Source organism: Curtobacterium sp. Arg-1, assembly GCF_025643395.1.
Taxonomy (GTDB): Bacteria; Actinomycetota; Actinomycetes; order Actinomycetales; family Microbacteriaceae; genus Curtobacterium; species Curtobacterium poinsettiae.
Map to the genome: position 1 here is coordinate 3,012,353 of NZ_CP095731.1, position 57,671 is coordinate 3,070,023.

Below are 57,671 nucleotides of genomic sequence, written 5' to 3' on the forward strand. Positions count from 1 at the left end.
ACGCTGCTCGACGGCATCCTGACGTTCTTCGTGATCCTGGGCTTCGGCGCGCTGTTGCTCGACCGGCGGCACAGCCAACGACGGCTCGACGCGTGGGTCGCCGACCGCGCCGCCGCCGGCCGGACCACCCTGTGGGGGCCGGTGCTCTGGTGGCGACCGTGGTTGTTCGCGATGGGCCTGGCCCTCGGGCTGGCGGCGGCGACGAAGTGGTCGGGGATGTACTTCCTGGCGTTCTTCGCCGTGTACTCGGTGCTGAGCGACATGATGATGCGCCGCCGGGCCGGGGTGGAGTTCTGGTCGTCGAGCGCGCTGCTGCAGCAGGCACCGGTGTCGTTCCTGCTGACCGTGCCGATCGCCGCGGTGACCTACGTGGCGTCGTGGACCGGATGGTTCGTGTCGAAGGACGGCTGGGACCGCAACTGGCTGTCGTCGGGCGGCGAACGGTGGACGGGGCTCCTCGCCTGGGTGCCGGACAGCCTGCAGAACTGGTGGCACTACCAGTCGGAGATCTACGCCTTCAACATCGGGCTGCACACCCCGCACTCGTACCAGGCGAACCCGCTGCTCTGGCTCGTGATGCAGCGCCCCACGTCGATGTTCTACGTCGGCACGGACGCCGGGCAGGACGGCTGCTGGGCGGACCGCTGCGGCGAGGCGATCACCGGCATCGCGAACCCGTTCATCTGGTACGCCTCGGTCATCGCGACGGTGGCGCTGCTCGTGCTCTGGGTCGTGCGCCGGAAGTGGGAGTACGGCTTCGTCCTGCTCGGCGTCGCGGCGGGGTACCTGCCCTGGCTGATGTACGTCGACCGGACGGTGTTCCAGTTCTACACGATCGCCTTCGAGCCCTACATGGTGATGGCGCTGGCCGCCGCGATCGGGTTGGTGCTCGGCAGACGGAGCGACGAACGGTCACGCCGGTCGCGGGCGATCCTGTGGGTCGGCGTGTACCTGGGCGTCGTCGTGCTCGCCTCGGTCTACTGGTACCCGATGTGGACGGCGATGCAGGTGCCGTGGGACTTCGTCCGGTCGCACTACTGGATCCCCAGCTGGCTCTAGCCGGCAGGTCCGGCAGGTCCGGTCGCGCCCGTCGCGGTGGGCGCGCTGGTGGCGACCACCGCCGGTCTGGAGGCCCGTGGCGGCGCCGCCACGGGCCTCCAGACCGCAGTGGTCAGGACTGCGCGTGCAGCGCGCGCTCGATCGACTCGCGGTCGAGCGGGTCGCCGAGCATCGGCGCGGTGTCGTCCGTGCCCGGCAGGACACCCTGGATCAGGAGCTCCGCGTAGCGGCGCCACGCGTCCGGGTCGTGCTCGCGAGTGGCATCGGCGACCGCGCCGACCATCGCCGTGAGCATCGGCAGATCGCGGTAGTCGAAGCCCGGCCGGACGACGCCGGCGGTCTCGGCACGGCCGATGATCGCGGCGACCTGACGTTCGAGCCGGTCGCGCTCCTGCACGATGGACGGGCGGGCCTTGCCGGCACGGACGATGGCGTCGGCGAGGGCACGGTCGCGGGCGCGGAACGCGAAGACGCCCATCAGGTAGACCCGGAGTGCCTCACGCGGGTCGGACACGTCCGCGGCGCGCGCTGCGGCGTCGTTCATGGCCTCGAACTTGGTGGCGAGCAGCGCCTCGATCAGGGAGTCCTTGTCGGCGAACCGGCGGTAGACGGTGCCGACGCCGACACCGGCCTCGTGCGCGATGTCGTTCAGCGTGACGGAGAGCCCGCGTTCCGCGAAGCACTTGCGTGCCGTCTGCAGGATCAGCTCGCGGTTGCGCGCAGCGTCGGCGCGCAGCGGTCGCTCGAGGTCGGACGCGGACTCGGTGGTGCTCACGATCTGACCGTAGTTGCACTTTCTGGGAACAAGTGGATGCCATCCTTCCGTTTCGGTCTACACTGGCCACAAACGGATGCCTCGCATCCGGTTTCGTCACCACCACACCACCGGAGTGCCCGACGGCGCGCACCTCCACCTCACCCTCCAACCTTCTCGAGGAGGCTGCCGTGACGGCAGAACACACCGTGCCGACCCCCACCGGGACAGCACCCACGACTCCGGGCACCACCCCCGCCAAGAGCAACCACCGTTGGATCGCCCTGGCGGTCATCGCCCTCGCACAGCTGATGGTCGTGCTCGACGCGACCATCGTGAACATCGCCCTGCCCTCGGCCCAGGCCGACCTGGACTTCGGCACCGACCAGCGACAGTGGATCGTCACCGCGTACTCGCTGGCCTTCGGTTCGCTGCTGCTGCTCGGCGGGCGCCTCGGCGACCTGTTCGGACGCAAGAACACCTTCATCATCGGGCTCGTCGGCTTCGCCGTCGCCTCGGTGCTCGGTGGCCTGGCCGACTCGTTCGGCCTGCTCGTCGCGGCCCGCGCACTGCAGGGCGTCTTCGGCGCGCTGCTCGCCCCGTCCGCACTCGGCATGCTGACCACCACGTTCCGCGACCCCAAGGAACGTGGCCGCGCGTTCGGCATCTTCGGCTCCATCGCCGGCTCCGGCGCGGCCATCGGCCTGCTGCTCGGCGGCGTGCTGACCGAGTACGCGTCCTGGCGCTGGTGCCTCTACGTCAACGTCGTCTTCGCCGTGCTCGGCGTGATCGGCGCCCTCGTCTTCATGGAGAAGCCGCCGAAGGTCGAGCGTCCGCGCATCGACGTGCTCGGCGTCATCACCATCACGCTCGGTCTGGTCGGCGTCGTCTACGGCTTCTCGAACGCCGAGACGAACGGCTGGGACTCCCCCGTCACGATCGCCATGCTCGCCGGTGGTGTCGTGCTGATCGCCGCGTTCGTGTTCATCGAGACCCGCGTCGCCCACCCGCTGCTGCCCCTGCGCGTCGTGCTCGACCGTGACCGCGGCGGCTCGTTCATCGCGATCGGCCTCGTCGCGATCGGCATGTTCGGCATCTTCCTGTTCCTGACCTACTACCTGGAGCAGACCCTGGGCTTCAGCTCGCTGCAGACCGGTCTCGCGTTCCTGCCGATGCCGCTGTCGATCATGATCTCGGCGACGCAGATCGGTGGCCGCCTGCTGCCGCGCGTCGGGCCGAAGATCCTCATCTTCGCCGGTGGCCTGGTCGCCGCGACCGGACTGCTCCTGCTGCTCCGCACCGACCTGGACAGCTCCTACGCGGGCACCGTCCTGCCGGCGCTGATCGTCATCGGTCTCGGCATGGGCACGATCTTCTCGTCCGCCATGAACACCGCGACCACCGGGGTCGCCCGGGCCGACGCCGGTGTGGCCTCGGCAACCGTCAACACCATGCAGCAGATCGGTGGCTCGATCGGCACGGCCCTGCTGTCGACGATCTTCGCCGACGTGGTGTCGAACAGCCTGTCCGGGCTGTCCGCCGCCCCGACGAAGCTGCAGCAGGCCCAGGCCACGCTCGACGGGTACCACGTGGCGTTCGGCATCTCGGCCGGCGTGCTCGTGCTCGTCGCCCTGGCCGGCGGACTGCTCATCAACCGGCAGTCGGTCCGGCTCGAGCGGCTCGCCCGCGCCGGGTCCGCGACGACCGGGAGCATCCCCGCCGCCGCGCACTGACGCTCGCGCTGCGCTGCGGCCCGCTCCGGTACTGCCGGGGTGGGCCGTTGTGCGTGGGGGGGCTGCGGCGACACCCGTTTCACGACGATCCACCTGTCGAACAACGCGTGCATCGTCGACGGATGCGCACGCACTCGGTGCCCGCGCATGTTCCGACGGACCACTCGTCGAACGACTGGTGGACCGTCGGTCACCGCCCACACGCGCACCCCCGGTTGCGCCGTGTGTCCACGACTCTGGCCCACGTCAGGGGTGCGGATTATGGTGGCCCGCATGGCCCCCGTCCTGACCTCACCACTCGTGTCGACGCAGTGGCTCGCAGACCACCTCGGTGCTGACGAGCTCGTCGTGCTCGACGCCTCGGTGCACACGGTCGGGGCCGGGTTCGACACCACCTGGCTGCCCGGACGCGACGCCCACGAACAGCGCGGCCACGTGCCCGGCGCCCGCTTCGCCGACCTGATCGACGCCTTCTCGGCCGCCGACGCCGACGTCCCCTTCACCCGCCCCGGTGCCGAGCGCTTCGAGGCCGCCGCGGGGCAGCTCGGCGTGACGAACACGTCGACCGTGGTCATCTACGACGACAGCGTCGGTGAGTGGTCAGCGCGCCTGTGGTGGATCTTCCGCTCGTTCGGCTTCGACTCGGTCGCGGTGCTCGACGGCGGCTTCACGAAGTGGCGCGACGAAGGCCGGCCGGTCCGCGTGGGTGCACTCCGCGCGCCGGCGGCGCCGTCCGGCCCCGACGCCGGCGCGTTCCTGGCCGGCGAAGAACGCGCGCTCTGGGCCGACCACGACCGCGTGACCCGTGCCGTCTCCGGTGAAGAGCCGGCGTCCCTGGTGTTCGCCGCCTCGTGGGCTGCCCTGGGCGACGACCACCCGCCGATCGTGCCGGGCAGCACCCCGATCACGGCGGACTCGCTGGTGGACCCCGAGACGAACGCGTACCTGCGCGGGGCCGAACTCGAGCGGGCCTTCGCCGCGGTGATCGGCGCCGACGAGATCGTCACCTACTGCGGGGTGGGCAGCGCCGCGTGCGTCGACGCCCTGGCCCTGACGGTGCTCGGGCACGACCGGGTGCAGGTCTACGACGGCTCGCTGGCCGACTGGTGGCGGCACGAGCAACTGGCGTCCTGACCGATCCGATCGCGGAACGACGGCCGCGCCTGGCCGGCGGCCGCCGACTGACTGCGGCCGGCTGACTGCCGCCGGCCGACGGCCGCGCCGCACTACCGTTGCACCATGAGCACCAGACGCGCGGTCATCCTCGGCGGCACCGGCGGCATCGGTTCGGCGGTCGCACGCGAGCTCCTCGACGCGTCCGGCCGGGGCGGCGACGACTGGCAGGTGGACGTCCTCGCCCGCCGGGGCGGCCCCGCAGCGGACGCCCTGACCGCCTCCGGCGCCACGTTCACGTCCGGTGACCGCCGCGACCAGTCCGTCCTGCGCGACCTGCTGCGCCCGGGAGCCGACCTGCTCGTCGACACCGTCGGCCTGACCCGTGACGACGCCCAGCAGCTCCTGCCGTTCCTCGACGACGTCGGCTCGACGGTCTTCGTGTCGTCCAGGTCGGTGTACGCCGACGAGCAGGGGCGGCACGCGAACTCGCTCGACAAGCCGGTGTTCGGCGGCGCGGTCACCGAGATCCAGCCCACGGTCACCGCCGGCGACGGCGACCCGACGAGTCGTGACGGCTACGGCGCCGCGAAGGTGGCGGCCGAGCAGGTCCTGCTCGACCACGGTGCCCCGGTCACGGTGCTCCGCCCGTCGAAGGTGTACGGCGTCGGCATCGGCCGCCCACGGGAGTGGTTCGTCGTCCGCCGTGTGCTCGACGGCCGGGAACGCGTCCTGCTCGCCGACCACGGCCGCGGCGTCGACCACACGACGGCGGCGAGCGGCATCGGCTCGCTCGTCCGTGTGGTCGCGGACGCGCCGGACCGCCGGATCCTCAACGTCGCGGACGCCTCGGCCCCGACCGCGCTCGAGATCGTCCGGACGATCGGCGGGCACCTGGACCACCGGTTCGACGAGGTCCTGCTCGACGAGGACGCGCCCGCCTTCGTCGGCGGCACGCCATGGTCGTCACGACCGCCGTTCGTCCTCGACACCACGGCGGCACGCGCACTGGGATGGGAACCGCCGGAGTTCGCGACCGCCGTCCTTCCCGAACTCGACTGGCTCGTCGAGACCGCCCGCGCCACCCCTGCGGACGGCGACGTGCCGTGGGCCGACGACCCCTTCTGGGAGCACCTGTTCGACTACGGTCCCGAGGACGCCGCACTCGCACTCCTCTCCCTCGACCTGGGCTGACACGGTGTTCCGGTCCGAGGTCCTGTTCATCGGCGGACGCTCCGGCGTGGGCAAGTCGACGGCGGCCGAGGCGCTGCACGACCTGCTCGTCGCGGCGGACGTCCGGCACGCGGTGATCGAGGGCGACCTGCTCGACCTGGCCCACCCGGCACCGCACGTCGAACACCCCGAGGCGCACCTGACGGAGCGGAACCTCGCCGCGCTCTGGGCCGGCTACCGGGCGATCGGACACCACCGGCTCGTCTACACGAACACCGTGTCCGTGCTCGAACACGAGCGCCTCGCTGCGGCGATGGGCGACGACCCGCTGGTGCGTGTCGTCCTGCTCCGTGCCGCGGACGACACGACCGCCGAACGGCTCGCACGACGGGCGGGTGGCGCGGTCCCGCAGGCGCAGCTCGCGCACAGCACGCGGACGGCCGGGAGGCTCGACTCGGCCACCGCGGACACCGTCACCCGGGTGGACACGGACGGCCAGAGCCCCGCCCAGGTGGCCGCACGGCTCGCGTCGCTCACGGGATGGCTCCCGCGCTGATCCCCCTGCGCAGCCTGTGCACAGCGCGCAGCTCGTCCACAGATCCCCCCGAGCGGTGGTCCGTCCAGTCGCCCGAGGGCACGCTGGAGCCATGAACGACAACCGCCTCGGCACCTCGGTCAGCCCCTACCTGCGGCTGCACGCCGACAACCCGGTCGACTGGCGCGAATGGGGCCCCGAAGCCTTCGCCGAAGCACGCGAGCGCGGGGTCCCGGTGCTGGTGTCCGTGGGGTACGCCACGTGCCACTGGTGCCACGTCATGGCGCGCGAGAGCTTCGCCGACCCGGAGATCGGCGAGCTGCTCCGGCGGGACTTCGTGTCGGTCAAGGTCGACCGCGAAGAGCGCCCTGACGTGGACGCGAGCCTGATGGCCTCGGCGAGTGCGTTCACGCAGCAGCTCGGCTGGCCGCTGACGACGTTCCTGACGCCCGACGGCCACGTCTTCTTCGCGGGGACGTACTTCCCACCCACTCCCGTCGGGCAGGTCCCGGCGTTCCGGCAGATCCTGGCATCAGTGCTCGACGCCTGGACCGAACGTCGGCACGAGGTCGACGCGAACGCCTCGGCCATCGCGACGGCGATCCGGCAGGGCGCCGTGGCGGACGCGACCGCCCGCTCGGGCGAGAGCGGTGCCGGAGCCGACCCGGGCCTCCCGTCCGTCGACACCGTCCGGGCCGTCACGAGCCAGCTGTTGCAGGCAGAGGACACCACCTACGGTGGTTTCGGCGGCGCGCCGAAGTTCCCGAGCACGCCGTTGCTCGAGTTCCTCGCCGACGCGGCGGCCGACGGCGACGCCGACGCCGACGGGTTGCTCGACCGGTCGTTGCACGCGATCCGCGCGTCCGAGCTGACCGACGCCGACGGCGGCGTCTTCCGGTACGCCACCAGGCGCGACTGGAGCGTGCCGCACTACGAACAGATGCTCTCCGACAACGCGGGGCTGCTCGCGGTCGCCGGTGCCGAGCAGGCCCGTGGCATCGCCGACTTCCTGCGGGACACCCTGCGCCGCGCCGACGGGGCGTTCGTCGCCGCACAGGACAGCGAATCGACCATCGACGGCCGTCGGGTCGAGGGCGAGTGGTACCGCCGACCGATCGCCGAGCGCGCACAGCTCGACCCACCACCGCTGGACGACCAGGTGCTCACGGGGTGGAACGGCCTGGCGATCCGGGGGCTCGCGATCGCCGGCGCACGGCACGGTGATCCGGAACTCGTCGCGCTCGCCCGGGGTGCGGCCGACGCGGTCCTCGCCGCCCACGTGCAGGACGGCCACGTGTCGGTGCGGTCCAGCACACCGCGCGGGGTGTCCTCGGCACCGGCCACCGTCGAGGACGTCGGACTGCTGGCCGAAGGGCTGCTCGAACTGGCCCTGGTGTCGGGCGAGGTCTCCTACGCGACCGTCGCACGCTCGCTCGTCGACGACGGTCTGGCCGAACGCTTCGACGTCGACCCGGTGCTGGCCGCTGCGGGGACGGCCACCGGCGAACAGCCGCAGACCGCGATGCGGTCCGGCACGGTGGCGCTGGCATCGGCCGCCGCGACACTCGGGGCGCTGACGGGCGACCAGGAACTGCGGACCGCCGCGGCACGACTCGTCGCCGACCGGGCCCGCACCGGGACCGAACGCCCCCTGGGCCACGCGGACGCCCTCGGTGTCGCCCTCGCCCTGCAGCGGCCGTCACGGGAGATCGTCGTCGTCACGAGCAGCACCGACGATCCGATGCGGGCCGTTGCACACCGTGCTCGGCGCCCCGGCACGGTCGTCGCCACCACCACGCCGGAACAGGCCCGCCACTGGGCCGCGGCGGGGTTCTCGTTGTTCGAGGGACGCGATGTGCTCGACCCCGCTGCGTACGTCTGCCACGACCGGGTGTGTGACCTGCCGTCCCGGTCGGCGGACGCGCTGGCCGGGCAGATCGGCTGACGCCCCTCCCGCCCGGCGCGCCTGTATCCTGGAATGCTCATGTCTTCTCCGCTGCCCGTCATCACGTACCCGCCCGAACTGCCGGTCTCGCAGCGGCGGGACGACATCGCGGCTGCCATCCGTGACAACCAGGTGGTCATCGTCGCCGGGGCCACCGGCTCGGGCAAGACGACCCAGCTGCCGAAGATCTGCCTCGAGCTCGGTCGGGAGCACATCGGGCACACCCAGCCCCGTCGGATCGCAGCCCGGACCATCGCGGAGCGTGTGGCGGAAGAACTGGGCGGCGGCGAACTCGGCGGACTCGTGGGCTACCAGGTCCGGTTCACCGACAAGGTCAGCTCCGAGACCCGCGTGAAGCTGATGACCGACGGCATCCTGCTGAACGAGATCCACTTCGACCGCGACCTCAAGCGGTACGACACGATCATCATCGACGAGGCACACGAGCGGTCCCTGACGATCGACTTCCTGCTCGGCTACCTGAAGCGGCTGCTCCCCCGGCGCCCCGACCTGAAGCTCATCATCACGAGTGCGACGATCGACCCGGAGTCGTTCTCGAAGCACTTCGACGACGCCCCCATCATCGAGGTGTCCGGCCGCACCTACCCGGTCGAGATCCGGTACCGCCCCCTCGTCGCCGAAGACCAGGACGACGACGCCGACGACGAGTCGGACTCCCGCACCGGTGACAGCGGCAACGCTGCCGACGACCGCGACACCCTGCAGGGCATCACCGACGCCCTCGACGAGCTGGCGCAGGAGGACCCGGGCGACGTGCTCGTGTTCCTGTCCGGCGAGAACGAGATCCGCGACGCGCAGGACGCGATCGAGGGCAAGCGCTATCCGGGCACCGAGGTCCTGCCGCTGTACGGCCGGCTGTCCGCCGCCGACCAGCACCGCGTCTTCGAGCGCCGGCACACCCCGGGCATCCGCCGTCGTGTCGTCCTCGCCACGAACGTCGCCGAGACCTCGCTCACCGTACCCGGCATCAAGTACGTCATCGACACCGGGACGGCGCGCATCTCGCGGTACTCCCCGCGAGCCAAGGTGCAGCGTCTGCCGATCGAGGCGATCTCGCAGGCCAGCGCCAGCCAGCGCTCCGGCCGAGCGGGCCGCACGAGTGCCGGCATCGCGATCCGGCTCTACTCGGAGGACGACTTCGGCCGTCGCCCCGAGTACACCGACCCCGAGATCCTCCGCACGAACCTGGCCGCGGTGATCCTGCAGATGATCTCGCTCGGCTTCGGGGACATCGAGTCGTTCCCGTTCCTGCAGCCGCCGGACAGCCGGGGCGTGAAGGACGGCCTCGACCTGCTGCGCGAACTCCGCGCCGTCGACAAGGACGGCCGCATCACGAAGTCCGGGCGGCAGCTGACCCGGCTGCCGATCGACCCCCGCCTCGGTCGCATGGTGCTCGAAGCCGGGCGCCAGGGCGTCGGGCGCGAGGTCATCGCCATCGTCAGCGCCCTGAGCATCCAGGACCCCCGCGAGCGCCCCCTCGAGAAGCGTGCGCACGCCGACCAGCTGCACGCCCGCTTCGCCGACCCGACGAGTGACTTCCTGACCCTGCTGAACCTCTGGAACCACATCGAGGAGCAGCAGGAGGAACTGTCGTCGAGCGCGTTCCGGCGGCTGTGCAAGGCCGAGTTCCTCAACTACCTGCGCATCCGCGAGTGGCAGGACCTGTACCGGCAGCTCTCCCGCGCCGCGAAGCAGGTCGACGTCCGTGTCGGGCAGGCACGCTCCGAGGACGGCGACGCCGTGCACCGGGCCCTGCTCTCCGGACTCCTCAGCCAGATCGGGCTGCGCGACCGCGAGAAGCGCGACTACCTCGGCTCCCGGAACACCCGGTTCGTGGTGTTCCCGGGCAGTGTGCTCGCGAAGAAGCAGCCCGACGCGGTGATGGCCGCCGAGCTCGTCGAGACGAGCCGGCTCTTCGCCCGGACCGTCGGCCGGATCGACCCCGCGTGGGTGGAGCCGCTCGCCGGTGACCTGCTCAAGCGCACCTACGGGGAGCCGCACTGGGAGAAGAAGCAGGGGGCGGTCGTCGCCTACGAGCGCGTGACCCTGTTCGGCGTCCCGATCGTGCAGCGCCGCCGCGTGCAGTACTCGCGGATCGACCCGGAACACTCCCGCGAGCTGTTCATCCGGCACGCCCTGGTCGAGGGCGAGTGGGAATCGCAGCAGGCCTTCGACCGCGCCAACCGGAAGCTTCGCAAGGAACTCGAGCAGCTCGAGGAACGCACCCGTCGCCGCGACATCCTGCTCGACGACGAGAACGTCTACGAGTTCTACGACGCCCGCATCCCGGCCGACGTCGCGACGACCCGCGACTTCGAGGGGTGGTGGCGGACCACCCGCCGCGAGCAGCCGGACCTGCTCACGATGCGCCGGTCGGACCTGCTGGACGAATCCGCAGCCGAAGCGGCCGAGGACGACGTCGAGTACCCGACCCAGTGGCACAGCGGCGACCAGCGCCTCGCCATCCAGTACCGCTTCGAGCCCGGCGCCCAGGACGACGGCGTGAGCGTGCAGGTCCCCCTCGCGCTCCTGCCCCGGATGCGCGAGGAGGGCTTCGACTGGCAGGTCCGTGGCCTCCGGAGAGAACTCGTCACCGCGCTCATCAAGTCGCTGCCGAAGCAGATCCGCAAGAACGTGGTGCCGGCGGCCGACTGGGCCGAGAAGATCGTCGCCGAACTGCCCGACGACGCCCCGACCGAGCCGACGGAGTCGTTCCGCGCCACCCTCGCCAAGGCGATCCAGCGCATGACCTACGTGCCGGTCTCCGAGTCCGACTTCGACCTGACCCGCGTCCCCGCACACCTGCTGCCGACATGGGCGGTGGTCGACGAGCGCGGTCGCCGGGTCGAGACCGGCAAGGACCTGTCGGCCCTGCAGACCAAGCTCAAGGACCGGACCCAGCAGAGCGTCGCCTCCGCCACGGCGAAGGGCGCGGGACGGTCAGGAGGCGCGGCTCGCGTCGCGTCCGCCGGCGCCGGTCGCCCGCTGGAACAGTCCGGACTCACCGCCTGGCCCGACCAGGACCTGCCGCAGACCCTCGACACCAAGCAGGCCGGCGGCGTCATCCGGGCGTACCCGTCCCTGGTCGAGGAAGGCACCGGTCCGAAGGCGACCGTCGGCGTGCAGCTGCTCGCCACACCGTCCGACCGCGTCGTCCGGATGCCCGCCGGGGTCCGTCGTCTGGTGATGCACGCGGTGCCGTCGCCCGTGTCGTACATCCAGTCGCACCTGACCGCGCAGGAGAAGCTCGCCCTCGCGGCCAGCCCCTACCCGTCGACCGCCGCGCTGTTCGACGACGTCCTGGCCGCCGTGGTCGACGCCGGCATCCGCCGCGCGCACCCGGACGGCATGGTCTTCACGAAGGCCGGGTTCGAGGCCGTCCGCGATGCAGTGTCGGCCACCGTCGTCGACACGATGTTCACCGCCGTGTCCGAGGTCGCGGCTGTCCTGGCCGCGCAACGCTCCGCCGAACGAGCGCTCAAGCAGGCGAATTCGATGTCGCTGCTCGCCGCCCTCAGCGACATGCGGCAGCAGATGGAACGCCTGGTGTTCCCCGGGTTCGTCGCCGTCGCGGGGCTCGACCGCCTGCGTCGGATCCGCGTGTACCTGCAGGGCATCGAGGCGCGCGTGCAGAAGCTGTTGCAGAACCCGGGGCGCGACGCCACGTGGATGCGCGAGGTCACCGTGGCGACCGACCGCTACACCGACGCCGGCGGTGTCTTCCCGCCCGCGGTCGGGGCGCACCCGGAGCTCGTGCACGCGCGGTGGATGCTCGAGGAGTTCCGGCTCAGCCTGTTCGCGCAGGAACTCGGGACCGCCGAGACCGTCTCGTTGCAGCGGATCACGAAGGCCCTGACCGCCGCGCGCTGATGGGGCTACCGTGTCGGCCATGATCGGCACACTCGACGTCGTGGTCCTGGACTGCCCGGTCACCCGCGCCCTCGCCCGCTTCTACGCCGAGCTGCTCGGCGGGGAGATCGTCGGCTTCGACGAGGACTGGGCGGAGCTCGCCCTCCCGTTCACCGACCACCGTCCGATCCTGGCGTTCCAGCAGGTCGACGACTACCAGCCGCCGGAATGGCCCGGGCAGACGGTCCCGCAGCAGAGCCACCTCGACGTGAAGGTCGACGACCTGGACGACGGCGAGGCCGCGGTGCTCGCGATCGGCGCGACGGCCACGGGGTCAGGCACGGAGACGTTCCGCGTCTACCTCGACCCCGCGGGCCACCCGTTCTGCCTCATCCGGCCGTCGGACTGACCGGTTCGGTCGCCAGGCCCTCGACCACGGTGACGTTCGGCAGTGCGGTGAGTGCGGCGCCGGGCAGGAACAGCTTCGCGGCGCGACGCCCGGCACCGATGACGACCTCGGGGGCCTCGAGGACGCGCGCGTCGATGTAGAGCGGCCACGACGACGGCAGTCCGATCGGCGTGATGCCGCCGTACTCCATGCCGGTCAGCTCGACCGCCTCGTCCATCGGGGCGAAGCTCGCCTTGCGGACGTCGAGCAGCTGCTTCACGACGCGGTTGACGTCGAGCTTCGTCGATGCCAGGACGACGCAGGCGGCGTAACGGACCTCGTCGCCGCGCTTCCCCGCGACGACGATGCAGTTGGCACCGCCGGCCAGCGGGTAGCCGTACGCCTCCGAGAACGCGGCGGTGTCCGCCAGGTCGGCGTCGATCGGTGCGCCCTCGATCTTCGTCAGGACGTCGCTCGGCAACGCGACGAGGGCTTCGGCGACGGGGATCGCGAGGAATCCGGTGGCGACCAGGGCGGGAACACGTTCGAGCGTCGGCATGGCTCCACCGTAGGGAAGCGATCCCGCACGAGGGTGGAGTCATGACCGAACTCCGGGCGATCGACGTCGACCAGTGGGCCCGCCGCGAGCACTTCGAGCACTACCGGCAGCGGGTGCCGTGCGCGTACGAGGTGACCGTCGAGCTCGACGTCACCGCCTTCGTCGAGCGCGTCCGAGCAACCGGCCGTCGGACTTACGCGTCACAACTCTGGGCCATCGCGACCGTGGTGAACCGGCACGACGAGTTCCGGATGCAGCTGCTGGACGACGGCTCCCCCGCCGTGTGGGACCGCGTCCACCCGATGTTCACCGTGTTCCACCCGGACACCGAGACGTTCTCCGCCCTGGTCGTGCCGTACGACGAGGACTTCGGCACCTTCCACGATGCCGCGGTGTCGACGATCGAGCGGTACCGCGACGACACCCGGATGTTCCCGCAAGACGACCGCCCCGGCAACGTGTTCGACGTGTCGACCCTGCCGGGGGCGTCGTTCACCGGGTTCTCGTTGCAGGTGCGTGACGGCTGGGACCACCTGCTGCCGATCATCACACTCGGCGGGTACCGGACCGCTGGTGACCGGACGCTGCTCCCCCTGGCGCTGCACGTCAACCACGCCGCTGCCGACGGCTTCCACACGACCCGGCTGCTGCGCGAGCTCGAGGAGCTCTTCACCGACCCTGGCTGGCTCGGCTGACCCTGCCCGTCCTCGGACCGCATCTCCTACGCTGACCCCATGACGCCACAGTCGGAGCCCCTCGCCCGGAAACGCATCGGGCTCGTCGGCGCGGGCGGCATCTCCGTCGCGCACCTGCCCGGACTGCTCCGCCTGGGCGATGTGGTGGTGCACGCTCGCGAGGGCGCCCACGAACTCGTCGACGCCTTCGCCGACACCGCCCGTGCCGAGGGCAGCACGATCACCGTCGCCGACAGCCTCGACGAGCTCCTCGCCGCGGTCGACGTCGTCGACGTCGTGGTCCCGACACACGCTCACGCCGAGGTGGTCCGCGCGGCGATCGCCGCCGGCAAGGACGTCGTCTCCGAGAAGCCCCTGGCCCGGACCGACGCGGACGCGGCAGACCTGGCGGCCCGCGCTGCGGACGCGGGCGTCCAGCTCTACCCGGCCCAGGTGGTGCGCTGGTTCCCCGCTTACGCGCGCCTGCACGAGGCCGCGACCACGGGCCTCCTGGGCGACCTGGCGGTGTTGCGGTTCTCGCGGTCCGGCGCCTTCCCCACCCACGTCCCCTGGTTCGGCGACCGCGCGCTGTCGGGCGGGATCGTGATGGACCAGATGATCCACGACCTGGACATCGCCCGCTGGGTGGCGGGCGAGGTGACCCGGGTGTCGGCGGTGAGCGTCCGCGCGGGGTCCGAGGCGGAGCCGGTCGAGGCGGCGCACGTCCTGCTCACGCACGAGTCGGGCGCGATCAGCCACGTCGCCGGGCTGTGGGGGCCGCAGCACCTGGCCTTCACGACGGAGTACTCGGTGACGGGGACGCTCGGCAGCCTGTCGCACTCCTCCCGGGCCGAGGAGGACACCCGGAGCGACCTGGCGGCGCCGGCGTCCGTCGACGGTTTCCTGCCGCCGGTCGACCCGGCCGCCGACCCGTACGCGCTGGAGCTCACCGACTTCCTCGCAGCGTTCGACGGCGGTCGGCCACCCCGGGTCACCGTCGACGACGGCGTCGCCGCGGTGCGGATCGCGAACGCGGCGATCGAGTCGATCGAGTCCGGCCAGCCGGTCGAGGTCGCACGGTGACGCTCCGGATCGGGGTGCTCTCGTTCGCCCACACGCACGCCATCAGCTACCTCGGTGCCCTGGCGGCCATGCCCGATGTCGAGGTGCGCGGCACGGACCCGGGCGGGGTGTCGACGGGGACGGAACTCGGCGACCTGCGCGGAGCCGAACTGGCACGCGCGCTCGGCGCCGGGTACGCGGACTCCGTCGACGAACTGCTCGCCTGGGGCCCGGACGCGGTGATCGTCACGAGCGAGAACGCCCGGCACCGCGAGTTCGTCGAGCTCGCGGCGGCAGCGGGGGCAGACGTGCTCTGCGAGAAGCCGATCGCGACCTCGTGGCAGGACGGCCTCGCCATCCGCGATGCCGTGAACCGCGCCGGGGTGCTGCTGATGATGGCGTTCCCGGTGCGCTTCGCCTCGGCGTTCGACCGGCTGCGGGCGACGCGGGACTCCGGCGCACTCGGCACGGTGTTCTCGGTGCGGGGCGCGAACAACGGCATGCTGCCGCTGGCCCGCGACTGGTTCACCGACGTCCGGCTGAGCGGAGGCGGCGCCCTCGTCGACCACGTCGTGCACGTCGCCGACCTGATCGACGGGCTGACCGGAGCGACGCCGGTGTCCGTCACCGCCGTCGCGAACCAGGTGCTGCACGCCGACCGAGCGAACGCCGAGACCGCGGGCCTGGTGACCATCACGTACGACGACGGCACCATCGCGGCGATCGACTGCTCGTGGAGCCGACCGGACACGTCGCCGGTGTGGGGCGGCTTGACGCTCGACGTCGCCGGGACGGGCGGCACGGTGTCGGTGGACTTCTTCGGGGCGGCTGCTCGCGGGCTCGACGCCGTGGGCGGCCGGCCGATCGAGCTCCGGTACGGGCCCGACCACGACGTGCCGATGCTCCGGACGTTCCTGGCGGCCGTGGCGTCCGGGGAGCAGCCGCAGCCGGACGTCGGGGTCGGCCTGCGGACGCTGTCGATCGTGCTGGCGGCGCAGGAGTCGGTGCGGACGCGCCGGACGGTCGCGGTGCAGGCCGCGGGCTAGCCCCGCACCACACCGCGCCACCGTCGCCGCACGCCGCCCCACCCCTGCCCGCCCCCGCGCTACGCTCGTCCCGATGCGCGCAACCGTGCGGGACGTGGCCGCCCTCGCCGGGGTGTCCCCGAAGACCGTCTCCAACGTCGTCAACGGCGGCGTGGTCGTGCGCCCGGAGACCCGTGAACGCGTCGAGCGCGCGGTCGCCGAGCTCGACTACGTGCCGAACCTGTCCGCCCGCGGGCTGCGGAACGGCCGCTCGGGAGCGATCGCGCTGACGCTGCCGGAGATGGGCAGCGCCTACTCGGCCGAACTCGCGCAGTCGTTCGTGGAACTCGCCCGCGAACGCGGCTGGGTCGTGCAGCTCGAGCAGACCGGCAACGACCCGACTCTCGAACGCGAACTGGTGTCCCGCGCCCGCGCACACCTGGTGGACGGGCTGATCCTCAACCCGGTGTCGCTCAGCGCGAGTGTCCTGGCCTCGACCGAGGGGCTGCCGCCGACCGTCGTCATCGGCGAGGTCGAGCCCGAGCACGTCGACCAGGTGCACGTCGACAGCCGTGCGGCGGCCGAGCAGGTCACTGCACACCTCATCGCCCACGGGCACCGGCGCATCGCGATCGTCGGCGCGTCACCGGAGGGGGCTGCGACGGCGACGAGCGAGCTCCGCGAACGCGGGTACACCGCAGCGCTCACCGCAGCGGGCATCACACCCGACCCGTCGCTCCGCGTCCCGCTACCGGCGTGGACCACGAGCGCCGCGGCGACGACCTTCGCGGCCTGGCTCGACGAGCACCCCCTGCCCGACGCCGTCTTCGCCTTCACCGACTCGATCGCGTTCGGGGTGCTGCACGTGCTCGCCGCCCGCGGGGTCCGGGTGCCCGAGCAGGTCAGCGTCATCGGGTTCGACGACGTCGAGGCTGCCGCGTACGCGATCCCGTCGCTCAGCACGGTGTCGTTCGACCGTCGGGCCTTCGCGACGGCGGCACTCGACCTGCTGACCCGGCGGATCGCGGACCGCAGTGCCGCGCCGGAGACCGTCGTGGTGCCGCACCGGATCGTCGAGCGCGCGAGCGTCGCTGCCCGCTGAGCGCGTCGGCCGAGTCTCGGCCCGGCGGACAGTCGGAGCCCTCGGAACAGCGAGAACTGTCCGTCAGGCCGAGTCTCGGCTGGAACAGCCGTCAGCCGCAGCCGCCAGCACCGCCGACCGCGTCCGCGCATCGCCGAGGATCCGGAAGTGCCCGCCCACCGGCAACCGCACGTTCGTCGCGCCCTGCAGTTCGCTGCCCTCCGGGATGAGCGTGTCGAACACCCCGTACACCGACGTGATCCGCGCGTTGGCATCGAGTTCCCGCGCCAGTCCCGCCAACACCGGGTCCGCCGCCCGGAAGGCCCGCAGGTGCGGCACCGGCGCCAACCGCGCGTAGACCGACCCCGCGAAGGGCGTCGACACCGCGACCATCCGGTCGATCCGCTCGTGCTGGTCGAGCTGCGTCATCGCGTACTTGCCGATCAACCCGCCCTTGCTGTGCGCGAGCACGAGCACGTTCCGCAGGTCCTGTTCCTGCAGGTACGCCATCACCGCACGCGCCGAGTCCGGCACGGGTCGCAGGTTGTGCCGCAGGACCGGCAGCACGTGCACCGGGTGTCCCCGGTCGTGGAGCGCGTCCATCAGCGGCCGCATGAAGTGCCAGGTCTCGTAGACGCCGGGGACCACGACGACGGGCTGCCCGTCGCCGGTCCGGTAGTCGTCCGCGGTGGTCGGGCCGAGGCTCCGGACCTGCCACCGGGCCGCGTACCCCCAGTCGAGTGCGGCCCAGCAGGCACGCCGCACCAACGGGACACGGCCTGGAGGCCCGGATCGCGTCGTCCGCGCCGCCTCGGTCCCCGACGTGGCCGGCCGGGTCATCGGAGTCCCTCCAGGCGCTCGGCGCTGCGGAACGTCTCGAGGAGTCGTGCGAGCGCGTCCGGCTGCCGTTCCTGCACGTGGTGCGGCCCCGCCAGTTCCACGAAGGTGCCGTCCGGCGCAGCGGCCGCGAGCCGGGCCGACCAGTCGTGCCGCGCGATGGGGTCCTGGGTGCCGCGGACGACGAGGACGGGCTGCGTGACCTCGGTGATCGTCTGCTCGGTCGGGTAGCGGAGCATCGGCCCGAGCTCGCGCAGGTACTGGCGCATGCTCCGGAGGTAGTCGGTGACCAGGACCGTGTTCATCCGGACCCCCTCGACGAAGCCGTCGCGGCTCAGGTCGAGCGCCTGCATCGGGAGCGATCGCCGCTCGGCGTCGATCACCGGACCGACGAGCACGATCGCCGTGACGGCGTCGGGGTGACGGCGGGCGGACTCGATGACGACCTGCGTGCCCATCGACTGCCCGACGAGCACCAGGTCATCGTCGACCAGGTGTCGGACGGCCCGCACCACCACGTCGCCGAGCTCCTCGATCGACAGCCGCCGACCGGCCGCGGGCAACCAGCCGAACCCCGGCAGGTCGACGCTGATCGTGTGGTGCTCGGCGGCGACGGCGCGCTGCGACCGGGCGAAGGACCGGTGTGACATCCCGATGCCGTGGACGAACACGACGGTGGGGTCGGCCTCGTCACGGACCGGCCCGCGCGACGGCATGGTGTGCAGGCGCACGGGCAGCCCGTCGATCCGGACGGTCTCCACAGCAGCGCGCACGAGCCGAGGCTACGCGGCGGTTCGCAGCACCGGGTCAGCCTGGTCATCGGCTGCCCACAGCCGGGCCGTGTGGAGTGCTGGCATGAGCGACACCACTCCCACCAACGGCCACGAACCGGACGGCTCCGTCCCGGCGAACCGGGCGACGACGCCGACCGGCTGGGACGCCACCCCGACGTCGACCGCCACGCTCGACGGGCCCGCGCTCGCGCAACAACAGCAGCCGCAGCCGTACCGCGCCGACACCGGAGCCTGGAACCCCGGCGCCCCGAACGGCACCACCCCCTGGTACGGCGCCGGAGCCCCGGGCAACCGCCGGAGCACCGGCCCGAAGCCCCCGTGGTTCTGGCCGCTGCTCGCCGCCGTCGTCGCACTCGCAGCGTTGCTCGTCGGTGGCGGCGTCGGGTTCGCCGTCGGCCACGCGATCGGCGCCGATCGGTCACAGTCCACGACCCGGGTGCCGGGCACGGACCGGTTCCCGGGCAACGGCACCGGGAGCTGAGCGGCGGGTACGATCCGGACCATGCGGAAGACCACTGCCGGTCTGTTCACGTCGGTCGACGGCGTCGTGCAGGACCCCTACGAGTTCCAGTACGACAGCTTCGACGCCGAGCTCGGTGCCGCGGTGGGTGCCTTCACGGCCCGCACCGACACCGTGCTGCTCGGCCGGAACAGCTACCTCGAGTGGTCCGAGTGGTGGCCGGCCCACCCGGAGGACCCGTTCGGGCAGTGGATCAACCCGATCGAGAAGCACGTCGCCTCCACCACGCTCGGCGACGACCTGACCTGGCAGAACAGCACCCGGATCCCGGGCGACGTCCCCGCGTTCGTCCGCGACCTGCAGCAGCGCGACGGAGCCGACATCGCCGTGTGCGGCAGTGTCACGCTCGTCCGCAGCCTGCTGTTCGCCGGGGTCCTCGACGAACTGCAGCTCATGATCCACCCGGCGATCGCCGGCCGTGGCCGGCGGCTGTTCGAACCGACCGACCCGCCCACGCGCCTGCGTCTGGTCGACAGCACCGTGACGAGCAAGGGGAACGTGCTGAACACCTACGGGCGGTTCGACGCCTGACGGACGCACCACGGGCCTCCCGGCCCCTGCCCGTCATGCGCCCTGCCGAACCGCGCGTACCCTCGTGGGTGACCACACGCACCCGAGGAACACCGGAGCAAGCATGACCCAGGACACCCGCCCGCACGTCGTCATCGTCGGCGGTGGATTCGCCGGTGTGGCCGCCATGCGGGAGCTCGCCGACGCGCCGGTCCGGGTGACCCTGGTCGACCGCCACGTCTACAACATGTTCCAGCCCCTGATGTACCAGGTGGCGACGGGCGGCCTGAACGCCGGCGACGTGACGTACTTCCTGCGCTCGCTCCGTGCCCGGCAGTCGAACGCGGAGTTCCGCCACGGCCTGCTCACCGGCATCCGCACCGACGAGCGCATCGCCGAGATGTCCGACGGCGAACACCTGCACTACGACTACCTGATCCTCGCCAACGGCGTGAACACGAGCTACTTCGGCACCCCCGGCGCGTACGAGTACGCGTACTCGATGTACTCCCGCTCGCAGGCGCTCCGCATCCGCGACGAGCTGTTCACCCGACTCGAAGAGGCGGCGGCGAACCAGGGCCCCGACGAGATCCGCATCGTCATCGTCGGCGGCGGCGCGACCGGCGTCGAGATGGCCGGCGCGCTCGCCGAGCTCCGCGACCAGGCCCTCGTCGGCGCGTACCCGGAGATCGAGCGGGGCAACATCTCCATCACGCTCGTGCACCGCAGTGGTGAGCTGCTCAAGCCGTTCGCCCCGCGCCTGCGTCGCTACGCCGCCAAGGTGCTGCGGAAGCGCGGCGTCGTGCTCCGGCTGAACACCGGCGTCTCCGAGGTCAAGCCCGACGGCGTGATGACGGCGGACGGCGAGTTCATCCCCGCGTCGCAGGTCGTCTGGGCGACCGGTGTCGCCGCCCACAAGGAGGTCTCCGGCTGGGGCCTGCCGCAGACCCACGGCGGCCGCATCCAGGTGAACGACGACCTGAGCGTGAAGGGCGCCGAGCGCATCTTCTCCGCCGGCGACATCGCCGCGCAGGACGACGCCCTCGCCCAGCTCGCCCAGCCCGCACTGCAGGGCGGACGGCACTCGGCGCGGCAGATCGTGCGCCTGCTCGAGGGCAAGGCCACCGAGCGCTTCAAGTACTTCGACAAGGGCACCATGGCGACGATCGGCACGAACGCCGCGGTCGCCCAGCTGCGCGGCGGGATCACGATGGTCGGCCCGGTCGCCTGGCTCGCCTGGGTGTTCGTGCACATCACGAGCCTGCTCGGCGCCGGCAACCGGATGTCGACCCTGACGCACTTCTTCGTCCGCTACGTGTGGTTCATGCGGAAGCGCTCGATCCCGATCGTCGGCGACGTCCGCCCGGTGCGCCCGAACGGCGACCGCGAGCCGGACCCCTGGCAGCTGCAGAAGGCCGAGTAGCCGCCGAGTCCACTCGCGCGCTCGCGCGCTCGCTTCGTGAGCAGGAACGGTCGGGTCCGCACGTCGGACCCGACCGTTCCTGCTCACGGTGTGCGTGCGGCGGACGTTGGGCGCGACGGTCTGGAGGCGCGGTGCGGGCTGGCCACGGGCCTCCCGGCCGACGCGTGGTGCGCGGGGCTGGCGCCGACGCGGAACGACCATGTCGCCGTCGTACGACAGCGACATGGTCGCTGTGCGCGCAGCGCGACGGTCACACGTTCGGCGTCGACACTGACGAGCCTGGTACACCCCGCTCGTTGAGCCTCCTCTTACCCGCGAGAGGCACCCTGGTCGGCGACACGCAACCGAGCAGCGCGGGGAGGGACCATGTCGACGACGACGCTGACACACGCGCCGACGCACGCGCCGACACCGGCGCGACCGCAGCACCGCACGGCCACCCCGGCACGCGCCGGAACCGGTACGCCCGAGGCTCCGCCGCCCCCGCTGACGCACCGTGCGCCCGCGCTCGACGGACTCCGGACGCTCGCCATCCTGGTCGTCGTCCTGTACCACCTGCACGTGCCGCAGTTCGAGGGCGGCTTCATCGGGGTCACGGTCTTCTTCGTGCTCTCCGGGTTCCTCATCACGACGCTGCTGCTCGGCGAACGGCGCCGCACCGGGCGGGTGCGCCTCGGGTCGTTCTGGGTGAAGCGGCTGCTGCGCCTGTACCCGGCGCTGCTGGCGCTCGTCGTGGTCGGGCTGCTGCTCTGGAACTGGGTCGGTGACTACAAGGGCGCGTCACTGCACTCCGGCGAAGCGGCGTTCATCGCGCTGACCTACACGGGCAACCTGTTCCGCGCCTTCTGGGACACCTCGCAGGGCGTCTTCGCGCACACGTGGAGCCTGTCGATGGAGGAGCAGTTCTACCTGGTGTGGCCTCCGGTCCTGGTGCTGCTGGCCGCGCTCAGGGTGCGGCGTCGCTGGCTCCTCGCGGGGCTCGGCGTCCTGGTCGTCGGGGCGTCGGCGGTGTCGTGGGCGAGCTACCGGACCCCGAGCGGCGGGACCACGCCCGACGTCTACTTCTCGCCCGTGCTCGGGGTGGTGCCGCTCGCGATCGGCTGCGGACTCGCCCTGCTGCTCGACGACGAACGCGTGCGGGTGCGGGCCGCCGGGGTCCTGGGGCACCTGGCGACCTGGGTCGGCCTCGTGCTGCTGGTCGCGGTGCTGCTCGGCATCGACGACGACTGGACCGAGCACGCGTCGACGTTCGGGATCGTGCTGCCGGCGACCGGACTGGTCTCGGCGGTGGCGATCGGCGGCCTGGTCTCGGTCCGGTCCCCCGTGTCCGCGGCCCTGGGGTGGACGCCGGTGTCGTGGTTCGGCCGCCGGGTGTCGTACTCGGCGTACCTCTGGCACCCGCTGGTGATCGCGCTGCTCGGCACCTTCGCGATCGGCCCCTGGGGCACGGTCGGCCTGGTCGGCGCCGTGGTGATCGTGTCGATCGGTGCCGCGTACGCCGTCGAGGTGCCCGTCGAGCGGTTCCGCGCGCGGGCTCGTGCGGCACGCAGCGCATCCGCGCCGATGCCTGCGGCCGCACCTGTGCCTGCGCCCGCGCTCGCGCCGTCGAGTGAGCAGAAGACGTCGGGTACGGCGCGCTGACCCGACGCCTTCTGCTCACTGAGTGCCCCGGCGCACGCCGACCGTAGGCTCGCCCCCGTGCACTCGGAACGGACGGACGTCCTCGTCGTCGGCGGCGGACCCGTCGGGCTGTTCGTGGCGGCGCTCCTCGCGGCGCGGGGCGTCGACGTCCGGGTGTGGGAACGCCGCGCGGAGCCGCCGACCGGTTCGCGGGCCATCGGCATCCACCCGCCGTCCCTCGACGCGTTCGCCGCGATCGGCCTGGACACCGCGGTGCTCGCCGAGGCGTCGCTCGTCCGTGCAGGGGTGGCCAGGAGCCGCGGTCGGACCCTCGGCACGCTGCGCTTCGACCGGGCTTCGCCGACCCACCCGTACGTGGCGACCCTCGACCAGCACCGCACCGAGTCCCTGCTCCGCGACCGGCTCCACACCGGTGCGCCGGAGGCCCTGCGTACCGGGACCGCCCTGACCGCCCTGACCCGGCACACCGACCACGTCGATGCCACCGGGACCGGGCCGGACGGCGACGTGGTGACGGTCCGTGCGGCCTTCGTCGTCGGTGCGGACGGCGCTCGGAGCGTCGTCCGTGACCTGCTCGGCATCGGAACGACCGGACGCGAGTACCCGGACCGCTACGTGATGGGCGACTTCGCCGACCCCGAGGCTCCGTCGGCCCGGTCCGCCGCGCTGGTCGACGTGGGCCCGGACGGCGTGGTCGAGTCCTTCCCGCTGCCGGGCGCGCGTCGCCGGTACGTGGCACTGGTGCCGGACGACGCAGCGTTCGCCGCAGCGGAACGCGGCGCGACGGGCGACCCGGACCCCGCGCTCGTCGCCCGTCTCGCGGCACTCGTCGCGGAGCGCACCGGTGTCGTCCCCGACCCGGCGACCTGCTCGATGACCAGCGGCTTCCGGGTGCGTCGCCGCACGGCCGACCGCGTCGGTGCCGGCCGGGTCGTGCTCGTCGGGGACGCCGCACACGAGATCAGCCCGATCGGCGGGCAGGGCATGAACCTCGGGTGGCTCGACGCCGCCGAGTTGGCGCCGCTGCTCGCCGGAGCGGTCCGCACCGGCACGGCCGGGCCGTGGCCGGGCTACGCCGCCCGCCGCCAGGCAGCCGCCCGTCGTGCGGCTCGCCAGGCCGAGGCGAACATGGCGCTCGGTCGTCCGCTCGGCCCCGTCAGCACGACCGGACGGGAGGCGCTGCTCCGGACCGCCCTGTCGCTGCCGACCGCGCACGGCTTGGCCCGGCTCTACGCGATGCGCTGGGCCTGACGGCTCACGTCAGGCGACGAGTCGCGCGCCCGCGAAGCCGAGCTCGACGACGAGCACGAGCGACGACGCGATGACCAGCCGGAACAGGGTGCGCGACGCCCGTCCCGCGAGCACCAGCCGCACGCCGACGACGGCGAGGACGAGCACCACGACGGCACCGAGGACCGCGAGCACGACCCCGACGCCCCGCACCGGGTCGTCACCGAGCACCTGTCCGCCGAGCACCAGGGCGGCCGCGACGACGAGCGAGGCGAACGCGACGATCCCCGCGCCGCGGAGCCCGAGCCGGTGCGGGAACCCCCGGACACCGGTGGCGGCGTCGTCGACCAGGTCGGGCAGCACGTTGGTGCAGTGGATCGCGATGCCGAAGACGGCCCCCGTCGCGATCGCCCACCACGTCGGCCACTGTCCCTCGGGCCCGGCCGCGACGGACACGACGGGCAACAGCCCGAAGGCGACGATGAACGGCGCCACCGACCACACCGAACGCTTCAGGCCGGCGTCGTAGGCCCACCCGGCGGCGACCAGCACGAGGTGCGCGACCGCGGCGACCGGCCCGAGGAACAGCGAGAGCACCACGGCGATCCCGGCGCTGGCGTACGCGGCGGTACGGACGGTGCCGACGGCGATGAGGCCGCGGGCCACGGGCTTGTCGCGCCGTCCGACGGCCCGGTCGCGGTCCGCGTCGATCCAGTCGTTCGCCAGCCCGATGGACAGCTGCCCGGCGACGACCGTCAGCGCCACCAGGGCCACGAGCCACACCGGGTGTCCGACGGCGGCGGCGACCACCGCGGCGAGGACGGTCACGGTGACGGTCGGCCCGGGGTGCGACGACGCGAAGAGCAGTCGTGCGGTCGACGGGGCGCTGCTGGCGGTCACCCGGTCAGCGTACGGAACGCTCCTGCGCGGTCGTGGGGCCGGTCACGGGACCGCGGTCACCTCGACGCCGAAGCGGTCGACGAGCTCGCGCTTGAGCACCTTGCCGCTCGGGCCGAGCGGCAGCGCGTCGAGGACGTGCACGACCCGGGGGTACTTGTACGCGGCGATCTCAGCGGCGACGAAGTCGACCAGGACCTGCGGCTCGACGGTCGCGCCGGAGCGCAGGACCACCGCCGCCTCGATCTCCTGCCCGTGCACCGCGTGCGGCACGCCGAACACCGCGGCCATCGCCACGTCGGGGTGGGTGGCGAGCACCTCCTCGACCTGGCGGGGGTACACGTTGTAGCCGTTGCGGATGATCATGTCCTTGGTGCGGTCGACGATCGTCAGGTAGCCGTCGTCGTCCTTCGTGCCCAGGTCGCCGGTGCGGAACCACCCGTCGACGATGGCCTCCGCGGTGTCCTCGGGCCGGTCGAGGTACCCGTTCATCAGGTTGTGGCCGCGGATCACGAGCTCGCCGATCGCACCGTGCGGCAGCATGACGATCGCGTCGCGGACCTCGGGGTCGGCGATCTCGACGTCGACGCCCCACACCGGCGTGCCGATCGTGCCGGGCCGCGGCGGCTGTCCGACGTGGTTGAAGGTGGCGACCGGCGAGGTCTCGGTCAGGCCGTACCCCTCGTGGATCGGGGCGTCGAAGACCTGCTCGAACCGCTCGAGCACCGCCAGCGGCAGCGAGGCACCACCGGAGATCGCGTACCGGAGCGTCGGACGGGCCTCGGACCGGGTCGCGGCGTCGAGCAGCGCCATGTACATCGTCGGGACGCCCATGAAGATGCCGCAGCCGTGCTCGACCATCGCGGCGAGCGCCGAGTCGCCGTCGAACTTCGGCAGCATGACCAGCGTCGCGCCGGTGCGGAACCCGGTGTTCATCGTGCAGGTCTGCCCGAACGTGTGGAACAGCGGCAGCGCGCCGAGCAGGACGTCGCCGCGGTGCATGTCGAACGTGGTCATCAGGTTGGTGTTGACCTGTTCGAGCAGTGCGAAGTGCGACCCCTCGGCACCCTTGGGCTGGCCGGTGGTGCCGCTCGTGTACAGGATGGTCGCGGTGTCGAACGGGTGCCTGGGGACGTAGGTGTCGAGCGGTTCGCTCTGCGCGGCCAGGGCCTCGAGCCGGTCGGGGCCGGCCGCGGACTGGTCGCCGGTCGGAGCCTGCGCAGGGGCCGGCGCGAGCACGGTCACCACGTCGACCCCGGCCAGCTCGGCGCCGGCAGCACCTTCGCCGAGCAGCGGTGCGGCGCAGACGAGCAACGTGGCCCCGCTGTCGCGCAGGACGTACTCGATCTCGCGGCGTTTCAGCAGGGCGTGCACGGGCACGGCCACCGCGCCGAGGGCGAGTGTGGCGTAGTAGACGCGGGGGAAGTCCGCGACGTTCGGCACGAGCATCGCGACCTTCGACCCCTCGGTGACGCCCCGCGCACGGAGCGCTCCGGCGTAGGACAGGGTCTGGGCCCACAGCTCGGCGTAGGTGGTGCGGACGTCGCCGACGATGACGGCGACGTCGTCGGGGTACCGTGCCGCCGACTCGGCGAGGATCGCTGCGACCGATGCGGTCGCGCGGGTGGTGTGGGTGTCGTGCATGCCGGTCTCCGTCGTCGTCGACGACCTCGTCGTCGTCGCAGCCGATCCTACGGCTCGTCCTGCCGCGTCGCGCGTGCTCCGACGACACCCGTCCGGGGCGGTCGCCGCACGGGTGTCCGGTCAGGCAGCGGTCGGCGCGGCGACCTTCCGGCGCACCAGGACCCCGGACGCCAGGGCGATCCCGAGCAGCACGACGAGTCCGCCGACGGGTTCGTTCCACCGCACCCGCTCCCCCAGCACGAGCACCCCGAGCGCCACCCCGACCACCGGCGTCAGGTAGGTGACGGTGGAGGCGCGACCAGCGCCCCACGCCTGCACGAGCCGGGTGTTCCAGGCGTAGGCCAGCCCCGTGCCGACGCAACCGAGCGCGATCATCGCGGCCACGATCCTCCCGTCCAGCTCGACCGGACCGGTCGCGATGACGGGCGCGACCAGCAGCAGCATCCCGGAGGCCAGCGTCAGCTGGACCGTCGCCAAGGTGACCGGGTCGTACGCGCTCGCCACGGCCACCCGCCGCAGGTAGGCGAGCCCGATGCCGTAGGACGCGGTCATGCCGAGCAGTGCGACCTGCCCCGGCACGCTCGCCAGGACCTCGGGGTCGGTCAGGACGTCCCACGGGCCGACCAGCACGAGCACCCCGACGATGCCGAGCACGATCCCGAGCACCTGCCGTCCGCGCAGGCGTTCGGACGGCACGAGCACCGCGAGCGCGGCCAGCGTCATGATCGGGGTCGTCGCGTTGTAGATGCTCGCGAGGCCGGACGGCACCGTCTGCTCCGCCCACGCCATCAGTGACGACGGCACCGCGTTGAGGAACACCGCGACGACCGCCAGGTGCGCCCAGGTCCGCGGTTCCCGGGGCCAGCGCCGACGGGTCGCCAGGAGCACCACGACGAGCGTGACCCCACCGAGCACGGTCCGCACGGTGGCGACCTGCTGCGGGGCGAGACCGTCGAGGCCGATCTTCGCGAAGAGGAAGCTCGAGCCCCAGGTCAGTGCGACGAGGACGTAGAGGAGGGCGTTCACGTGGCCTAGTGTCGGACCACCGAGCGACATGCGGCAAACGCATGTCGCTCATGCCCACATGAGGAGGACGCATGACCGTCTCGGTCCAGCAACTGCGCGCGTTCGTCGCCACGCTCGACGCCGGGTCCTTCACCGCCGCGGCCGCCGCCCTGGGCGTCGGCCAGTCTGCGGTGTCGCACGCCGTCGCGGGGCTCGAGCGCGAGGTCGGCGGCTCCGTCGTGCACCGCGGCGCGGTCGCCGCCCCCACCCCGCTCGGCGACCGCCTGCTGGCCCACGCCCGCAGCGTGCTCGCCTCGGTCGAAGCCCTGGAGGCGGTGGTCCGGCCCGGCACGGCGCGCGGCACCGTGCGCCTCGCCGCGGTCCCCACCGTCTGCCAGGGGCTGCTGCCGCGGCTCCGCGAGCTGTGGGCGGTGACCCTGCCGGACGTCGACGTGCAGGTCTACGAGGGGGACGACGACGAGATGCCGGAGTGGCTCGAGGCCGGCACCGTCGACGCCGCCGTGCTCGTCGACCCGTCGCCGGTGCCCGACGGCGGCGTGGTCGTCGCGCGGGACGAGATGGCCGCGGTGATCCGCCGCGACCACCCCCTCGCCGAGCTGCCAGCACTCACCCTCGACGACCTGCACGAGGACGGCCTGGTGGCGGGCGGCGGCGGGTGCGAGTACCAGGTCCAGAAGCTCCACGAACTCGACGGCCGGCCGTTCCGGTACGCCCACCGGGTGCGCGAGATGAGCACGATGTTCGGGATGATCCAGCGGGGCGAGGGCGTGTCGATCGTGCCGACCCTGGGCCGCGGGATGCTGCCGCCGGACCTCGTGATGATCCCGATGGCCCGGCGGCTCGAGCGCACCCTGGTGCTGAGCGGGCCGTCGTCCCGTGCGTGGCACCCCTTGGCGCGGGCGCTGGTCGACGCGGTCTGAGGCGGGCGGGCGGGTCGCCGGTCGAGCGGCTCCGGCGGCTCCGGCGGCTCCGACCTTCGGCGGATCCGCTCGTCGACGCGGCTCCCTAGGCTCGGGGCATGACCTCGACCGCGCTCCCCGCCGTGCCCCTCGGGCAGCGTGTGTGGTCCCAGACGTGGCGCGTGGCCGTCGCGGCGCTGACCGGGCTGTTCACCGCCGGTCTGGTGTGGCCGACGACGGACACCCGCGGCTGGAGCGACCTGCACGTCGGCGCCCTGATCCTCGGGGACATGGGAGCGGGCCTGGTCGCCCTCGTCCTGCTGCCGTTCCGGCACCGGGCACCGCTCGTGGTCACGGTCGTCATCGGTGCCCTCAGCTCGGTGTCGACGCTGGCGGTCGGGTCGGCCGCGATCGCGACGGTCTCGCTCGCAACCCGGCGCCGTGCCGTCGAGATCGCCGTCGTCGGTGCGGTGCTGCTCGGCGCCACCGTGCTCTACGACGTCGTCCTGGCCCCCGACCAATCCGTGCCGTTCTGGCAGATCGTGCTCGCAGGCACCGTCAGCATCGCCCTGCTCGTCGCGATCGGCATCGGGATCGGGCAGCGCGGGGCGCTCCTGCTCTCCCTGCGCGAGCGCGCGGACCTGCTCGAGCGCGACCAGCAGCTGCGCGAGGACCGCGCCCGCGAGCAGGAACGCGCCCACATCGCCCGCGAGATGCACGACGTCCTGGGCCACCGGCTCTCCCTCGTCGCGCTGCACGCCGGCGCACTCGAGTACCGCGGCCCGGGGCTCACCCCGGACGAGACCGCCGCAGCGGCCGGGGTCGTGCGGGCCGAAGCGCACTCCGCGCTCACCGACCTGCGCGACGTGCTCGGGGTGCTGCGCGACCCGGCCGCGAACGCCGGCGACGAGGTGACCGGCACCGCGCCTCCGCAGCCGACACTCGTCGACCTGCCCGCCCTGCTCGACCAGGCCCGTTCCGGGGGCGCGGCCGTCCGGGCGCGCGTCGACTCCGACGCCGCGGCGGTGCCGACTGCCGTCGGGCGACATGCGTACCGCATCGTGCAGGAGGCGCTGACGAACGCCCGTCGGCACGCCCCCGGACAGCCCGTCGACGTAGTCGTCGAGACCGTCGGCGGTCCGGCGATCCGGGTGGTGGTGTCGAACACGCTGACCGACGAGCCAGCGCGCACGAACGCCGACGCCGCCGGGCAGGGTGCCGGGCACGCCGCCGGCTCCGTCGCGGGGCACGGTCTGCGCGGGCTCGCCGAACGCGCTCGACTCGTCGGCGGGAGCTTCCGTGCCGGCAGCGACGACGGACGCGTGCACGTGGTCGAGGCGGTGCTGCCGTGGACGCCGTGACCGCTCCCGTCCGGGTCGTCCTGGTCGACGACGACCAGCTCGTCCGCGTCGGGCTCCGCATGCTGCTCAGCGGCGACGACGGTCTGGTGGTCGTGGGCGAAGCGGGCGACGGGCTCGAGGCCGAGGGCGTCATCGCCGCGACCGCGCCCGACGTCGTGCTCATGGACATCCGGATGCCCCGGTGCGACGGACTCGTCGCCACCGAACGCGAACTGCGACGGCGGCCCGACCTGGCCGTCCTGGTGCTGACCACGTTCGAGGGGGACGACCTCGTGCTCGGAGCGCTGCAGGCCGGCGCCCGTGGGTTCCTGCTCAAGGACACCCCGCCGCACGAACTCGTGCAGGCCGTACGGACCGTGGCGTCCGGGCGCTCGATCCTGTCCCCCTCGGTGCTCGACCGGGTGATCGCGTTCGCCGCCGGGCCGCGCTCGGGCCCCGCGGCCGGTGGAACGGGCGGCGCTGCTGCGGACGGTGCCGAGGAACGTCGACTGCTCGCCCTGCTGACCGAGCGCGAGCGCGAGGTCGCGCTCGCCGTGGCCAACGGGGCGTCGAACGCGCAGATCGCCGCCGAGCTGTACGTGGGCCTGGCCACCGTGAAGACGCACGTCGGGCACGTGTACGAGAAGTTCGGCGTCGAGAACCGGGTGCAGCTCGCGCTCGTCGTGCACGCGGCGCGGCGGGGCGGGACGGGGTGGGGACAGCCCACCGGGTGACCGGGTGAGCGTCGTCTGAACGGTCGGCGATGTCCGCTCGGCAGGATGGACCGATGGCCGAGACGCACGTGAAGACGTTCACCACCGCGGACGAAGCGGCAGCCGAGGCCGCAGGGCTCGCCTGGCTCGCCGAGGCCGAGGACGCCGGCGGCACCCGCATCGCCCGCGTGCTCGGGTGCCCGAGTCCGACCGTGCTCGACCTCGAACTGATCTCCGACGGCTCCCCCACCACAGCCCAGGCCGAGCGGTTCGGCCGATCGCTCGCCCACACGCACGCCGCCGGTGCCGACCACTGGGGCGCACCTCCCGCCGGCTGGACCCGAGGAGCGGCGTTGCGGATGGGCCGTTCGCGCACGCCGTTCGTCGCAGCCGAACAGGCACCGGCGACCTGGGGCGAGTTCTTCGCCGAGTACCGGATCCGCGACTTCGTCCGCCGGATCGTCGACGCCGGCGGGTTCGACCACGCCGAGGCCGCCGTGTTCGAGCGGGTCGCGTCGCGGGTACAGGACGGCACCCTCGGTTCACCGCAGCCCGCGCTCGTCGGGGACCGCCCCGCTCGTCTGCACGGTGACCTGTGGGCCGGCAACGTGCTCTGGCCGACGGACTCGTCCGAACCCACCGGCGCCGTGCTCATCGACCCGATCGCGCACGGCGGGCACGCGGAGACCGACCTGGCGCTGCTCGGGCTGTTCGGGCTGCCCCGGCTCGAGACGGTGCTCGCCGCCTACGACCGGGAGTCACGGCTGGCCGACGGCTGGCAGGAGCGCGTCGAGCTCCACCAGCTCGCGCCGTTGCTGCTGCACGTGTTCCTGTTCGGCGGCTCGTACACCGGGGCCGCGCTCCGGGCGGCGCAGCGGTACGCCTGACCCCTCGCACCGTGCGGCCTCGCTCACACCGTGCGAGGTTGCCCACCCCGGTGCCAGCGGCGCACCGTGCGGCCTCGCTCACCCCGTGCGAGGTTGCCCACCCGGGTGCCGGCGCCGCACCGTGCGGCCTCGCTCACACCGTGCGAGGTTGCCCACCCCGGTGCCAGCGGCGCACCGTGCGGCCTCGCTCACATCGTGCGAGGTTGCCCGCCCCGTGCAGCGCTACAACCGCGCACCGAGCAGGCGACCCCGCACCGACCGGACGACAGCGCACCGTGCGCCCGCGCCGCCCGCGCTCTCCCCGCCGGCCAACCTCGCACCGTGCGTCCTTAGCTCGCCCACAGCCGGCACAGTGCAGCAGTCGGGGAACGCCCCGGATGCTCATCGACATGACCACCTACCCGGTACCCGTGACCGACCGACGCGACCCCGCGCGCAGTGCCGCGCGGGATCGGCGCCGCCCGCCCCTCGCCCGGCTGTTCCTCGGCGAGCGCGAGGACGCCCGCTGGCTCCGGCCCGCGTTCTGGGCGCTCCTCACCGTGACCGCCGTGGTGTACCTGTGGGACCTCAGCGTCTCCGGGTACGCCAACAGCTTCTACGCCGCCGCCGTGCAGGCCGGCACGAAGTCGTGGGAGGCGTTCTTCTTCGGCTCCCTCGACTCGTCGAACTTCATCACCGTCGACAAACCACCCGCCTCACTCTGGGTGATGGTGCTGTCGGCCCGGCTGTTCGGCTTCTCGAGCACCAGTCTGCTGCTCCCCCAGGCGCTGATGGCCGTCGGTTCCGTGGCCCTGGTCTGGGGCACGGTCCGCCGCACCCTGGCCCGGCTCGGTGCCACCACCGCGAATGTCGGCGCCCTGCTCGCGGGCTTCGTCGTCGCAGCGACCCCGGCAGCGGCCCTGATGTTCCGCTTCGACAACCCGGACGCCCTGCTCGTCCTGCTGATGACCGCCGGCGCGTACTGCACGGTGCGGGCGCTGCCGAAGGGCAGCTGGAGGTGGATCGCGCTCGCCGGGGTCGCCCTGGGCTTCGCGTTCCTGACGAAGATGCTGCAGGGCCTGCTCGTCCTGCCCGCCTTCGGCCTCGCGTACCTGTTCGCCGCCCGCACCGGATGGGGCCGGCGGGTGATCGGCCTGGTCGTCGCCGCCGGCTCCCTCGTGGTGGCCGCCGGCTGGTGGGTCGTCGCCGTGTGGCTCTGGCCCGCCGAGTCCCGCCCGTACATCGGCGGCTCGACGAACAACACCGTCCTCGACCTGGTGTTCGGCTACAACGGCCTCGGTCGGATCTTCGGCGGCTCGGGCAACGGTGGCGGAGGCGGCGGCATGACCGGCGGTACCGCGGGTGGCTCCTTCGGTGGCTCGACGGGCCTGAACCGGCTGTTCTCGTCCGAGATGGGGCTCGAGATCTCGTGGCTCCTGCCCGCGGCGCTCATCGCCCTGGTCGTCGGCCTGGTCGTCATCGGCCGCCGGCACCTGGCCGACCCCGCCCGTGCCGGGCTCGTCCTGTGGGGCGGGTGGCTCCTGGTCACCGGCCTGGTGTTCTCGTACATGTCCGGCACGATCCACCCGTACTACACGGTCGCCCTCGCCCCGGCCATCGCCGGACTCGTCGGAACCGGCGGCGCCCTGCTCTGGCACGCACGAGCCCGTTTCCTCGGCCGCCTCGGCCTCGCCGCGATGATCGGCGTCACCGCGTTCTGGGGCTGGTGCCTGCTGAACGAGAACCCGACGTGGCTGCCGTGGCTCCGCTGGGTGATGCTCGCCGGTGGGCTGCTGTCCGCGGCACTGATCGTCATCGGCAGTGTGCCGTCGCTGCGCAGGCTCGTCACGGTCGGCGTCCTCGCCGGCACCCTGTTCGGGCTGTCCGGCACCACCGCCTACGCCCTCGCCACGACGACCGTCGCGCACTCCGGTTCGATCCCGAGCGTCGGTCCGGCGGGCAGCAGCTCCGGTGGGACGGGCGGCGGTGGCACCGGTGGCATGCCGGGAGGCACGGATGGACCGGGTGGACCGGCCTCCGGTTCCGACGACGGCGGCTCCGACGGCACGTCCGACTCCCAGCAGGGTCCCGGCGGGACCCCGCCGGAGGGCGCTTCCGGCGAGGCGCCGGAAGGCGCCACCGGGCAGGCACCGGGCGGTACGACGGAGGGACCCGACGGCGCGGGCTCCGAGGCGGGGTCGGGCACGGGCCTCCAGGCCGGGGGTGGTGGCACAGGCGGCGGCACGTCGACCTCGTCGGCGCTGCGGAAGCTGCTCGAGGCATCCGACGCGAAGTGGGCGGCCGCGGTGAACGGATCGCAGTCGGCCGCGCAGCTCGAACTCGACACCGACACCGCCGTGATGGCGATCGGCGGCTGGTCGAGCGACCCGGCTCCGACGCTCGCGCAGTTCAAGGCCGCCGTCGCCGACGGCGACATCGGGTACTACGTCTCGTCCGGCTCCGGCGGTGGGATGGGCGGCGGATCCTCGACCGCGTCGGCGATCCAGGAGTGGGTCGCGGCGAACTACGAGTCGACGACGGTCGGCGGCCAGACCGTCTACGACCTGAGCAGCACGGAGTGACCGGCGACGGGGGCGCGGTGGATAGGCTCCGGGACATGCCCGGCCACCCGCTGCAGCGCACCGACGGCTCCCCCGTCCGCGCCCTCGTCGTCGACGACGAGCACGCCCTGGCCGATGCCGTCGCCCTGGCGTTCGCGGGCGACGGCTGGGCCGTGCGGTCCGTGCACCGTGGTCGCGACGTGCTGTTCGCGGCCAGGGAGTTCCAGCCCGATGTCATCGTGCTCGACGTGATGCTGCCCGACATCGACGGGTTCGAGGTGCTCGAACGGCTCCGCGACGCCCGCGACGGCGTCCGGGTGCTGTTCCTCACCGCACGCGACGCCCCCGAGGACCGGCTCGCCGGGCTGACCGGCGGCGGCGACGACTACCTGACCAAGCCCTTCGGCATCGAGGAGCTGCTCGTCCGTGCGCGGATCCTGGCGCGCACCTCGGCCAGGGTCGCCGCAGCCGGGGCGAGCACCGAGCTCGTGATCGGCGACCTGCGGCTCGACGAGGACGCCCGCACGGTCAGCCGCGACGGGGACCCGATCGAACTCACGCCGACCGAGTACGAACTGCTGCGGCACCTGGCACGGAACGCCAACCGGGTGCTGTCCCGCGAGCAGCTGCTGGCGAGCGTGTGGGGCATGGACTTCGGCACGTCGTCGAACCTGGTGGACATGTACGTGTCGTACCTGCGGAAGAAGCTCGACGTCGGGCGCGAGCCGATGCTGCAGACCGTCCGCGGGGCGGGGTACGTGTTGCGGCCGACGACGTGAGCCGATCGGCGAGGGTGATCCGGGCCTCTCCCCACCGTCACGGCCGACCCCGCGCCGGACGGGTGCCGTCGTTGCGGTGGCGGGTCGTGGCGGCCGTCGCGCTGTTGCTCGTGGCGACGAACGTCGTCGTGGGGGCGGTGACCGTCGTCGCGTTCCGGGGGTACCTGGTCGACCGGCTGGACGCGGAACTGTCGACGGCCGCGAACCGGACCGTCGGCGGACGGGACGGCGCGGACGCGCCCATCGGACCGCCGCCCGGGTCATCGTCCTCGTCGTCATCCTCGTCGTCGTCGGATCGTCCGGATCCCGACAACGCCTTCATCGGTGCACCCGGGCAGTCCGCCGGCACGGTCGTGGCGATCGTGCGGGACGGCACCGTCGTGCTCGGCGGGTACACCGACAGCGACGGAGGCCAGCACGGGCTGGCGTCGGCGCAACGGAAGACGCTCACCGCGGTCGACATCGGCGCGGACCCCGCGACGATCGACCTCGGACCCCTCGGCGCCTACCGGGTGCAGGCGGTCGGGCACGACGGCGACGTGTTCGTCACGGCCCTGCCGCTCGGCGACCTGAACGCCGCGATCGCGCGCCTGCTGCTCGTGATCGGGATCGTCACGGTGCTCGGCCTGGTGGTCGCCGCCTGGGCACTCGCGCTGCTCGTCCGACGGTCCCTGCGACCGCTCGAGCGCGTCGCGTCCGTGGCCTCGGACGTCACGGCACTCGACCTGGAGCGCGGCGACACGGACATCCCCGTGCGGGTCGCCGACGCCGACCTGACAGCCAACCGCGAGGTCGGCCAGGTCGGCACCGCACTGAACCGCCTGCTCGGCCACGTCGCCCGGGCCCTGACGGTCCGACGCGACGCCGAGGCGGGCATGCGCACCTTCGTCGCCGACGCGTCGCACGAACTCCGCACGCCGATCGCGACCGTGCGCGCCTACGCCGAGCTGACCGCGGGCTCGTCGGACCTCGACGCCATCCACCGGAACGTCGACCGGATCGGGCAGGAGGCCCTCCGGATGGGCGAGCTCGTCGACGAGCTGCTGCTGCTCGCGCGGCTCGACGCCTCGGCCCTCGGCACCGCGCCACCGATCGTGCCCGAGCCCGTCGACCTCACCTCGCTCGTCGTCGAGGCCACGATGGACGCCCGCGCCACCGCGCCGGAGCACCGGTGGACGCTGCAGGTCGTCAACGACCACCCGCTCGTGGTGCCCGGGAACACCGCACGACTGCGCCGCGTGGTGACGAACCTGCTCGCGAACGCGCGGACGCACACACCCGTCGGCACGACCGTGGTGGTGTCGTTGCAGGCGTTGGACGGCGTCGACGAGGGCCACGGGGCCGGTGGCTCCGTGGCGCGCTTCGTCGTGGCGAACGACGGGCCGCCGATCCCCACGGAGACCCTGCCCACCCTGTTCGACCGCTTCACCAGGGGCGAGGCCTCGCGGACGCGTTCGCCGGGGCAGGGGACGAGTGGCCTCGGGCTCGCGATCGTCCGAGCGGTGGTCCTGGCGCACGGCGGCAGCGTCCGGGTCTCGTCGGAGCCGGGACGGACGGCGTTCACGGTGGACCTGCCTGCCGCTGCCGTCGGCGTGGGCGTGGGCACGGGCACGGGCACGGGCACGGGCACGGGCACGGGGTCGCATACTGGTCGGAGAACGTCGGACGAGGAGGCCCCGTGACGAACGCGTACGACAAGCTGCCCGGCCGTCCGGACCCCGCCGACCTGGTGGTCGAGGTCCCGGCGTTCGAGGACGACCGGCCCCAACCCGAGCCCGCACCGCCCGCCGCGGCGCCGGAGCTCGTGGCCGCGACCGAGTTCGCACGGTCGTCGCACGCAGCCCCCACGATCCGCCGGACGCAGATGCGGGCGGGCGTGTGGATCGCGGGCGTCCCGATCGCAGCGCTCGTGGTCGTCGCGATCGTGCAGATCCTGCTGCCCCGCTGAACCGCTCGTCAGGCGCTCGGACGCGTGCTCACGCGCCCGCGACACCTCACGCACCACTGGCCGCGTGCGGTGTCGTTGAGCACGAAAGTCGTGCGCGGTCCGGATCGTCAGACGATCGACCAACGTCGAACCCGATCGCGTGCATCCGTGGCGGAGCGCCCGCAGGCTGGGTCTTGTCCGAGCAAGACGACCCGAACGGGTCACCACTGCAGAGATGGGAAACACGATCATGAACTCGTTCAAGCGCAAGTCCGTGAAGCTCCTCGCCGGCACCGCCCTCGGTGGCGCCGTCATCGCCGGGGCGTTCGTCGCAGCCCCTGCGCAGGCCGCCGAGCCCGCGCCCAGCACCTCGTCGTCCGTCGGGGGCAGCGTCAACGTCAACCTCGACCCGGTCGCGATCGTCAACGCGATCAAGGACGCCGTCAACGACCAGAGCGACCGCGGCGGTGCCGTGCAGGCGGCACTCGACGTCGGGTACTGGAACGCCGGCAACCCCGACCGCCTCACCGTCGCGGTGGTCAACAAGAACCAGGACATCACCGTCGAGGGCGACGTCGCCGATGCCCAGTCGATCGACATCAAGGGCGGCAACTACGTCATCTACTGGTTCAAGGGCCCCGGCAAGGTCACCAACAACGGTGACGGCGGCTGGCTGAACTGGGGTGTGTTCGGCAACATCGAGCGCATCGACAACGTCATCCACGTCAACGGCGGCTGACTCCGGCTCCGGCGGACGACGCCCCCTGGGACCCCGGTCTCAGGGGGCGTCGTCGTGCGCTGGCGGTGCTTCGATCCCCAACGGCCGGGTCCCCGCCGCCAGGCCGAGCTGGCGCCGCGACCGGATCCAGCCCCGGACGAAGGCGACCGACACCAGCGCCGTCCGGTTCGGCGCCTTCCACGACTTCATGAGCCGCCCGAGGTGCCAGGCGACGGCCTGCCGGCTGTAGGCGGTCTCCTTGGCGATGGCGTCGTTCGAGAGCCCGCTGGCGGCGAGCGCGAGCATCCGTTCCTCGGTCTCGTCCAGGCCGGGCGCGGACGCCACCAGGTCGATGTCGTCGGTGCCGAGCGGTGCCGCGGCGTCCTCTGACGGACCGCCACGCTGCTGCGCCCAAGCCTCGGCCCAGCAGGAGCCGAGCTCGTGCGCCACGAGCGACGCCCGGCTCATCGCGAGCATCGTCCGCCCCGCGTGGTCGATCGTCGTCGCGTGCTCGCGGGTGGCCGTGTGCATGACGAGCGCGAAGACGCGGATGGCGGGCAGGGCGCCGCGGAGCACGACCGACACGTCGACGTGCGGATCACCGGCACTGGCGGCGGCGACCTCGCGCAGCCGGACGAGGCAGTCGGGGTCGAGCGGCTCACCGTGCTCGACCGCCCGCAGCGCTGCAGGGAGCACGAGCGGGACGATCTGCTCGTAGCGCCGCCGGAGCCAGTCGTGTCCGTCCGGACGGATGCCGTGCAACGGTGGCGCGAGCAGCAGCTCGGTGAACTCGGGGCACCGCTCGTCGAGCGCCAGACCCAGCCGCTCCCCCGGGAGCAGCACGGCCGTCCGTCGTGCGTCGTCGCGCTCGGTCGTCATCGTGCGTCGAACGTATCCGGACAACAGGTGTCGTGTCCGCTGCGTTCACGTGGTGTTCGTTCTTACCCCGGACACAGGGCCCTGCTCCGGCCCCCGTAGCCGGGCTCCCGAGCATGAGCGGCATGACGGAGACCGACCAGCCCCTCGACATCGACATCGTCGTCCCCTGCTACGACGAGCAGGACACACTCGCCGCCCACGTGCGGCGGCTGCACACGTTCTGCCGGACGTCGTTGCACCACTCGTGGCGCATCACGATCGCGGACAACGCCTCGACCGATGACACCGCCCGGATCGCCGACGACCTCGCGGCGATGCTCCCCGGCGTGCACGCGGTCCACCTGCCCGAGAAGGGCCGGGGTCGTGCGCTCAAGGCCGTGTGGGCCGCGTCCCCGGCGACGGTGCTCGTGTACGTCGACGAGGACCTGTCGACGGATCTGGCGGCCCTCGAGCCGCTCGTCGCGCCGCTGCTCTCCGGGCACTCGGACCTGGCGATCGGGACGCGGCTGGCGGATTCGTCGCGGGTGGTGCGGGGCAGCAAGCGCGAGTTCATCTCCCGCTCGTACAACCTGTTGCTCCGGTCCACGATGGGGGTGTCGTTCTCCGACGCGCAGTGCGGCTTCAAGGCCGTCACCAAGCGCGCGGCCGACCACCTGCTGCCGCTCTGCGAGGACGACGCGTGGTTCTTCGACACCGAGATGCTGGTGCTGGCCGAGCACGCCGGACTGCGCATCCACGAGGTCCCGGTGGACTGGGTCGACGACGTCAACTCGTCGGTGCACATCGCGTCGACCGCGACCGCGGACCTGAAGGGCATGTGGCGCGTCTCGCGGGGCATCGCCACGGGTCGGGTTCCCATCGGCGCCGTGTACGAGGCGATCGGCCGCCGCCCCTTCACCCCACCGCACGTCGGGTTCCTCGGGCAGCTGCTGCGGTTCGGGGCGATCGGGGTGCTCTCCACGGTGGCGTTCGCCGTGCTCTACGCGCTGTTCCGGCCGGCGATCGGAGCGCAGACCGCGGACTTCCTGGCCCTGCTGCTGACGGCGATCGGCAACACCGCCCTCAACCGGCGGTTCACGTTCGGCGTGCGGGGCCGCGCCGGAGCCGGGCGACACCACGTGCAGGGGCTGGTGGTCTTCGGCGTCGCCTGGGCGATCACGTCGGGGTCGCTCGTGGTGCTGCACAGCACGACGCCGGGAGCCTCGCACGGCACGGAGATCCTCGTGCTGACGACCGCGAACCTGTTCGCGACGTGCGTGCGCTTCGTGCTCTTCAAGGCGTGGGTGTTCCGCACCGGCCGCCGTCACCCGGAGCTCGTCCGCCCCGGGACGACCCCCGGGACGACCCCCGGGACGACCCCCGGGACGACCCCCGCCGCCGACGCGAGCACGGCGGTCACGGAGCCGATCGCGGTGAGCGACCGAACCGGTGAGCCAGCAGCCTGACACCGTGCCGGGTCACCCACCCGGTGCGAGGTTGCACGGCGCCCGCGGCACGCCGCACCGTGCGGCGTCGGCCATCCCGTGCGAGGTTGCACGCTCCGTGCAGCGCTACGAACTCGCACCGAGCGTGCAACCTCGCACCAGCCGAACAGACCCGCACGGTGCGACCCCGTCACACGCCCGGACCACCCGTGTTGCACGGTCGGTATACCAAGCCGTAGCATCGCCCTACCGCACCACCACCCCACAGGGCCCGACTGCCACCATCGGTCTGCCCGCGGCGAGCGCTCCATCGATGCAGCCCGCGCCGTCCGCTGCCGGCAACGCCCCACTGGACCCGCACGTGAACCCCACACCCTTCGGTCTCTACGACCCTGCCCGCGAATCGAGCGATTGCGGCGTCGGTTTCATCACCCGTCTCGACGGGACGCCGAGCCACGACGTCATCCGCAAGGGCGACGAAGCGCTGTGCTCCATCCCGCACCGCGGCGGCAAGTCCGCCGAGGGTGTCGGTGACGGCGCGGGCGTCAGCATCGACCTGTCGGTGGAGTTCTTCAGCGCCATCACCGGCCAGCAGCTGCGCGCCGGGCACTTCGGCGTCGCGAACTGCTTCGTGCCGAGTGGCACCGGAGCGGACGGCGCCGACGAGCGCACCCGGGCCCAGCAGACGGTCTCGGACGCCATCGCGGCCGAGGGCTTCGAGCTGCTGCTGGTCCGTGACGTCCCGGTGGACCACTCGGTCGCGCGCCCCGAGGCCGAGCAGTACCAGCTGCCGATCGTGCAGTGGGTCTTCCGTGCGCCGTCCGACTGGGACCGCACCGAGGTCGACGACGCCGCGAACCGTGCCCTGCTCGCCATCGAGGCCGTGTCCTACGCCCAGGCCGCCACCGAGCGTGCCGAGCACGCCGCCCTGTACCCGCTGTCGCTCAGCGCCCGGACCCAGATCCTGAAGGGCCGGCTGAACTCCGGCGAGGTGATCGGGTACTTCACCGACCTGCGTGACCCCCGGCACTCGGTGCGGACGCTGTACTTCCACACCCGGTTCTCGACGAACACCGAGCCGCACCCGACGATGGCGCAGCCGTTCCGCCTGATGGCGCACAACGGCGAGCTGAACACCGACCGGAAGAACCGGCTGTCGGACGAGGCGCTCGCGCGTGCCCGCACCCGGAGCATCGTGCGTCCGCCCGGGCAGTCGGACTCGAGCCGGCTCGACCAGACCCTGCAGAGCCGTGTGTTCGACGACGGGCTCGAGATCGTCGAGGCCGTCGTCTCGCTCATGCCCCCGGCGTGGGAGAACGACCGCACCCTGACCCCCGACGTCCGGGACATGCTCGAGTACTTCTCGCTGTACGAGGAGAAGAACGACGGCCCCGCGGCCGTGATCTTCAGCGACGGCGACGTCGTCGGTGCCCGGTTGGACCGTCTGGGCCTGCGCCCGCTGCGCACCGTCGAGACGGCCGAGTACCTGATGGTGTCGTCCGAGGCGGGCCAGGTCGAATTCGCCGCCGACGAGGTCGTGCACCGCGGCCGCATCGAGGCCGGCGGCATGCTCGTCGTCGACCACCGCACCGGATCCCGCATGCGCACCGGCGAGGTGCTGCGCATGCTCGCGGCCCGCCGTGACTACGGCACCCTGCTCGACGCGGCCCGCGTGAACCTGGACGACCTGCCCGCGCCCGCCTACGAGCGCACCAGGAACACCCTGGGCTACGACGGCGACCTGTCGCTCGCGGGCCGGTACGTCGCGTACTCGCTGAACCAGGAGAGCTTCCGGTTCATGCTCGACCCGATGCTGCAGAACGGGTCGGAGCGCATCTCGGCGATGGGCTACGGCAACGCGATCAACGCCCTGAGCGACACCGAGGGCGGCATGGCGAAGTACTTCTCGCAGCGCTTCGCCCAGGTGACGAACCCGCCGCTCGACTCGATCCGCGAAGCCGACGGCATGTCGATGCGCGTCGCACTCGGCGCCAAGCCGGACGGCACCGGCACCACGGGCCGGCAGCTCGTCGTGCAGTCGCCGATCCTGGGGCACCTGGACATGGTGCGGCTGCGTGACCAGGACATCGTGCCGCTCGGGCGCTTCGACATGCTCTACGTGCCGGTGCCCGCCGACGAGCAGGCGAACGCCGACGCGATGCGCGGCGCACTGGACGCCCTGTGCGACGCGATCGAGGCGTTCGCGTCGCGTGGTGGTGGGATCGCGGTCGTGACCGACCGCGAGGTGTCGTCGACCCATGCGCCCCTTCCCGTGATCCTGGCCGTGGCGGCCGTCAACCAGCGACTCATCGAGACCGGTCTGCGCCTGCGGGTGTCCGTCGTCGCGGAGAGCGGTCAGCTGCCATCGTCACACCACGTCGCGACCGCGCTCGGCTTCGGTGCCGCCGCTGTGTACAGCTTGAGCGCACGGCTGCGTGCGGAGGAGAAGTACCCCGCCGCGCCCGCACCCGCCGGTGAGCTGACCGCGACCGACCTGGCACTCAAGCAGTTCCGCAAGGCCGCCGAGAAGGCCCTGGCGAAGACCATGGGCCGCGTCGGCCTGTGCACCGCCGAGAGCTACATCGGCGGCGAGTTCTTCGAGCCGAACTACCTCGACACCGGCGACGACGTGCTCGCACGGGTCTTCCCGCACATGCAGGCCCCGGTCGGCGGCGTCGGCTTCGTGCGCATCGCCCAGGCGGCGACGGACTGGCACGAGCGTGCCCGTTCAGTGGCGTCCGAGGGTCAGGTCCCGCTCCTCGGCCTGTTCAAGGAACGCTCCGACGGCGCCGGCCACTCGTTCGGCGTCGCGAGCGTCCGCGGGTTCGGCGGCATGACCGAGGAGCGCCCGGCCTTCGAGCGCTCCGGCGACTCGGACGCGCTGCGGCTGCTCACGCTCCGCCAGCTCGACGACTCGTTCGGCATCACCGACGCCGCGTACCGGAACACCGGGTACGACCGCCTCAGCGAGGCCGAGATCGACGCGCACCGCATCACGCCGGGCTACGTCTCGTTCCTGCAGACCACGCACGACGAGCGGTCCCGCCGCCCCGCCGCGCTCCGCGACGTGCTCGCCCTGCCCGCGGACGTCACGGGCATCGACACGGCCGAGGACTTCGCGCGCGAGCTCGGCCGGTTCTCGACGAGCGGCAACGCCAGCGTCACCGTGCGCGGGCTCTCCGGCTCGCGTCCGTCGGACGACCAGGACCTGCCTGGAGGAACGGAGCGGTTCCGCCTGGAGCTCACGTCGACGGGGACCACGGGTGCACTGCGCCACACGGCCCTGGCAGACGGCCTCGCGTTGCTCCACCCGGGGCAGATCGACGTCGACGCCGTCGACGACACCCAGGTGACGCTCCGCGCCACCGGTGCGGCCGTCGCGCTGCTCGCGCTGCTGCAGAGCGCCCCGGCGAGCGTCGAGCTCGACGAGGTGCAGCCGGCCCACGAGATCACCCGGACCCTGGCGTCCGGCGCGATGAGCCACGGCGCGCTCGTCGCCACCGCCCACGAGGCCGTCGCGCACGGCACGAACATGGTCGGCGGCATGTCGAACAGCGGTGAGGGCGGCGAGCACCACTCCCGCTACGGCACCATCCGCGGCTCGCGCATCAAGCAGTTCGCCTCGGGCCGGTTCGGCATCTGGGCCGGCTACCTCGCCGACCCCATGCTCGAGGAGCTCGAGATCAAGATCGGTCAGGGTGCGAAGCCCGGCGAGGGTGGCCAGCTGCCCGCGCCCAAGGTCACGGTGGACATCGCCGCGGCCCGTGGTGGCACGCCCGGTGTCGAGCTGATCTCGCCGCCGCCGCACCACGACACGTACTCGATCGAGGACCTCGCGCAGCTCATCCACGACTGCAAGGCCGCCCGCGTCCGCGTGATCGTGAAGCTCGTCTCGTCCGAGGGCATCGGCACCATCGCGGTCGGTGTCGCGAAGGCCGGCGCGGACGTGATCAACGTCGCGGGCAACACCGGCGGCACCGGGGCCGCGGCCGTCACCAGCCTGAAGTACGCCGGCCGCTCCGCGGAGATCGGCGTCGCCGAGGTGCACCAGGCCCTGGTCGCGAACGGCCTGCGCCAGAAGGTCACGCTCCGCTGCTCGGGTGCGCACCAGACCGGCAGCGACGTCGTCACCAGCGCCCTGCTCGGCGGCGACAGCTTCGAGTTCGGCACGACCGCGCTCATGATGCTCGGCTGCGTGATGGCGAAGAACTGCAACGTGAAGTGCCCGGCGGGCCTGACCACGAACGCCGAGGCGTTCGAGGGCGACCCCCGCGCGCTCGCGCAGTACCTGCTCAACATCGCGCACGACGTGCGGCAGATCCTGGCCCGTCTCGGCCTGCGCTCCCTGCGCGAGGCCCGTGGCCGGACCGACCTGCTGCAGCTCCTCGACCACCCGGCGAGCGTCGGCCGGCTCGACGCACGTGCCCTGCTCGCCCAGGTGCCCGAGAAGGTCGTCACCGACCCGGAGTACCTGGAGAAGGACTTCCACACCGACGACGCCCTGCTCGAGCGCGTCCGCACCGCCCTGGTCGACCACGCGCAGGAGCACGTACTCGTGCACGGTGTGCTGCTCGGCAACAGCGACAAGTCGGTCGGCGGCCAGCTCGGCATCGACCTCGAGCGCCTGCTCAACCACGAGCTCCGCTCCGAGGACGTGCAGGGCCTGCCCGCCGTGACGACGGACGACCGCGGACGCCGCCGGCTGGTGGACGGCGCGGTCACGATCCGCACGCAGGGATCGGCCGGGCAGTCCTACGGCGTCTTCAACAACGACGGCGTCGTGCTCGAGCACACCGGCACCGCGAACGACGGCGTCGGCAAGAGCCAGAGCGGCGGACGGATCATCGTCCGTGCCCCCGGTGGCGGCAGTGCCGAACAGGGCGGCAACGTGCTGGTCGGCAACTTCGCGCTCTTCGGGGCCACCGGCGGCCGCACCTTCGTCGAGGGCGAGGCCGGCGACCGGTTCGCCGTCCGCAACTCCGGCGCGACCGCCGTCGTCGAGGGCGTGGGCGACTTCGGCTGCGAGTACATGACCGGTGGCGCCGTGTTCAACCTCGGCGCGTTCGGCAAGGGCCTCGGCAACGGCATGTCCGGCGGGTTCCTGTACCAGTACGACCCGTCCGGCCAGGTCGCCGAGCGTGCCAGCACCGACTCGCTCCTGGTGTTCCCCGTCACCGACACCGAGCGCGGTGCGTTCCACGAGTCCGCCGCCCGCCTGCTGCTCGAGTGGCACCTCGAGGCGACCGGTTCGGCCCTGGCCGAGCGGCTGCTCGCCGAGTGGGACACCGCACGCGCACACGTGTTCGTCGGCATGCCCCGCGCCCTGCTGCTCACGCAGGACGCCGGCGAGATCCTGGCGGCGGCGACCCGGCCGGAGCTCCTCGACGAGCTCGCGACCTCGATCGCCACCGACAAGCTCCGCGCGTTCAAGCTCGACTACCGCGACCAGCGCACGGTGCTCGACGGCCGTGCCCCGGCGCTCGGCGACCAGGGCGAGGACATGTTCTCGCTGCTGTCGTCGTACACCGTGCTCGGGGTCGCCCAGGACGTCGCCCTCGAGCGCGTCCCCGGCGCGTCCGGTGCCGCCGACCCGCGGGTCGCCGACGCCGTCAAGAACCTCGTGCTCACCGAGGACTTCTCCGTCAAGCAGCGCGTCGTGAAGTACCTGCGCGGCACGCTCGACCGGTTCGCCGACGACCAGCTCGCGACCCTGATCGCGATCAAGCGGCTCGACGACTACAAGCGCGCGCTCACGCAGCGGAACAACCGCAGCATGGACGCGCCGGGCACCACGGGGTGGATCATGCACCAGAACGCCCAGAACGACGGCCGCGTCCGCGAGGCACGCTTCGACGAGCTGCTCGCGACCGCGGCGCTCGAGGACATCGCGCGCCGTGCACCGCAGGCGCCGACCGAGGCGGTGACCGCGTGAGCCTGCTCCCCCCGACCGGGTCGCTGATCCCCGTCGACGCACCGTTCTCCGCCGCCCAGGAGTCCTGGCTCGCCGGGTTCATCGCGGGCATCGCCGCCGCCGGCAAGAAGGTCGCGGCCAGCGCGCCCACGACGACGATCGACGTGCTCTTCGGCACCCAGACCGGCAACGCCGAGTTCCTGGCCGACGAGCTCGTCGCCGGCGCAAGGGCCCGCGGGCTCGGTGGCCGTTCCAGCGCGCTCGACGCCGTCACGCCCGAGCAGCTCGCCGAGATGTCGCACGTGCTCGTCGTCACCTCGACCTACGGCGAGGGCGAGATGCCCGACAACGCCGGCCTGTTCTGGGACGCGATCCAGGCCAGCACGGTGCCGCGGCTCGAGGGGCTGCAGTACGCCGTCCTCGGGCTCGGTGACACGAGCTACGACGAGTTCTGCCAGGCCGGCAAGCTCCTCGACACCCGCTTCGAGCAGCTCGGCGCGACGCGGGTCCACGACCGCGTGGACTGCGACGTCGACTTCGAGGACGCGGCCGCACTGTGGACCGCTGGGGTCCTCGACCGCCTGGCCGCCGAGACCGGCGCGACGGCTGCACCCGACGCTGCCACGGGCGGTGGCACCGGCGACGGTGCAGCCGCGACCGGCGGGGCGGGCGCGAGCCGTGCCTCCCGGCCGGGGTCGCAGTGGAACAAGCGCAACCCGTACCCGTCGCGCCTGGTCGAGAACCGGCTGCTCTCCTCGCCGCGCAGCGCGAAGGAGATCCGGCACTACGAGTTCGACCTCGGCGACTCGGGGATCGAGTACGCGGCCGGTGACGCCCTAGCGGTGGTGCCGGTGAACGACGAGGTCTTCGTGGCGGGCCTGCTCGAGCAGGTCGGCGCGAACGGCGGCGAGGCGTTCGACGGCCGTCCGATCAGCGAGGTCCTGCGGACCGACCGCGAGATCCGGACGCCCTCGAAGGACCTCATCGCCGACCTGGTGCAGCGCGCGCCGTCGAGCGAGCTCGCCGCCGTCGTGGCGCACGGCGACAAGCACGAGCTGGACCGCTGGCTGTGGGGACGTGACGTCCTTGACCTGCTCCGCGACGCCGGGTCGGCTGCCCCCGGACTCGACGAGCTGCTGCCGAACCTCCGGCCGCTGCAGGCTCGCCAGTACTCGATCTCGTCGAGCCCGCTGGCGCACCCGGACCGCATCCACCTGACCATCGCGTCGGTGCGCTACGGCGACCCGCACCGGATGTACGCGGGCGTCGCGTCGACGTTCCTGGCCGACCGGGTCGACCCGGACGGCACCGTCGACGTGTACCTGCAGCCGAACGCGTCGTTCGGGGTACCGGCGGACGAGTCGGCGCCGATGATCATGATCGGACCGGGCACCGGGGTCGCGCCGTTCCGCGGGTTCCTGCACGAGCGTGCGGTGTCCGGTGCGACCGGGCGCAACTGGCTGTTCTTCGGCGACCAGCACCGGGACACCGACTTCGTGTACCAGGACGAGCTCGCCGAGCTGCAGGAACAGGGCGTGCTGGACCGCCTCGACCTGGCGTTCTCGCGCGACCAGGCCGAGAAGGTCTACGTGCAGACCCGGATGCTCGAACGGTCGGCGGAGCTGTTCGCCTGGCTCGAGGACGGCGGCCACGTGTACGTGTGCGGCGACGCCTCACGCATGGCGAAGGACGTCGAGGCCGCGCTGCTGCAGGTCATCCGCACCGGCCGCGGGCGCGACGAGGACGACGCGCAGGCGTACCTGGCCGACATGCGTCGCGCGAAGCGGTACGTGCGCGACGTCTACTGAGGCGAGCGGAGAGACCGCCCCGGCCACGGAACCCGAATCCGATGGCCGGGGCGATCCCGGAGGAGCGCCGGTCGGTCGAGACCGATCGGCGAGCCCAGCACCGTGACGCGGCGGTCCCGGCGCACGGCGCCGGTCGCATGAGCGGCGAATCCCCTGATCCGGGACTCACCTCGCTCGCTCGCCCAGAGCACCGATGGTTGGTCGGTGCCGGACTCGCAGTGCGTCACGGTCAATTCGGGTCCCCCTCCTGCCGCGGGACAGGTCAACACCGGATCCCTGGATTCCGGTGCGGGGGACGACTCTGTACCGCGGTACAGAAAGCGTACGGGTCGGACGGACTGACCGGAACCCGTTGACCCAGATCAGCGTGTTGTGGTACCGCTCGGAGTGCTCGAGGCGTCGTCCGCGTCCCCGGGTGCGACGGCACGTGACCACGCCGAGTCGTCGGCCGTGCTGGTGTCCGTCGGCTCCGGTGTCAGCACGAGCCCGGACCCCGACGTGGCCGATGCGTAGAGGTCCTCGAGCCAGCTGCGGTTGATCGACGGCACCCGGCTCCCCGTGAACTTGAAGTGCAGGCTGACGCTCGGATGCAACCAGATCGTGCTGCGACCGTTACCGTGGATGACGTCGTCCTTCCACGAGAACGCGAAACGGTGGTCGCGCCGGAGCATGTTGACGATGACGATCTGCAGGTGTGTGAGCGCGCGGTCGTCGATCCGCAGGTCGAGCGGTTGCCCGCCGTAGATGAGCTGACCCATGGCTCCTTCTACTCCTGTGCCGCGGTGTGCGCGAGGTTCGACGCCCAGGTCGTGATCGTCCGGTCGAACCAGACGGCGTCGACGTTGCGCTCCCACGCGTGTTCGGCCGGTTCGCTGACCGCCAGCGTCACCGTGCCCGGGTGTGCCTCGGCGAACTCCTGGCTGGCCGAGAACGGCACCGTCGTGTCGCCGGCGGAGTGGATGAGCAGGGTCGGTGGCAACGCCCGGGGTGCGCGCAACCAGGAGAGGGCCCGGACGTCGACGGCTTCCCGCAGCCCGACCAGCCGGCAGATGACCGGGGTCGCCATCGCACCGAGGGCGGCCGAGACGACGATGCCGGGGAGACCAGCACGGCGGGCCTGTGACCGGACCGCCACCGACCAGTCCAGCGCGGGGGCGACGAGCACGATCCCGGCCAGGCGGTCGCGGTGCGCCGAGCGGGCGAGGAGCTCGTGCGTGATCGTCGCGCCCATCGACCAGCCGACCAGGACGAGCTGTTCGGCGCCGTTCGCGACGGCGTGGTCGAGCGCCGCTTCGACGTCCGCCCACTCGCGGGCACCGAGGTGCGAGGCCCGGCCTTCCCACGGGGCCTCGCCGTCGCCACGGAACGACGGGACGATCGACGTCCAGCCGAGCTCGAGCGCCGCGGGGACGGTCCGGAGCGCGGTGACCCGGGTCGTCCGGATCCCGTGGACGTGGACCGCCCAGGTCCGGGCGGCATCGCGGTCGGCAACGCGGTCGGCAACGCCGTCGGCGGTGCCGTCCGTTCCCGCACGGCCGTCGGCCGCGCCGTCGGGGCCCGGCCGCACCACCCACGCCGGCGCCGGCCCCACCGGCGTCGACAGCGACACCTCGGACCAGTCGACCTCCATCGCCGCCGGGTCCGGGTGCACGTGCCCACTCCACCGCACCCGCGACGACACCGCGCCGGTCGTCCGCACCACGGCCCGCCGCACCGACCCGGCGGCTTCGTCGATCTCGAGCACCGGCCCGACGGTGGTGTGGCCCGGGCCGTCGTGCCACAGGCCGTACTCCCCCGGGCGCACGGTGTCGTCGGTGATCGGCAGCCGGACGGAGTCGGCGTCGGACCCGAGCACGGGGGTCCAGCGGTCGCCCCCGGGCAGCACGATCCGTCCGACGACCTTCCGCACCACGAGCAGGACGAGCAGCGCCGCCACCGCCAGCACCACGAGCGCACCGAGCACCCACCACACGATCGTCACGCCGTCATCCTCCGAGGCTCCGGGTCAGGGTCCGTTCCGCCGCCCGCACCTGGGCGAGCTCGGCATCGTCAAGGGTCCGTCCCTGCACCTCGGCGTCGCGGATCGCGATGACCAGGTCGTAGGTCCGGGCCTGCGGGTCGCCCGGCCGCTCGACCGCGCGCACCTCGTGCCGGCGCACGATGCGGCGCAGGTGGCGGTGGTGCCCGCGGTGCCGCAGGTCACGCCCCCACCGCCGGAACGTCAACGAGGCCATCGCGACGACGATCAACACGATGCCCAGGTAGAACGGCGGGTCGAAGGCCAGACGCAGTCCGTCACGGACCCCGGCTGGGAACACCCCGAAGTGGTCCGCCGTCAGCGAGGCGACCTCGTCGACGCTCGCCAGGACCACCAGGGCCAGCCCGACGCGGAACACCACGAGCGCCACCGGGTTCTGCAGCACGCCACGCCGCAGGGTCGTCGCGGCGATCAGCCCCACGCTCACCATGTAGACGGTCGCGTAGAACCACATCGGCGTCTGTGCGATCCCGTGCACGATGAAGTCGAAGTCGGTCCCGCCGCGCTCCTCGACCAGCAGGAACGGCACGGTGAACGCCACGACCACGACGAGCAGCGCCACCGGCTTCGCCAGCATCGGGCGTTCCGGCAGGTCGTCGGTGCTCGCCCGCAGCATCAGCCAGAACGCCACGGTCGCGCAGACGTTCTGCACCAGGTTGATCAGGTTCGAGCCGCCCAGTGCGCCGTCGAGCACGGTCTGCGGCACGACGCTGCCCAGGGTCAGGAGCCCGAGTGCGCCGACACCCGTGGCACCCCAGGCCGCCCGGCCGCGCGGGTTCCGCAGCACGTACGGCGTGCGGGCGAGGAAGATCAGCGCCGCGAACCAGAAGGCTGCGGCGTGCAGGGCTGCCATCAGCCGTAGGCCCGCTCGTCCGCACCCGTGGCACCGGCGAGCAGGACGGTCGCGAGCTCGTACGCGAACCGCTCGGCGAAGTGCTCGTCGTCGTCCGAGATGCTCACGAGCCCCGAGTCGGCGTCGAGCGCACGACGGCACACGTGGCCCCCGGCGGCGAACTCGGCCACGGACGACGCGGTCGGCGTGCCGACGTCGCCGTGCACCAGGTGCCCGAGCTCGTGCAGCACGCAGTGCATGCGGTAGAGCGGCGGCGCCCCGGCGGGCACGAGCACCAGGTTCTCGTGCTCGAACTGCGACACGAGCGCCGTGAGCGGCCCCCAGCTCGGACCGTCGACGTCGACGACGCGGGTGGGTTTGCCGACCATCGTGCCGACGCCGGTGACGACGTCGGACAGGTGCGGTGCGCGGGGCAGGGTGGCGACGAGGGCACGGACGGCGCCGGACGCGCCCAGCTGCTCCGCCATCGACCCTCCGATCTCCGCGGCAAGACTACCGGCACCTCGCCCTCGTGCACGAGACCGCCGGCGTGACCGGTGGACGGACTGGAGGCCCGTGGCGGCGCCGCCACGGGCCTCCAGTCCGGTCCGCGGAAGCGACAGGTGCCGGCACGTGCGCCGGGTCCGCGGGGCGGGAGCAGCCCGGCGACGCCGGCTACGCCTGCTGCGTCGTCGCCTCGTAGTGGCGTGCGCCACCGCGCACACCCTCGAACCGGAACGGCGCGGTCGTGACGCGCGGACGCTCGACGTCCTCGCTGGTGGCGGCGCCGGCTGCGTGCAGCTCGCGGTACGCGTCGACCGTCAGCGGGACGCGTGCGCCGAGCAGCGCGCGCACCCGACCGACCCGGCGGTGCTCGCGGTAGTCGGGCCGGACGACACCGGTGATGAGCTCGCCGACGCTGCCCGAGCCGTAGCTGAACAGGGCGATGCGCTCCCCCGCCAGGTGCTCGTCGAGGTCGAGGAGTGCCGCGAGCCCGATCCAGAGCGACGCCGTGTACGTGTTGCCGGTCTGCTTGTTGTACGTGAACCCGACGAACAGCTCCGACTCGTCGAACGGCACGCCCACGTGCTGCGTGAGCTTCCGGTGCGCCTTGAGCGCCATCTTCGTGAACGGCTGGTGGTGGACGAAGCGCACGATGTCCTCGTACGCCGGCCCGCCCTGCTCGGCGAGGTCGTCCCACGCGCCGACGAACGCGTCGACGTAGGCGCTGACGGACAGCCGTCCGTCGACCAGCGCGGTGGAGCGGTCGTTCGGCCGCCAGAAGTCGTCGACGTCGGCGGTGTAGACGCCGGCGGCCGGCTCGATCTCGATCAGGTCGGGGTCGGCGGACACCAGGATCGCGGCGGCACCGGCACCCTGGGTCGGCTCGGCGGCGGTGTCGACGTCGTAGCGCGCGACGTCGGCGGCGATGACGAGCACCCGCTCGTGCGGGGCGCGGGCGACGATGCCGAGCGCGAGCTGCACCGCGGCCATCCCGCCGTAGCAGGCCTGCTTCAGCTCGACCACGCGGACGGCCTTCGGCAACCCGAGCAGACCGTGCACGTAGACGCCGGCGGCCTTGGACTGGTCGACGCCGGACTCGGTGGCGAACAGCACCGTCCGGATGCCCTCGACGCCGTGCCGGTCGATGAGTTCCTTCGCAGCGGTGGCGCCCATCGTGACGATGTCCTCGTCGGGGGCGGGCACGCTGAACGCGTCCTGCCCGATGCCGACGTGGTACTTCGCCGGGTCGACGCCGAGCCGCTCGGCCAGGTCGTCGAGCTCGAGCACGTGGTGACCGGTCGCGATCGCGATGTCGTGGATGCCGACGCCGCTCATGCTGCACCGCCTGCGGGCTTCGTGCCACGGCGTTCCATGGCGACGTGGGCGGCCATCAGCTCGCCCGGGTTGGTCTGCGCGGCGAGGAGCGAGAGCTCCCCGCACAGCACCGTGGCGGCGCAGAGACCGGCGAGGCGGCGGGCGTTCGCCCCCGGCTCGCGGTCGTCGCGGCAGCCGAGGCGCACCAGGGCGTCCTCGACGACGGGCAGGTCGCCGCCCTTGCCGTTGCCGACCGTGCCGACGATCAGGTGCGGCAGCGAGGTCGCGAAGTACAGGTCGCCGTCGCGGTCCTCGGCGCTCGTGATGCCCTGCGAGCCCTCGACGATGTTGGCGGCGTCCTGGCCCGTGGCCAGGTAGAAGCCGAGCAGCATGTTGGCGTAGTGCGCGTTCGCCGAGCGGATGGCGCCGGCGATCGTCGACCCGATCAGGTTCTTCGCGATGTTGAGCTCGACGATGCGTGCGGTGCTCGACCGCAGGCGCTTCTCGACGACCTCGCCCGGGATCACGATCTCGGCGATGGTGTTGCGGCCGCGGCCACGGATGCCGTTCACCGCGGTGGCCTTCTTGTCGGTGCAGAAGTTGCCCGACACCGACACGTACCGCAGGCCCGGCTGCCAGTCCAGGATCGCCGGCAGCAGCTTGTCCGCGGCCTGGGTGACCATGTTGTGGCCGGAGGCGTCGCCCGTGGTGAACGCGAAGCGCAGGAACAGCAGGTCCCCGACGATCTCCGGGTGCACCTCGATGAGCTTGGCGAACCGGCTCTGGCCGGCGACGATCGCGGCGAGCTCGTCCTGGCGTGCCAGGATCTGCCCGGCGGCGACGTGGGCGGCAGCGGCGCTGTCGGCACGGACCACGACGGATCGGGTCATCCGCTCGTCGACGACGGTCGCGACGATGCCGTCCTCGACCATGCGCGAGATGCGGGCACCGCGGCCGACGGACGGCCAGAGCGGCGACTCGTAGGTGGCGAGGGGGACCTCGTGCTCCCCCTGCACGGCGTTGCCGCTGACGCGGATCGGACCGACCCACTTGGTGGGGATCGGTGTGAGCAGGTCACTCATCGAGGGCTCCTTCTGGTGCTCGCACCGCGACGCTGAGGTGTCTGATGTCGTGCGCCTCCCAGGCGCGGTGGATGCCGGCGGGGTCGGTGTCCGCCGGGACGAGCGCGATGCCGCAGTCGCCGCCGCCGGCACCGGACGGCTTCGCCGCCCCGCCAGCCGCCTCGACGACGTCGCACAGGGTCGCGAGCCGCTCGGTCTCGATCTGCGACCCGACCGAGTCACCGAGACGCTGCATGAGCACGCGTGCACGCTTGAGGGCATCGAGCGTGCGCTCGGCGTCGCCGGTCTGGAGGCCCGTGGTCAGGTCGTCGACACAGCTGCGGCTCTCGTCGAGGAACGCCTGGTACCCGCCGTTGCGGTGCCGACGCACCACGTCGACGAGCTTCGTGGTGGACGCGGGCGAGCCGGTCCAGCCGACGAGCAGCTGCAGGTTCTCGGGGGCGGGGAGCCGCTGGACGTCGAAGCCCTGCCACGCGTCCGCGTCGGCCAGGATCGCGGACACCGCGTGGTCCCCGAGCATGGCGGCGAGCCGCTCGCGGTCCGGGGCGCTGTAGCGCAGCCACCCGCCGAACGTGCTCGCGGCGAGGTCACCGCCCGAGGCCCGGGGGTTGACCCGGATCGTCGCGAGCAGGGCGACCTGGAAGCGCTGGCGCTGGGTCAGACCGATGCCGTAGAAGCGGTCGAGGGCACCGACGGTCGCGACGGTCACCGCGGCCGAGGACCCGAGTCCGAACTTCCGGCCGCTGGCGTCGTCGAGCTGGCTCTCGATGCGCAGGTCGTGGAACCGCGGGGCGATGCCGCGCTCGGCGCGGAGCTTCTCGACCAGGTCGATCGTGGCCATCACGTAGTCGTAGGGGTGGTGCTCGCGGTCGAGCGCCAGGCCGTCCTCGGCACGGGTCCACGTGAGCGGGAGGTGCCCGTACTCCTCGGAGTGCACACTGCCCGCGCCGTGGCCCTCGCGCACCTTCGCCGTGATGGCGCGGTCGAGGGCGATCAGGACGGACGGCTGGCCCGGCTCGACGACGGCGTACTCGCCGGCGACGAACAGCTTGCCGTGTGCACGGAACTCGATCACTGCGCGGACTCCTTCTGGTCGGGATTGCTCCCGGTCTCTTCGGAGCGGAGCACCCGCGCGGCAGGTCCGGTGCCGGACTCGATGACGTCACCCAGCGACGCGAGCGCCCCGGCGACGGCCGACCGGTCCTGCGGCTTCGTGAGCACGACGACGTTCGGGCCGGCGTCGGCCGTGGCGTAGGCCTCGACCCCGCCGGCACGCAGCTCGGCGACGGCGTCGAACACGGCGACGCTGCGGGCGTTGAGGTAGCGGATCGGCGGGAAGGCGCCCTCGATCGTGGCGTGCATGCGGAGGGCGTTGCTCTCGGTGATCTCGCCGATGCGGGTGAAGTCGCCGGCCGCGCAGGCCGTGAGCATGTCACCGACGGTCTCGGTGGTCGAGGTGACCCAGGCGGGGTAGAAGGGCGACGTGGCGATGGTGCGGCGCATGGCCTCGCGCGACCCGATCGGCTTCGGGCCGGCGTCGATCGTGACGACGACCATGGCCATCGGCGGAGCGGGGATCGGCTCGGCGAAGGAGCCCTGGTCGTCGCCGGCGTGCCAGACGGCGACACCGCCGGGGATCGAGCGCGTGGCCGAACCCGAACCACGACGGGCCAGACGCGACAGGTCGCGCGGCGACAGGTCGAGGCCGTACGCCGCTGCGGCCGCGGTGGCCAGCGCTGCGAAGCCGGAGGCGCTCGAGGCCAGCCCGGCACCGGTCGGCACGGTGTTCTCGGAGACGACTGACGCGCGGGCGTCGCTGCCGGCGAGCTCCCGCACCAGGTCGAGGAACTGCTGCACGCGCACCAGCGCCCCGTCGTCGACGACGTGACCGTTCAGCGTGAACGTGTCTCCCCGTGCGCCCAGCGCCTCCCGTCCGCCGTCCACCGTGACGGTGGTCGTCGTCGGGAACACGTCGAGCCCCATCGAGACGCTGCCCGTGGCGGGCAGCGCGAGCTGCGCGTCTGCCTTCCCCCAGTACTTGACGAGGGCGATGTTGGGGTGCGCGACGGCGGTGGCTGTCAGCAAGCGCGGGCTCCGATCGTGGTGGTCCAGGTGGCTGCGGCCCCTGCAGCGCGGAGTGCGGCCGCGATGCGGTCCGCGTGGTCGTCGTCCGCGGCGAGCGCGAGGACGCACCCGCCCCGCCCGCCGCCGGTGAGCTTCGCGCCGAGGGCGTCCGCAGCGCGTGCGGCGTCGACGAGCCGGTCCAGGTCGACACTCGACACGTCGAGTGTGCTGAGCAGGTCGTGCGCGGCGTCCATGGTGACACCCAGAGCCTGGGCATCGCCGTCCTCGAGTGTCCCCCGTGCCCGCCGGGCGAGCGCGCCGATCCGGTCGATCACGGCGCCGACACCGGCCGGGTCCTGGTCGTGGCGTGCGCGGACCGCGGACACGGCTTCCCTGGTGTGCCCGGGGACGCCGGTGTCTGCGACGACGAAGGTGAACCGGGCGCCGAGCGCGACGGGTTCGATGTGCCCGGCCTCGAACCAGACCGGCGCGGACGCGACGACGCCCCGGGCGTCGAGGCCCGACGGACGCCCGTGGGCGACGCGCTCGCACTCCTGGATGAGTTCGTGGTGGGTCTCGACGTCGAGTGTCTCGCCCAGCGCGTCGGCGACGGCGGCGGTCACGGCCGCGGCGACCGCGGCGCTCGAGCCCATGCCGCGGGCGGTCGGGACCTCGCTGTCGACCCGGACGTGGAAGTGCCGGTCGGTGACCCCGAAGTGCCGCAGGGTCGCGGTGACCGCGGTGACGGTCGGCATCACGGCAGCGGGGGCCAGGTCGAGGGGGCCGGTGTGCACGGTGGACTGCAGGCTGTGACCGGGCTGCTCGGCGTCGGCGGCGACCGGGGTGACCGTCGCCACGACCCGCGCGTCGAGCACCGGCAGGACGAGAGCGGGTGCGCCGTACACCACGGCGTGCTCACCGATCAGGATCGTCTTGCCGTGGGACGACGCCGATCCGTTGCCGGGGGTCGTGGTGTTGTCGAGGTCGCAGCTGGTCATCGTGGGTCACGTCAGCCTAACCGCACGGGCCGTCGGCGTGTTCGTCAGCTGGGCATCCGCTGCATCGAGTTGTGCACAACTGGGTTGCGTGACAGTGTGGACGCATGCCCGTGACCGACGAGATGGTGTGCTTCTCCCTCTACGCGGCGTCCCGCGCCACCACGCAGGCGTACCGCACGATGCTCGAACCCTGGGGCCTGACGTACCCGCAGTACCTGGTGCTCGTCACCCTGTGGGTCGAGGGTGACCAGACCGTCTCGAGCCTCGGGGAACACCTGCAGCTCGACTCCGGCACCCTCTCGCCGCTGCTCCGCCGCATGGAGCAGAGCGACCTGGTCCGCCGCGAGCGCCGCAGCACCGACGAACGCGTCGTCACCGTCACCGTCGGTGAGCGCGGCCGCGAACTACGGTCCGAGCTGAGCGGCATCCCCGCACGCATCGCTGCCGGGATGGGCCTGGCCGACGAACGTGCCGCTGCCGAGCTCATCGCGACGCTGCACCGGCTGACCGAGACGATGCACACGGCGGCCGATCCCGAGCGAGACGCCGCTGACGCCGACGGCGGCGCCGTTTCGCGCTGAGCGACACCTCACTGCCACGTGTGCCCGTGAACTGTCACTGAGCGCGAGAGCACGCCGCACACCCCGAACTGCACGATCCGCCCCACAAGGAAGGAACCCCATGGAAGCCCTCTACACCGCCGAGGCCCTGGCCACCGGCGAAGGCCGCAACGGCCACGTCGCCACGAGCGACGGCACGGTCGAGTTCGACCTCGCCATCCCGAAGGAGATGGGTGGCTCCGGCAACGGCGCGAACCCCGAGCAGCTCTTCGCAGCCGGCTACGCCGCCTGCTTCCACTCCGCACTGCAGGGCGTCGCCCGCAGCCAGAAGGTGAAGATCACCGACTCGTCCGTCGGCGGTCGCGTGCAGATCGGCCCGAACGGCAACGGTGGCTACCAGCTCGCCGTCATGCTCGAGGTCGTCATCCCCGGCCTGGAGCACGACCAGGCCCAGGCACTCGCCGACGCAGCCCACCAGGTCTGCCCCTACTCGAACGCGACCCGCGGCAACATCGACGTCACCATCGTCGTCTCGGAGGACTGACCCATGAGCACCACCACCCCCACCACCATGCGCGCCGTCGTCCACGAGACGTTCGCCGAGCCCGCCGACGTCCTCGAGGTGCAGGAGCGCCCCGTCCCGACGCCCGCCGCCGGCGAGGTCCTCGTCCGCACGGTCCTCTCCCCCATCCACAACCACGACCTGTGGACCGTCCGCGGCACCTACGGCTTCAAGCCGGAGCTGCCCGCCGCCTCGGGCACCGAGGCACTCGGCGTCGTCGAGGCGCTCGGCGAGGGCGTCACGAACCTGCAGGTCGGCCAGCGCGTCGCCGGTGGCGCCTTCGGCGTCTGGGCCGAGTACTACACTGCGAACGCCGCAGGCCTCGTGCCGGTGCCGGACGCGATGACCGACGAGGCCGCCGCGCAGCTCGTCTCGATGCCGTTCAGCGCCATCAGCCTG

The 57,671-nt window shown here is 72.5% G+C and carries 49 protein-coding genes (2 of these 49 running past the window's edge); 32 read left to right on the forward strand and 17 right to left on the reverse strand.

Going from position 1 to position 57,671, the window contains the following annotated elements; translation table 11 throughout:
• Positions 1-1,059 carry the 3' portion of a dolichyl-phosphate-mannose--protein mannosyltransferase gene (locus tag MXD64_RS14410; RefSeq protein WP_263136676.1) on the forward strand. The gene continues 573 nt to the left of window position 1, outside the view, so 1,059 of the gene's 1,632 nt are visible here — the last part of the coding sequence; the start codon falls outside the window, past its left edge; the stop codon is at positions 1,057-1,059.
• Positions 1,060-1,171: 112 nt separating this feature from the next.
• Here the strand turns inward: MXD64_RS14410 and MXD64_RS14415 are convergent, their stop codons facing one another.
• Positions 1,172-1,834, reverse strand: coding sequence for a TetR/AcrR family transcriptional regulator (locus MXD64_RS14415; RefSeq protein ID WP_111024668.1), 663 nt, complete (start codon positions 1,832-1,834; stop codon positions 1,172-1,174).
• A gap of 170 nt (positions 1,835-2,004) precedes the next feature.
• On the opposite strand from MXD64_RS14415, the gene MXD64_RS14420 reads away from it, so the two are divergent.
• The 7 genes from MXD64_RS14420 to MXD64_RS14450 all read left to right on the forward strand — a co-directional run bounded on the left by MXD64_RS14420 (position 2,005) and on the right by MXD64_RS14450 (position 12,591).
• Positions 2,005-3,546: an MFS transporter gene (locus MXD64_RS14420; RefSeq protein ID WP_017886960.1), complete on the forward strand. Its 1,542-nt coding sequence runs from the start codon at positions 2,005-2,007 to the stop codon at positions 3,544-3,546.
• 273 nt (positions 3,547-3,819) lie between these two features.
• Positions 3,820-4,680, forward strand: a complete 861-nt coding sequence (locus tag MXD64_RS14425) for a sulfurtransferase (RefSeq protein ID WP_159556077.1) — start codon at positions 3,820-3,822, stop codon at positions 4,678-4,680.
• A gap of 105 nt (positions 4,681-4,785) precedes the next feature.
• Positions 4,786-5,853 (forward strand): NAD-dependent epimerase/dehydratase family protein, encoded by a 1,068-nt coding sequence (locus tag MXD64_RS14430; RefSeq protein WP_263136677.1) that lies wholly within the window; start codon positions 4,786-4,788, stop codon positions 5,851-5,853.
• 4 nt (positions 5,854-5,857) lie between these two features.
• Positions 5,858-6,388, forward strand: coding sequence for an AAA family ATPase (locus MXD64_RS14435; RefSeq protein ID WP_017886963.1), 531 nt, complete (start codon positions 5,858-5,860; stop codon positions 6,386-6,388).
• Between the two features lie 91 nt (positions 6,389-6,479).
• A complete protein-coding gene (locus MXD64_RS14440) occupies positions 6,480-8,312 on the forward strand; it encodes a thioredoxin domain-containing protein (RefSeq protein ID WP_263136678.1) in 1,833 nt (610 codons plus the stop codon).
• Between the two features lie 39 nt (positions 8,313-8,351).
• A complete protein-coding gene (gene hrpA / locus MXD64_RS14445; RefSeq protein WP_263136679.1) occupies positions 8,352-12,203 on the forward strand; it encodes an ATP-dependent RNA helicase HrpA in 3,852 nt (1,283 codons plus the stop codon).
• Between the two features lie 19 nt (positions 12,204-12,222).
• Positions 12,223-12,591, forward strand: coding sequence for a VOC family protein (locus MXD64_RS14450; RefSeq protein ID WP_263136680.1), 369 nt, complete (start codon positions 12,223-12,225; stop codon positions 12,589-12,591).
• Here MXD64_RS14450 and MXD64_RS14455 read toward each other — a convergent pair.
• Positions 12,572-13,129, reverse strand: a complete 558-nt coding sequence (locus MXD64_RS14455; protein WP_263136681.1) for a YbaK/EbsC family protein — start codon at positions 13,127-13,129, stop codon at positions 12,572-12,574. The genes MXD64_RS14450 and MXD64_RS14455 overlap by 20 nt on opposite strands.
• A 41-nt stretch (positions 13,130-13,170) precedes the next feature.
• Between MXD64_RS14455 and MXD64_RS14460 the strand changes: the two genes are divergently transcribed.
• The 4 genes from MXD64_RS14460 to MXD64_RS14475 all read left to right on the forward strand — a co-directional run bounded on the left by MXD64_RS14460 (position 13,171) and on the right by MXD64_RS14475 (position 16,992).
• Positions 13,171-13,824 carry a chloramphenicol acetyltransferase gene (locus MXD64_RS14460; protein WP_263136683.1) on the forward strand — a complete coding sequence of 218 codons (654 nt, stop codon included), beginning with the start codon at positions 13,171-13,173 and terminating at the stop codon, positions 13,822-13,824.
• 39 nt (positions 13,825-13,863) lie between these two features.
• The gene (locus tag MXD64_RS14465) at positions 13,864-14,886 is read left to right on the forward strand and encodes a Gfo/Idh/MocA family protein (RefSeq protein ID WP_214533210.1); all 1,023 of its coding nucleotides are present in this window, start codon (positions 13,864-13,866) and stop codon (positions 14,884-14,886) included.
• Positions 14,883-15,911 carry a Gfo/Idh/MocA family protein gene (locus MXD64_RS14470; RefSeq protein WP_263136684.1) on the forward strand — a complete coding sequence of 343 codons (1,029 nt, stop codon included), beginning with the start codon at positions 14,883-14,885 and terminating at the stop codon, positions 15,909-15,911. The genes MXD64_RS14465 and MXD64_RS14470 overlap by 4 nt, the downstream gene beginning before the upstream one ends.
• Before the next feature lie 73 nt (positions 15,912-15,984).
• The gene (locus MXD64_RS14475; RefSeq protein WP_263136685.1) at positions 15,985-16,992 is read left to right on the forward strand and encodes a LacI family DNA-binding transcriptional regulator; all 1,008 of its coding nucleotides are present in this window, start codon (positions 15,985-15,987) and stop codon (positions 16,990-16,992) included.
• A 63-nt stretch (positions 16,993-17,055) separates the two neighbouring features.
• Here MXD64_RS14475 and MXD64_RS14480 read toward each other — a convergent pair whose 3' ends face one another.
• Positions 17,056-17,811, reverse strand: a complete 756-nt coding sequence (locus MXD64_RS14480) for an esterase/lipase family protein (protein WP_250891690.1) — start codon at positions 17,809-17,811, stop codon at positions 17,056-17,058.
• Positions 17,808-18,581, reverse strand: a complete 774-nt coding sequence (locus MXD64_RS14485) for an alpha/beta fold hydrolase (RefSeq protein WP_139179657.1) — start codon at positions 18,579-18,581, stop codon at positions 17,808-17,810. Before MXD64_RS14485 ends, MXD64_RS14480 begins: the two co-directional genes overlap by 4 nt.
• Before the next feature lie 82 nt (positions 18,582-18,663).
• On the opposite strand from MXD64_RS14485, the gene MXD64_RS14490 reads away from it, so the two are divergent.
• The 5 genes from MXD64_RS14490 to MXD64_RS14510 all read left to right on the forward strand — a co-directional run bounded on the left by MXD64_RS14490 (position 18,664) and on the right by MXD64_RS14510 (position 23,947).
• Positions 18,664-19,083: a hypothetical protein gene (locus tag MXD64_RS14490; protein ID WP_214585140.1), complete on the forward strand. Its 420-nt coding sequence runs from the start codon at positions 18,664-18,666 to the stop codon at positions 19,081-19,083.
• 21 nt (positions 19,084-19,104) lie between these two features.
• Complete coding sequence (locus MXD64_RS14495) at positions 19,105-19,653, forward strand: dihydrofolate reductase family protein (RefSeq protein ID WP_263136686.1); 549 nt, start codon at positions 19,105-19,107, stop codon at positions 19,651-19,653.
• Positions 19,654-19,756: 103 nt separating this feature from the next.
• A complete protein-coding gene (locus MXD64_RS14500; protein WP_017886975.1) occupies positions 19,757-21,055 on the forward strand; it encodes an NAD(P)/FAD-dependent oxidoreductase in 1,299 nt (432 codons plus the stop codon).
• A gap of 366 nt (positions 21,056-21,421) precedes the next feature.
• Positions 21,422-22,696 (forward strand): acyltransferase family protein, encoded by a 1,275-nt coding sequence (locus MXD64_RS14505; protein WP_263136687.1) that lies wholly within the window; start codon positions 21,422-21,424, stop codon positions 22,694-22,696.
• 57 nt (positions 22,697-22,753) lie between these two features.
• Complete coding sequence (locus MXD64_RS14510; protein WP_159556086.1) at positions 22,754-23,947, forward strand: FAD-dependent oxidoreductase; 1,194 nt, start codon at positions 22,754-22,756, stop codon at positions 23,945-23,947.
• Positions 23,948-23,956: 9 nt separating this feature from the next.
• On the opposite strand, the gene MXD64_RS14515 is transcribed toward MXD64_RS14510, so the two are convergent.
• From MXD64_RS14515 to MXD64_RS14525, 3 genes are all read right to left on the reverse strand, one after another.
• Complete coding sequence (locus MXD64_RS14515) at positions 23,957-24,826, reverse strand: UbiA family prenyltransferase (RefSeq protein WP_159556087.1); 870 nt, start codon at positions 24,824-24,826, stop codon at positions 23,957-23,959.
• Between the two features lie 42 nt (positions 24,827-24,868).
• Positions 24,869-26,467 carry a long-chain-fatty-acid--CoA ligase gene (locus tag MXD64_RS14520; protein ID WP_071250437.1) on the reverse strand — a complete coding sequence of 533 codons (1,599 nt, stop codon included), beginning with the start codon at positions 26,465-26,467 and terminating at the stop codon, positions 24,869-24,871.
• Between the two features lie 120 nt (positions 26,468-26,587).
• Positions 26,588-27,493: a DMT family transporter gene (locus MXD64_RS14525; RefSeq protein WP_082046982.1), complete on the reverse strand. Its 906-nt coding sequence runs from the start codon at positions 27,491-27,493 to the stop codon at positions 26,588-26,590.
• Positions 27,494-27,564: 71 nt separating this feature from the next.
• Here MXD64_RS14525 and MXD64_RS14530 point away from each other — a divergent pair, with 71 nt between their 5' ends.
• From MXD64_RS14530 to MXD64_RS14570, 9 genes are all read left to right on the forward strand, one after another.
• On the forward strand, positions 27,565-28,413 hold the full coding sequence (locus MXD64_RS14530) for a LysR family transcriptional regulator (RefSeq protein WP_056070117.1): 849 nt from the start codon (positions 27,565-27,567) through the stop codon (positions 28,411-28,413).
• Between the two features lie 98 nt (positions 28,414-28,511).
• Positions 28,512-29,753 carry a sensor histidine kinase gene (locus MXD64_RS14535; RefSeq protein WP_263136688.1) on the forward strand — a complete coding sequence of 414 codons (1,242 nt, stop codon included), beginning with the start codon at positions 28,512-28,514 and terminating at the stop codon, positions 29,751-29,753.
• The gene (locus MXD64_RS14540) at positions 29,741-30,466 is read left to right on the forward strand and encodes a response regulator transcription factor (protein ID WP_042539892.1); all 726 of its coding nucleotides are present in this window, start codon (positions 29,741-29,743) and stop codon (positions 30,464-30,466) included. Before MXD64_RS14535 ends, MXD64_RS14540 begins: the two co-directional genes overlap by 13 nt.
• A gap of 53 nt (positions 30,467-30,519) precedes the next feature.
• A complete protein-coding gene (locus tag MXD64_RS14545; protein WP_159556089.1) occupies positions 30,520-31,332 on the forward strand; it encodes a fructosamine kinase family protein in 813 nt (270 codons plus the stop codon).
• A 389-nt stretch (positions 31,333-31,721) separates the two neighbouring features.
• A complete protein-coding gene (locus MXD64_RS14550; RefSeq protein ID WP_263136689.1) occupies positions 31,722-33,893 on the forward strand; it encodes an ArnT family glycosyltransferase in 2,172 nt (723 codons plus the stop codon).
• Positions 33,894-33,928: 35 nt separating this feature from the next.
• Positions 33,929-34,651, forward strand: a complete 723-nt coding sequence (locus MXD64_RS14555) for a response regulator transcription factor (protein WP_284733994.1) — start codon at positions 33,929-33,931, stop codon at positions 34,649-34,651.
• Between the two features lie 86 nt (positions 34,652-34,737).
• The gene (locus MXD64_RS14560; protein ID WP_263136690.1) at positions 34,738-36,333 is read left to right on the forward strand and encodes a sensor histidine kinase; all 1,596 of its coding nucleotides are present in this window, start codon (positions 34,738-34,740) and stop codon (positions 36,331-36,333) included.
• The gene (locus MXD64_RS14565) at positions 36,330-36,599 is read left to right on the forward strand and encodes a hypothetical protein (protein ID WP_017885437.1); all 270 of its coding nucleotides are present in this window, start codon (positions 36,330-36,332) and stop codon (positions 36,597-36,599) included. Before MXD64_RS14560 ends, MXD64_RS14565 begins: the two co-directional genes overlap by 4 nt.
• Positions 36,600-36,813: 214 nt before the next feature.
• Positions 36,814-37,317, forward strand: coding sequence for a hypothetical protein (locus MXD64_RS14570; protein WP_235045642.1), 504 nt, complete (start codon positions 36,814-36,816; stop codon positions 37,315-37,317).
• A gap of 39 nt (positions 37,318-37,356) precedes the next feature.
• Here the strand turns inward: MXD64_RS14570 and MXD64_RS14575 are convergent, their stop codons facing one another.
• Complete coding sequence (locus tag MXD64_RS14575; RefSeq protein ID WP_031259005.1) at positions 37,357-38,175, reverse strand: helix-turn-helix transcriptional regulator; 819 nt, start codon at positions 38,173-38,175, stop codon at positions 37,357-37,359.
• Between the two features lie 122 nt (positions 38,176-38,297).
• On the opposite strand from MXD64_RS14575, the gene MXD64_RS14580 reads away from it, so the two are divergent.
• From MXD64_RS14580 to MXD64_RS14590, 3 genes are all read left to right on the forward strand, one after another.
• The gene (locus tag MXD64_RS14580) at positions 38,298-39,620 is read left to right on the forward strand and encodes a bifunctional glycosyltransferase family 2/GtrA family protein (RefSeq protein WP_263136691.1); all 1,323 of its coding nucleotides are present in this window, start codon (positions 38,298-38,300) and stop codon (positions 39,618-39,620) included.
• A 340-nt stretch (positions 39,621-39,960) separates the two neighbouring features.
• The gene (locus tag MXD64_RS14585) at positions 39,961-45,531 is read left to right on the forward strand and encodes a glutamate synthase-related protein (protein WP_263136692.1); all 5,571 of its coding nucleotides are present in this window, start codon (positions 39,961-39,963) and stop codon (positions 45,529-45,531) included.
• Positions 45,528-47,318 (forward strand): sulfite reductase subunit alpha, encoded by a 1,791-nt coding sequence (locus tag MXD64_RS14590; RefSeq protein ID WP_042539898.1) that lies wholly within the window; start codon positions 45,528-45,530, stop codon positions 47,316-47,318. The genes MXD64_RS14585 and MXD64_RS14590 overlap by 4 nt, the downstream gene beginning before the upstream one ends.
• Before the next feature lie 362 nt (positions 47,319-47,680).
• On the opposite strand, the gene MXD64_RS14595 is transcribed toward MXD64_RS14590, so the two are convergent.
• The 9 genes from MXD64_RS14595 to mvk form a co-directional block, all read right to left on the reverse strand.
• Entirely contained in the window at positions 47,681-48,076 is a 396-nt protein-coding gene (locus tag MXD64_RS14595) for a DUF7882 family protein (protein WP_042539899.1), read from the reverse strand.
• An 8-nt stretch (positions 48,077-48,084) separates the two neighbouring features.
• Positions 48,085-49,299 (reverse strand): alpha/beta hydrolase family protein, encoded by a 1,215-nt coding sequence (locus MXD64_RS14600; protein WP_214585135.1) that lies wholly within the window; start codon positions 49,297-49,299, stop codon positions 48,085-48,087.
• Between the two features lie 4 nt (positions 49,300-49,303).
• Positions 49,304-50,209, reverse strand: coding sequence for a hypothetical protein (locus MXD64_RS14605; protein WP_042539900.1), 906 nt, complete (start codon positions 50,207-50,209; stop codon positions 49,304-49,306).
• Complete coding sequence (locus MXD64_RS14610) at positions 50,209-50,676, reverse strand: hypothetical protein (RefSeq protein WP_017885429.1); 468 nt, start codon at positions 50,674-50,676, stop codon at positions 50,209-50,211. Before MXD64_RS14610 ends, MXD64_RS14605 begins: the two co-directional genes overlap by 1 nt.
• Positions 50,677-50,863: 187 nt before the next feature.
• Positions 50,864-52,027: a hydroxymethylglutaryl-CoA synthase gene (locus MXD64_RS14615; RefSeq protein WP_042539902.1), complete on the reverse strand. Its 1,164-nt coding sequence runs from the start codon at positions 52,025-52,027 to the stop codon at positions 50,864-50,866.
• A complete protein-coding gene (locus tag MXD64_RS14620) occupies positions 52,024-53,088 on the reverse strand; it encodes a hypothetical protein (RefSeq protein WP_017885427.1) in 1,065 nt (354 codons plus the stop codon). Before MXD64_RS14620 ends, MXD64_RS14615 begins: the two co-directional genes overlap by 4 nt.
• Entirely contained in the window at positions 53,081-54,163 is a 1,083-nt protein-coding gene (locus MXD64_RS14625; RefSeq protein ID WP_042539904.1) for a phosphomevalonate kinase, read from the reverse strand. Before MXD64_RS14625 ends, MXD64_RS14620 begins: the two co-directional genes overlap by 8 nt.
• On the reverse strand, positions 54,160-55,173 hold the full coding sequence (gene mvaD / locus MXD64_RS14630; RefSeq protein ID WP_042539906.1) for a diphosphomevalonate decarboxylase: 1,014 nt from the start codon (positions 55,171-55,173) through the stop codon (positions 54,160-54,162). Before mvaD ends, MXD64_RS14625 begins: the two co-directional genes overlap by 4 nt.
• A complete protein-coding gene (gene mvk / locus MXD64_RS14635) occupies positions 55,167-56,150 on the reverse strand; it encodes a mevalonate kinase (protein WP_140448800.1) in 984 nt (327 codons plus the stop codon). Before mvk ends, mvaD begins: the two co-directional genes overlap by 7 nt.
• A 104-nt stretch (positions 56,151-56,254) precedes the next feature.
• Between mvk and MXD64_RS14640 the strand changes: the two genes are divergently transcribed.
• The 3 genes from MXD64_RS14640 to MXD64_RS14650 all read left to right on the forward strand — a co-directional run.
• The gene (locus MXD64_RS14640; RefSeq protein WP_200942679.1) at positions 56,255-56,731 is read left to right on the forward strand and encodes a MarR family winged helix-turn-helix transcriptional regulator; all 477 of its coding nucleotides are present in this window, start codon (positions 56,255-56,257) and stop codon (positions 56,729-56,731) included.
• 100 nt (positions 56,732-56,831) lie between these two features.
• Positions 56,832-57,254, forward strand: a complete 423-nt coding sequence (locus MXD64_RS14645) for an organic hydroperoxide resistance protein (protein ID WP_017885422.1) — start codon at positions 56,832-56,834, stop codon at positions 57,252-57,254.
• A gap of 27 nt (positions 57,255-57,281) precedes the next feature.
• Positions 57,282-57,671, forward strand: partial view of a zinc-binding dehydrogenase gene (locus MXD64_RS14650; RefSeq protein WP_031259002.1) — the start only. 585 nt of this gene lie beyond the right edge of the window; the window shows 390 of its 975 coding nt (coding positions 1-390); its start codon is at positions 57,282-57,284; its stop codon lies off the right edge, out of view.

Coding starts and splice junctions, on each gene's coding strand:
- MXD64_RS14615 (WP_042539902.1), bottom strand. CDS start 52,027: ATGAGCGGCGTCGGCATCCACGACATCGCGATCGCGACCGGTCACCAC.
- MXD64_RS14640 (WP_200942679.1), top strand. CDS start 56,255: ATGCCCGTGACCGACGAGATGGTGTGCTTCTCCCTCTACGCGGCGTCC.
- MXD64_RS14480 (WP_250891690.1), bottom strand. CDS start 17,811: ATGACCCGGCCGGCCACGTCGGGGACCGAGGCGGCGCGGACGACGCGA.
- MXD64_RS14595 (WP_042539899.1), bottom strand. CDS start 48,076: ATGGGTCAGCTCATCTACGGCGGGCAACCGCTCGACCTGCGGATCGAC.
- MXD64_RS14645 (WP_017885422.1), top strand. CDS start 56,832: ATGGAAGCCCTCTACACCGCCGAGGCCCTGGCCACCGGCGAAGGCCGC.
- MXD64_RS14460 (WP_263136683.1), top strand. CDS start 13,171: ATGACCGAACTCCGGGCGATCGACGTCGACCAGTGGGCCCGCCGCGAG.
- MXD64_RS14555 (WP_284733994.1), top strand. CDS start 33,929: ATGCCCGGCCACCCGCTGCAGCGCACCGACGGCTCCCCCGTCCGCGCC.
- MXD64_RS14430 (WP_263136677.1), top strand. CDS start 4,786: ATGAGCACCAGACGCGCGGTCATCCTCGGCGGCACCGGCGGCATCGGT.
- MXD64_RS14475 (WP_263136685.1), top strand. CDS start 15,985: ATGCGCGCAACCGTGCGGGACGTGGCCGCCCTCGCCGGGGTGTCCCCG.
- MXD64_RS14610 (WP_017885429.1), bottom strand. CDS start 50,676: ATGGCGGAGCAGCTGGGCGCGTCCGGCGCCGTCCGTGCCCTCGTCGCC.
- MXD64_RS14505 (WP_263136687.1), top strand. CDS start 21,422: ATGTCGACGACGACGCTGACACACGCGCCGACGCACGCGCCGACACCG.
- MXD64_RS14620 (WP_017885427.1), bottom strand. CDS start 53,088: ATGAGTGACCTGCTCACACCGATCCCCACCAAGTGGGTCGGTCCGATC.
- hrpA (WP_263136679.1), top strand. CDS start 8,352: ATGTCTTCTCCGCTGCCCGTCATCACGTACCCGCCCGAACTGCCGGTC.
- MXD64_RS14450 (WP_263136680.1), top strand. CDS start 12,223: ATGATCGGCACACTCGACGTCGTGGTCCTGGACTGCCCGGTCACCCGC.
- MXD64_RS14500 (WP_017886975.1), top strand. CDS start 19,757: ATGACCCAGGACACCCGCCCGCACGTCGTCATCGTCGGCGGTGGATTC.
- MXD64_RS14425 (WP_159556077.1), top strand. CDS start 3,820: ATGGCCCCCGTCCTGACCTCACCACTCGTGTCGACGCAGTGGCTCGCA.
- MXD64_RS14465 (WP_214533210.1), top strand. CDS start 13,864: ATGACGCCACAGTCGGAGCCCCTCGCCCGGAAACGCATCGGGCTCGTC.
- MXD64_RS14570 (WP_235045642.1), top strand. CDS start 36,814: ATGGGAAACACGATCATGAACTCGTTCAAGCGCAAGTCCGTGAAGCTC.
- MXD64_RS14455 (WP_263136681.1), bottom strand. CDS start 13,129: ATGCCGACGCTCGAACGTGTTCCCGCCCTGGTCGCCACCGGATTCCTC.
- MXD64_RS14605 (WP_042539900.1), bottom strand. CDS start 50,209: ATGGCAGCCCTGCACGCCGCAGCCTTCTGGTTCGCGGCGCTGATCTTC.
- MXD64_RS14490 (WP_214585140.1), top strand. CDS start 18,664: ATGAGCGACACCACTCCCACCAACGGCCACGAACCGGACGGCTCCGTC.
- MXD64_RS14550 (WP_263136689.1), top strand. CDS start 31,722: ATGACCACCTACCCGGTACCCGTGACCGACCGACGCGACCCCGCGCGC.
- MXD64_RS14440 (WP_263136678.1), top strand. CDS start 6,480: ATGAACGACAACCGCCTCGGCACCTCGGTCAGCCCCTACCTGCGGCTG.
- MXD64_RS14545 (WP_159556089.1), top strand. CDS start 30,520: ATGGCCGAGACGCACGTGAAGACGTTCACCACCGCGGACGAAGCGGCA.
- mvk (WP_140448800.1), bottom strand. CDS start 56,150: ATGACCAGCTGCGACCTCGACAACACCACGACCCCCGGCAACGGATCG.
- MXD64_RS14495 (WP_263136686.1), top strand. CDS start 19,105: ATGCGGAAGACCACTGCCGGTCTGTTCACGTCGGTCGACGGCGTCGTG.
- MXD64_RS14530 (WP_056070117.1), top strand. CDS start 27,565: ATGACCGTCTCGGTCCAGCAACTGCGCGCGTTCGTCGCCACGCTCGAC.
- MXD64_RS14520 (WP_071250437.1), bottom strand. CDS start 26,467: ATGCACGACACCCACACCACCCGCGCGACCGCATCGGTCGCAGCGATC.
- MXD64_RS14535 (WP_263136688.1), top strand. CDS start 28,512: ATGACCTCGACCGCGCTCCCCGCCGTGCCCCTCGGGCAGCGTGTGTGG.
- MXD64_RS14580 (WP_263136691.1), top strand. CDS start 38,298: ATGACGGAGACCGACCAGCCCCTCGACATCGACATCGTCGTCCCCTGC.
- MXD64_RS14575 (WP_031259005.1), bottom strand. CDS start 38,175: ATGACGACCGAGCGCGACGACGCACGACGGACGGCCGTGCTGCTCCCG.